The sequence below is a fragment of the uncultured Hymenobacter sp. genome (assembly GCF_964242765.1).
GTDB lineage: Bacteria > Bacteroidota > Bacteroidia > Cytophagales > Hymenobacteraceae > Hymenobacter.
Genome location: NZ_CAXTBM010000050.1, coordinates 1 through 43655, shown reverse-complemented (window position 1 = coordinate 43655; position 43655 = coordinate 1). Strand labels below are relative to the sequence as shown.

The window sequence follows — 43655 nt, the reverse complement described above, 5'->3', positions numbered from 1 at the left end:
CGCGGGCTAGGCCCTAAATAGCACATTGGTTTCTGCACCTATATATATAAGGAGTAGGTGCAGAATTGCTTTCGTTTTCATTCAGTAGCAAAAAGCCGCGCTTCCAAGCGAGAAACGCGGCTTACGACTGGAATGTGGTATGTTTCCTAGGAAGCGTCCGTTGATACGGAAGAGGGGGCGGTAGGTGCCTCGGCCGTCAGCCGGTCCGACTCGGCGGCTTGGAGCAGTAGCTTCAGGTCGGGGTAGAATTCGCGCTGCGTGACGTCATACACGTTGCCCTTCACCAGTACGTGCAGCAACATGTTTTCAATGGAAATAGCCTCGCCTTTGCGGGCGGCGTTGGCGTTGTTGTGTTCCAGCTTGTGCCCATCCATAATAACGACCAGGTTGGAGCCAATGGCTTCGAACTGATGGCCGCCCGTGATGAGCACGCCGGTGTCTTCGCCCAGCCCAATGCCAATAAGCTTGGGATGTAGCGCCACTGCCTCGATGAGGCGACCAAACCGGCCGCGCTTCACAAAATGCGAATCGATAACCACGTTGTTGAGCAAACCAAGTCCGGTGCCCATCTTCACGGCTCCTTTCATTAAGGCATCAGGTACGCTGCCCCCCGCAATCATAGTTTGCGACATGGCCATGGCTCCGGCTGAGGTGCCCGCAATAATGAAGTTGGGCGACTCATAATAGCGCTGCTTCAACACTTGCAGAAACTCGGTGCCACCAAACATTTGGGTGAGGCGCGACTGGTTGCCCCCGCTTATCATAACCACATCGGCGAGGCGCAGCCGCTCCACGTACTCGGGTAGCAGCGCGTCTTCGAGCGTGCGAACGTCCATAATGCCCACTTTCTGACAGTTGAGCATAGCGAAAGACGCCACATAAATCTTGGCTACCTCTTCCGGTATCATGGAGGCCGTGGTAATAACCTCGATGCGCGGATCTTCTTTGCCTGATTCGAGGACCACCCGCTTGAGGATGCCGAGCTCGAAAAAGTTGAGATAGTATTTCTTCTTCGTACGGGGGTTGGGGTAAGTGCCCTTGTCTTCATTGCCCCCAATGGCAATAAGCTTACCCAAAGGTTTGGAATTCTTCAACGCAAAAAATCAAGCTAGTACAACACAAAACAAGAAACCGCAGCAACTCAGCAGCAAGCTTTAGGCCTGGCAACTCAACGGTACGTACAAAAAACAACACGCAGAACCGGATTCCTAACCAGCAGTAAAAGATTACTACGTTTTTCCACCAGCTATAGTGCCCGTGTTTCCAACAGAGTAAGCTGGATTTGGTTGAATCAGGCTTGCCCCACCAGAGAATCAAAAGTGCTGGTCGCGACGGAGTGGTAATTAGGACGGGCGGCGGTATACAGTTGCCGAGCCCGCTCCAAGCCACCGGCAGTAGCGAGCAACGCCTTATAGAGTGGCGTCAAAAATTTGCGCCGCCCGACGTGGGTCAAGAACTGGCGCAGGGCCTCGTCGGCGGGGGAGTAGCCAGCCGCGATGGTATGGGGGAACCAGGCCGCCAGTATTTCGGCATTGCCAGACTGTGTGAAGCCGAAGGCAGCATCGAGTTCCACCAGCTTTGGGGAAGACAAACCCGTTGGTAGTCCGTGCAGGAAGTGCACCCACTCGTGGCTGCTCCAGTTGCTCGTGCCCAGATCGGTGGCGGGGGTGCCTTGCTGCCAGTTATGCAGCGCCGCATCCACCGCCTCGAAGCGGGAAGAGGCTACGGGTGGCGCCCCGGCCGGAATGCCCGGGCCGTTCACCCACGCATCTAGTTGAAGCTTCTCTTCGAGGCCGGGCTGCTTGTCTACTAGCTCGCGCCGTAGGTACGCCACAAACGAGTTGGTGTCTATGCTCTGGAAGCTATGCCGCGCGAAGTATTCCTTAATAAAGGCATCGAGAGCGGGCCGACCCACCAAGTGCTCGATCATGAGAAGGAGGTAATTGCCTTTCTCGTAGGCAATATCGTTGAGTCCTTCGTCGGGGTCGCGGCCGGTTAAGTCGAGGTGCAGGTGGGTGTCCTTGCTTTCAGGGCCTAGTTCCTGAATGGTATGCTGCAACCCGGTGTGGCCGAGCACTTGGAGCATGTCGGAGTAGGAGGGGCCGTACAGCTTCTCCATAATACGCCGCTCAAAGTAGACCGTAAAGCCTTCGTTCAGCCAGAAATCATTCCAGGTTGCATTTGTAACTAGGTTGCCGCTCCAGGAGTGGGCAAGTTCGTGCGCGACAAGACTGGTCAAACTTCGGTCGCCAGCCAGTATAGTTGGTGTTACAAATGTTAAACGTGGATTTTCCATTCCGCCAAACGGAAAAGAAGGGGGCAGCACCAGCAAATCGTATTGGTCCCACCGATAAGGACCATATAGACTTTCGGCGGCTTCCACCATTTTTTCTAAATCTTGAAACTCGCTGGTGGCACTGGGCAGTGTCACAGGTTCGGCATAGATACCAGTACGTGCACTCAGCGGCTCGAAGGCCATATCACCTACGGCCAGCGCCATGAGGTAGGACGGTATCGGCTGGGCCATGCGGAAGCTATACTCGCCAGCGGCATTGCGGGCCTGCGGATTCTCGGCGCTCATTAGCGCCAGCAACTCGGCGGGTACCTGCACCTGGGCATCGTAGGTGAAGCGTACGCCCGGCGAGTCTTGGCACGGTATCCAGGTGCGGGCTAATATGGCTTGCGACTGGGTGAACAGAAAGGGGTGCTGCCGACCGGCTGTTTGTTCGGGCGTTAACCACTGGAGCGCGGCTGCGCTAGGAGTGGTGCGGTACTGGATGGTTACCTGCTGCGTGTCAGGACGAATGGCAATCTGTAGCCGCTGCCCTAGTACGGGGTCAACCTCGCCCAACGAGAATGCAGTTGATGCTCCACGTAAGTCGCCGAGTAGTACCGCTTCGATGTGTAGGTCGCGGGCATCGAGCACCAACTCAGTTGCGCCGGTATGGTTGGCGATTTGCCAAGTGGCATGACCGGCGAGAGTACGAGCCTCGAAGTTGACGCTCAGGCGAAGGGAAAGGTGCTGCACACTGACCTCTGCTGGCCGGGCGTAGCTGTGTGGATCGGGTGTGAAGTGTGGCGTAGTAGGAGCGGTGGTCATAAGCAAAGAAGAAAGGCAGGTGAAAGCAGTGGCATCAACGGAACACAACCAAGCCGCAAAGGTAGCCAAGTCACTTGCGCCCGTTTGGAAAGCTGCCCAGGGAAGTGAAGCTTGACGGCTATGAAATGTTGAGCGAAATGAAGAAGGCGCTTAGTAGCGGTCTTTATAATAGCGAATACGAATAACAAGTGTATCAGCAAAACCCGTTAACTTGCAGGCAGTGGAGAATACTGCAAACCGAGCAACTTATCAGCTCGGAAACCAGTAGAACGCGCAACTAATTGTTCGGTGTATTTGGATAGCTTTTTGCACCAGACCCCTAACAACAGATTGTTGTTCGTTCTTGATTGTTCTCCCATACCTGCATGAATTCATTGTTTCGACCTGCTTTTTTATCCACTCTGCTGTTTTGGCTGCTTAGCCTAACCGTATTTACGGCTGCGTCGTGCAGTCAGGAGCAGAAAGCCCAAATCAAAGATTCGCTGCCCGGTCTCTCCTCGAAGGCTGGTGGCGCGCAGCCCAAGCTCGACAGCGTGTACATCGTAAAGTACATGAGCGCCGAGCCTAAGTTCAAGGATCAAATAGAATGGGGGAAGAAATTCTACCGGGAGCGAGGCTTTCGTCTCGGTTGGTTTCGCGACCATGAGCTAGTGCCCCAAGCCAAGACCATGCTCGGCGTCATCAACAAGGCTGCCGATGAAGGACTTGATCCTAAAGAATACAAGACCAAGGACTTCGATAAGTTATTCGCTGACTTACAAGCCGTTCAGAACGATTCTATCAAGCGAAATGCCTTGGAGAAGGATATTGACGTGGCCCTCTCTGGTACCTACTTCAACTGGGCTTCCGACTTCTATCGGGGCACCGTAGATCCGCGCAAGGTGAAGACGGTAGCTTGGGATGTGAAGCGCAATAAGATCAAGCTGCACAAGGCGCTGATGACGATTCTGAAGGAGCGGGAAAGCACGTACCCGTACTATGAATTCGAGCCTTTGCACCCGGAATATGATCAGCTGAAGAAGGCCCTTGCCAGCTACCGCGACATCCAACGCAATGGCGGCTGGCCTACCATTCCGGCCACCACCAAGCTCAAGCCCGGCCAAGCCTCTCCCATGGTTGCGCTGCTGCGCCAGCGTTTGTTGGGCACGAAAGCAACAACTGACAGTGCCCCTGCGGTAGCTGCCAATTCAGTTGAAACACCAGTTCAGACAGTAGCGAATACGTCGACTTCAGCGCCAGCTAACACGGCAGCCGCCGAGAAATATGAAGGTGAATTGGTGACAGCCGTGAAGGCCTTTCAAACCCAAAATGGCCTCAAGCCAGATGGATTGGTGGCGGATGAAACGCTACGGTTGCTCAATATTCCAGTGGCTCAACGCATCGACCAAATCATCCTCAACATGGAACGTTGGCGCTGGATACCGAAGAAGTTCGAGCCCAATTATCTGCTCGTAAATATTCCCGACTACAAGCTCCACGTTGTCGAAAATAACAAGGAGGCTTTCAACATGAAGGTCATCGTGGGCAAGACGCTTAACGCCACTCCGGTGTTCAGCGACAAGATGGAATCGGTGGTGCTGGCTCCTTATTGGAACGTGCCCTTTAGCATTATTGATAAGGAGCTGCGGCCGAAGTTGGTTGCTAATGCGCAAGCTGTTCTCGACCGACTCGACATGGAAGTAGTGAAAGGTTGGGGTGCCAAAGCCACGCCCATTGACCCGACCACTATCGACTGGGCGAGCGTGACACAGGCCACCTGGAAGTACACGCTGCGCCGCCGTCCGGGTCCCAAAAACGACCTTGGAGACGTGAAGTTTATCTTCCCTAATTCCCAGGATATTTACCTCCACGATACTCCGCACGACGAGTTGTTCAGTCAAGCCAAGCGAGGATTCAGCCATGGCTGCGTGCGCGTAGAAGAGCCGTTGAAGCTAGCTGAATACCTGCTACGCGACAAACCCGGTTGGGACCTAACTCGCATAGAGGAGACTATTGCGGGCGGCCAAGAACAGTACGTCAGCCTCCCTAAACAGCTGCCCGTGTACTTGGTATATTTCACTACCTGGGTTGATGCAGGGGGCAAAGTCAACTTCCGAGAAGATATTTATGGCCATGATAAGTCTCTAGCCAAAGAGTACTTCAATTAAAGGCACCAACCCACACTTGCTTTCGAGTAAGCAGGTTGATAGTAAGAATCGATTCAGAGCCCCACCTACTGCTCCTGGCAGTAGGTGGGGCTTTTCACATAGTTGGGGAAGGCTTCCTTATTGGCAGCTTAAACAAGTGCTACAGGTTACGAGCTTCTGGATTCTAGTGTACGTGCGTGGCGGTTAATAATGCTAGAGCAGTGGCAGCTACCTGCCAGAACGAAAAGTAATTGCCCTCGCAAGTATATCCTACCTGTGATTATATATGTTATACAATTGTAATAAATAGAAATATTGTATTTAAAATTAACAACAGCCCAATAATTGCTAGCGTTTCGTTTACATAGCTTAACTCCTCGGAAAAACAGGATTGTGAGATATTATTACTGTACATTTGTTAATCAATGCTTTTATAGGCTATGGTTGACCGAATTCGAGAAATCTTAAGCGTCCGTCAGCTTACGCCGACGCAATTCGCTGACACTATTGGCGTCGCTCGGCCAATTATCAGTCATATACTAAGCGGCCGCAACAAACCTAGCCTGGAAGTGGTGCAAAAGATAATAGCCGCTTTTCCGGACCTGTCTTTGCTTTGGTTGCTAAGTGGTGCCGGGGCTATGGATGCCGAAGAACCAGCCACCCGCATTGTAAAAACTTCTTCCGGGGTACAGCAGCCTCGCTCTCTAGGCACCAAAACGCCAGAAACTGCCCGTCCCGCGTCGTCCTCCAACAGAAAGCCCCAAGAAGAAGGTACGGCAAAGACTAACATAAGGACTTCAGAAACAGCTAGTGATAGAAGTACACCCTTAGTCGCTCTGGCCGCCGCACCTCCAAAGGAAGCGTCATCTACTTTGCCACTGTTTTCAACTCCTACTGCAGCACCTTATTCCTCTGCTCCAGATAACTTGGCTCCGAATGATTCAATGCATTCTGCAACGAAGGCTGCGTCTATACCGCATGAAAATATTCCTAACAGTTTTTCAGCTTTTGCTAAGCCAACAACTGCTGACAATGCAGCTGCTACAACTACATCAGTGCCCTCTGTAGCGCAGCCTTTTGCCGAGCCTGGTAAAGCTATTCGGCGCATCGTCATCTTCTATCAGGACGGTACCTTCACTGATTACCAGCCTGAGAGTAAATAGACCCAGCTGTAGCGGCGGACACCATACAGCTGCTTATTGCTGAGGATCGTTGGGCTGGTTTTCAAATCCGCTTGCGGTCATAGGTACTTGGTCGTAGTGCAATTTGTCAGTCTTATGTTTCCTAGCGAAATAGGCAGCGTAAATCAAGTGCCATTCTCTATTAGATATCAGGCAGATACAAGTGGATTGTATCGGAATAATTTTGAATGTCCGATAGCATGTCATGTGTGTTGTTGCTGGAATTAATATAGATATAAAACGCTGTAGATCAGAAAGTAACTGCTGATACTTTAAGTGAAGATATAGGATCGGATAACCATGCAAGCGTATTAGATAAGCTCAATAAAAAGCGCTGCTAAAATTTTGTCTGTTCGCTGGTCTTGATACTAAGACAGTTGACACCAGTTGAGAAACAAAAAATTAATATAATTCGGAAATTTCGAGCCGCTAACATGTTTAGCCGTGCTAAAATATTGATGTGCATATGTCAGTAGATAGAGTTGCCTGCCTAGCGTACTAGATACTCAAACAAGAGATAGGTAAAAGGCAATGAGGCTAGAAGATTTCCCGTATGACACGACTTAGATAACGTGCTCTAGCAAGAGTTCAATCACCTCAATTTTACGCGCTGTTTACAGATGTACTTTTGTAAACAATAGCGTCCATTTAGTGATTTATATAGTAGTCATCCTACTAGAAATAGTTTAGCCGAGAGAAGCTCGAAGTAGACTTGGCGATTTTCGGGGTGGTGCTTACCTTTGACGTATGAAAAATTTCCGTCTGCTTTTCTTGCTCGCTATCAGCGCCCCGCTTTTCCTCTCGTCCTGCTCGCAGGCTCCTGATGCCGAAAAAGACCCTGATGCTGATGCCGCTTACAAGCGTGAGCATCGTCAGGAAGGCTACCGGGAGGCGCAACGCAGCAACACCAACTAGGCGGCAGTTCGGCAATTGCGCTAAGATTAGCCTACGTTTTAGGCTTGATTTCTGCGTCTTCTTGCTCCCGATATAACAGCAATTCTTTACCGCAAAACAAAGCCCCACTGGACGCAAATCCAGTGGGGCTTTTGGTTGTACCCAATGCGAAGTCGAAGCATGCCTGTTAGCTCGCTAAAGCCGGAATGTTGGGGCTAGGAGCAAGAGCCGTAGCAGCGCTAGGGAGCAGGTTGGGCAACTGAATGCCGGCCAGCAACTGATTCTCAAGTGTCGTAGCCCAGGTGCGTAGATACAGCACCACGTCGTCGCGCTGATTGTGGCGTAGGGCATTGCGTCGCTCGAAAGGAATAGCGCTCCGGATAGATGGATCGGAAAGACGCTCTAAGTGCGTGAGGTCGGAGCGAGTAAAGCCGAGGGCTAGCATTTCATCGATAGTGGTATCAATGGGTAGGCCGCTGGTAGGGCAATAATCGATTAACTGCCGTTCCCAGTCGCCGTAGCGCTGCATGGCGCGGGCATGAATCTCGCCTTTGGTTAAGTGCGTAATGGTTTGGGCCAAGTGGCCACAATTGCAGCTGCCCATATGACCCCATTGGTACGGAGCCTGAGTAGCTAGGCGCTGAGCCGTGTCGCGGAGTGCCTGAATGACGGGAAGAGTGCTGTGGGCCATAAAACAAACGTCGTCAGAGGGATAAATAACAGCGGCTGCGTAACCGCTGCCTATAAAATACCAACTACCGCTGTTTTGTTTGATAAGTGACTTGTTTATTGGCCTAGAAATTCCTGCTAGTATCTAGTATGCACTACTTGGGCCGGCAATCAAAACAGCCCCAACAAGATGCCGGGGCTGTTTTGGTTTTAAAAGAAATGAAACGGTCAACTTCTTCTAACGCCCGTTGCTGGTATTGCCACCGCGGTAAGAACGACGGCCCTGACCAGAACCAGCGCTAGTACCGCCCGCCGCCCGCTCGCCCGCTGGACGAGAAGAGGCCGCCGGCCGGTTGCCAGTGGCGCGGTTACGGTCGGGACCACCGCGTTGGGCTCCGGCCTCGTGGCTAGGGCGTGCGGCGCGAGGAGCATTTCCTTCTCGTCCCGGCCGAGCCGGCCGACCAGCCGGTCCTTTCGGCCGCTTGATAGACTCGCTGCCATGCAGCAGCACCGGTGCCACCGAGCGGGTGGTGTAGGGGTGGTTGGCTACGAGGTCAATCTGGCGCCGAATAAGCTTCTGAATATCCTGCAAATAAGCGCGCTCCTCGTCTTCCACAAACGTAAGGGCCGTACCGAAGGCACCAGCCCGGCCAGTGCGGCCAATGCGGTGCACGTAGGTTTCCGGCTCGTTGGGCACCTCGTAATTGATAACGTGCGTCAGATCATCCACGTCGATGCCGCGGGCGGCAATGTCGGTGGCAACCAGCACGCGGGTGGTGCCCGCCTTGAAGTTGCTCAGGGCCCGCTGGCGGTGGTTCTGCGACTTGTTGCCGTGGATGGCTTCGGCTGGAATGTTGGCTTTGGCCAGTGTCTTGACCACCTTGTCGGCGCCGTGTTTGGTACGCGTGAACACCAGCACCCGCTTGATAGCGGGGTCTTTGAGTACGTGCTCCAGCAAGTCGGCCTTGTCGTTCTTATCAACCAAGTACACACCTTGCGTCACGGTGTCGGCCGTGCTCGAAACAGGCGTTACGGCCACTTTCACCGGGTTCGGCTTCAAGATGGTGTTGGCCAGCTCCTGGATCTGGGCCGGCATGGTAGCCGAGAAGAACAGCGTCTGCCGGGAAGAGGGCAGCTTAGGCAGAATGCGCTTGATGTCATTGATAAAGCCCATGTCGAGCATCCGGTCGGCTTCGTCGAGCACGAATACTTCCACATGGCGCAAATCAACAAAGCCCTGGCTCATGAGGTCGAGCAGGCGGCCCGGCGTGGCAATGAGCACTTCTACGCCGCGCTTTAGAGTTTGAACCTGCGCGTGCTGGCTTACGCCGCCAAAGATGACGGTGGAGCGCAACTTAGGCAAATGGCGACCATAAGCCCCAAAGCTTTCGTTGATTTGGATGGCCAACTCCCGGGTAGGCGTGAGCACCAAGCAACGAATGCGACCCGGTGCCTGACGCTGTATCTGCGCCGTCTGGTGCAGAATCTGGAGAATAGGAACGGTGAAGGCGGCAGTTTTGCCGGTGCCGGTCTGGGCTACGCCTAGCAGGTCATGGCCTTCCAGCACCTGTGGAATAGCCTGCTGCTGGATAGGGGTAGGGGTCGTGTAGCCTTCCTCGTGCAGGGCACGCAGGATAGGATCAATTAGGTTTAGTTCGTCGAAAGACATCAAAAAGAAAAAAAGCGAGGCCGCGCCCTAATGGTGGCCAGATGGGCAGTGGGTACTAGGCAAGAACGCAAAGGTCGGTGGTTTTGCGGCGAAAAAGGCGCCGCTACATCTTAACACTAGTATCAGACAAGGAAAATATAGCCGCTAAGCAGATCAGAAAATAAGTGAAAACCACTCAACAGTAGCAATTGCCCAGATCCTGAGCGGCATCCTAGTAGGCAAAGAAAGGCGTATAAAAATAAGCGTAGTGCTCTGTAGAGGAAGATAAGCCCCTAAAAGAAGGCCTGCGCAGTGTCAGACTTTCCAAGGGTAGAACCTTGCTAACACCAGCAGCTACCTATTCCGTTTACTTTTCTGAAAATTCATCATCATTCGCTTTATCCCATGGAAATAATCAGCCGAAAAACTGCTTACGATGGTCATTACAAATTGGCGTTGCTCACCATCCAAGACGGCGACAAGCAGCTAAAGCGGGAACGGTTCGAGCCAGGCACCGCCGTAGCGGCCCTGGTATGGGACACAAAGCACGAGCGGTACTTGCTGACCCGGCAATACCGGGCGGGAGCGGAAGCGGAAGTAGTGGAAATAGCCGCGGGCATGGTCGACGGCGACGAAGCCCCGGACGTTGCCATCCGCCGCGAGATACAAGAGGAACTAGGCTACGACGTGGACCGGTTAGAGCAAATTGCCCGCATTTACCCCTCGCCGGGAGCTAATGCCGAGGTCATTACTATTTTCTTTGCCGAGGTCAGCAACAAGAGCGGCGAGGGGGGAGGGCTAGACGAGGAAAACGAGAAGATCGAGACCATCGTCCTCACGCATGAGCAATTGGTTGCGCAGCAGTTTGAAGACGCCAAAACATTGATAGCTGCGCAATGGGCCCAGCTTCGAAAAACGGAATAAGAGAGCAATAACAGGTTTTAGCTGTCGTGTTTTGCGTACTAGGCGACAAAAATTTCACCTGCTTTCTGGCAATAACTGAGGGCTAGCTTGAAACAGAATGCTTTAGCGGACCTGGTAACAGCAGAGTGCGAGGCAAGAGAGGTGTATAACCATATGTGTAAACATAAAGCCCTGACTACGATAAGTAGTCAGGGCTTTATAATAGCTTCATAATAAAAAACAACGCCCTAATGATAAAAAGGATAGCTTATTGGGTTTTTATAATATACTCAAATGTTTGTTTGGTTTTTGCATCGTTGATAAGAACTGTCAGATCTTGAGGAGCATCAGTTTTAACAAATGGTATAGTGCGTTTGCTCATATACAGGTCGCGGTTCCAGAAGCGGCCGTTGCCCGCTTCTAAAGCCGGCAGGTTGAATAGTTCCTTGCCTTCCTTGTCTTTGGCGACAACACTAAGAAGAGCTGGATCGGCATTGGTCGACCCGCGGCGGTACATCGTTACGCTGAGTTCGCCACCGGGGGGCAACTGGCTGAAACGACGCTGATAGGTGGTGTCAGCCCAGCTCTTGATCTTCTTTAGGGCGTCAATTTCGGTGAGCAGATCGGCGTAGGGGCGGTAGGCTACGCGCGTCACGCAAGCGTCTACCTCGGCATCTTCGTCGGTATTTTTGGTTACGTTGAACACATATTGACACTCCTCATCCTTTTTAGCAACCATATATTTCTTGCGGGGCTTGCCCGGCATATACTGGGCCGAAGCCGCTAGGGTGCAAGTTAGGAGAGCAGCCAGGAGAATTATTCTCTTCATAGAAAAAGCGAGATTTACAACTGAAATAAGAGTTTCAGGTTCCCGAAGATAGGTAAGGGCTAAAAGTGGATGGCTGGATTTCGTTTAAAAACACGTTTCACCCGGTCGGTGCGGTTGGTTTACTGGTTGGATGAGAAATAGTGCAGGTTTCGCCGTAATGTGATGTAACGGTAATGCCCGCGTAACGCCCACTTCATAAGGGAAACCGAACTTTGAAACAAGTAAAATCGGCTTTCTCTCTATGCACGCTCCCCTCACAATGCTCCTGTTGCGCCGGACGGTGCGCGGGCTGGCTTACGCATCGTTCCAACTGGCTTTAGGTCTAACCTTTATGCTCCGCTTCATGGGGGCTCTGCGAGTGCCTTTTCGGTTTCATAATGCCGACGAAGATTCTCAGGAAGCCTTCCTTACCCGGCGCACCCTGCCTAGTGCCCGCCTTAATTCCCGCCCCGCCCTTTGAGTGCTCCTGTTTCGGCCGCCAAGAAGCGCCGGCGCGTGGAAGTTGCCGTAGTTTCGGATGTCCATCTGGGCACTTATGGCTGTCATGCCACCGAATTGTTGCGCTACCTGAAGAGCATAAAGCCTAAAGTGCTTGTGCTTAACGGGGATATTGTTGATATCTGGCAGTTCAGCAAAAGCTACTGGCCGAGTACGCACATGCGGGTGGTGCGCCACCTGGCGGGGCTAGCCGCCAAGGGCACCCGCATCTACTACCTCACTGGCAACCACGACGAGCTGCTGCGCAAGTTTGCCGGCACCCGCCTGGGCGCCTTCCACATCGACAACAAGTTGGTGCTGGACCTGCCCCACGGCAAAACGTGGCTTTTTCACGGCGACGTGTTCGATGTCACGATGCAACATTCCCGCTGGCTAGCCAAGCTCGGGGCCAAGGGCTACGACCTGTTAATTCTAATCAACCGAATGGTGAACTGGGGCTTGCATCGTTTGGGCCGTCCGCGGGTGGCCTTGTCGAAAGCAGTGAAGGATAGGGTGAAGAGCGCCGTGAGTTTGGTGGGCGACTTCGAGAATACGGCCGCCACTATTGCCGCCGACCAAGGCTACCGCTACGTAGCTTGCGGCCATATTCATTGCCCCGCAATTCGGCCGGTAAGCACTTCGAAGGGGGATGTGATGTACCTGAACTCCGGCGACTGGGTGGAAAACCTTACGGCACTGGAGTACACCACCAAGACCGGTTGGCAACTCTACCGCTACGCCGCCGACCCCAACATGCCGCAGGACGTCACGCCGGATCTGGAAGAAGTGGACGAGGAAGATGCAGCGGCCGATATGCCCGTGGCTACGCTGCTCGATGGATTGCTGGCCGAGTTTCAACTGCGCCGACCGTAGAAAAACAAAGACCGGAGCCTAGCGCCAGTTTTTAACCACTATCACCGCCTCTCGAATTTATCTTAAAACTACTGTTAAGTTAACTCTCGCCTCCCATTTCCAAGTTATACCTAGTAGAATGCCCCGGATCCTTTACGCCATTCAAGGCACTGGCAATGGCCACCTGAGCCGCGCCCTTGATGTTGTTCCGCTATTGCAAGCGCGCGCTTCTCAGGTTGATTTGCTGGTGAGCGGCCCGCCCGCCGACGTGCAGTTGCCCTTTAAAGTGCGTTACCGCTGCCACGGCATGGGCTTTATCTTCGGCAAAAAAGGCGGCATCAACTTCGTCAAGACCTTTTGGCAATTGAACTCGGTGGCGTTTCTGCGCGAAATGCGAATGCTGCCGGTAGAAAAGTATGATTTGGTGATCAGTGACTTTGAGCCAGTGTCGGCGTGGGCCTGCCGACTGCGCGAGGTGCCGTGCGTGGCGTTGAGCCACCAGAGCGCCGTATTGAGCGCTGCCGCCCCCCGGCCCAAGGACGACGACCTGGTGGGCCGGGCCGTGCTGCGCCACTACGCCCCCACCACGCAGCAGTTCGGCTTTCATTTCGAGCGCTACGAGTCCCACATTTATACGCCCGTTATCCGGCAGCAAGTTCGGCAGCTAACGCCCCAAAACGATGGGCACTACACCGTATATCTGCCCGCCTACGATGAGGAAACGCTGGTCAAGCGCCTGCGCTACCTCAGCCGCGACGTGCGCTGGGAGGTGTTCAGCAAGCACAGTCAGCAGGAATCCGAACACGGCAAGGTGCGCATACGGCCGGTGAGTGGGGCCGCTTTCACCAGCAGCCTCGCCCGCAGCGCCGGGGTGCTGTGCGGGGCCGGATTCGAGACGCCAGCGGAGGCGCTCTACCTGGGCAAGAAGCTGCTCGTGGTGCCCATGCGCAACCAATACGAACAGAGCTGCAACGCTGCCGCGCTGGCCGCCATGGGCGTACCGGTAGTGAAAAATCTTAAAGACAAAAGTCTGGACGCCGTCGACCAATGGCTGCAACAGGGTCTGATGGTGCCCGTGGCGTACCCCGACGAAACAGGCATGGTGTTGGATAGGCTTCTGGCGGAAGTAAGCACGCAAAAGATTACCACTCACCCACTTTAAAGCGTCACTACTTTTTCAACCAGTCGACGTATTGGCGTGTTTGGTTGCTTTGTAGCTCTAATTTCCAGAGGTCGGGCAGCCAATTCCGTCTGCTGTTTGTCCTACCAAAGTCTGGGGTCCCACCTTTCCCTCGGCTTGTCTACTCTATGGCTTCTACTGCTCTACCTGCTGCCTTTTTCCCGCCTACCACACCCACCAACTTCTCCCGGGCCGACTTCGGGCCGGACTTTCGTTGGGGCGTGTCGACGGCGGCGTATCAGACAGAGGGAGCCTGGAACCTAGATGGCAAAGGCCCGAGTATCTGGGACGACTTTGTCCGCCAACGGGGCCGCATCAAACGCGGCGAAACGGCGCAGGTAGCCACCGACTTCTACCACCGCTGGCCGCAAGACCTAGACTTGCTGCAACAAATGGGTATACGAGATTTTCGGTTCTCGATTGCTTGGTCGCGGGTGATACCGCATGGCGTGGGGTTGGTTAACCCAAAGGGTATGGATTATTATGACCGGCTGGTGGATGGTTGCTTGGAGCGGGGCATTACCCCTTGGCCAACGCTCTACCACTGGGATTTGCCCTCCGTGCTGCAAGGGTTGGGCGGCTGGGCTAACCGCGACATTGTGGGCTGGTTCACCGATTACGCTCAACGGGTAGCCGCTCGTCTCGGCGACCGGGTGCAAAACTGGATGGTGCTCAACGAGCCGATGGTGTTTACCGGGGCCGGGCACCTGCTGGGCCTCCACGCACCGGGCAAGCGTAGTCTGGGCGCTTTTCTGGCGGCCACGCACCACGCCACGCTGGCGCAGGCCGAGGGGGGACGCGCACTGCGCGCCATGCTGCCGGCCGATGCTCAAATAGGGACCACCTTTTCCTGCTCCTACGTTACGCCTTGGCGGCCCGACCACGCCCGCGACGCCCGGGCCACCCGGCGCGCCGATGCGCTGCTCAATCGTCTCTTCGTAGAGCCTGCGCTCGGGCTAGGCTACCCCGTAGCCGACGTGCCGCTGCTTGGCTGGCTGGACCGCTACATCAAGCCCGGCGACGAGAAACGGATGCCCTTTGACTTCGACTTTCTGGGGGTGCAGAACTACACGCGCGAGGTGGTGCGCCACTCGCCCTTCGTGCCGTTGCTGTGGGCTTCCTTGGTGGGGGCTGCGCCGCGTGGTGTGCCTCATACGGCTATGGGCTGGGAGGTTTACCCGGAAAGTTTATACCATATGTTAAAGAAATTTGGAGATTACCCAAATGCTCCGCGCTTGCTAGTGACCGAAAACGGCGCTGCTTTTCCCGATACGCTATCCTCTGACGGCAGCGTGCGTGACACAGGTCGCCAGGCGTATCTGCAAGCCTGCATTGGGCAGGTGTTGCGCGCTCGTCGGGAAGGCACCCCCGTTGATGGATACTTCGCCTGGTCGTTCACTGATAACTTCGAGTGGGCCGAAGGCTACGGTCCCCGCTTTGGCCTAGTGCACGTGGAATACGAAACGCAACGGCGGACTATCAAGGATTCGGGCAAATGGTACAGTGAGTTTGTGGCCGGGAAAAATGGCCTCCCACCCGCCAGAGCAGAGAGGGCAGCTTCAACATCTGCTATCCATTCCGTGTATTTAGCGCCTGGCTCCTCGGCCTCCGATATATAGCCAGCAGAGACGAGAAAACGGGGCTGGAAAGCTAAGGAGTAACTGAGTTAACGGCAGCCATTGGCGAGTGGAGTAAGTTCTTAGGGGTGAATAAGCTCCGCGTTATCAGCTAGGCGTGGGTGCTGTTGGGTTGCCGGCTTCACAATTAAATAATTAGCTGATAACTATGTCGTAATAAGCTCCCGGTAGTTTTGACGCATCCATCATTAACCTCATCGAGATGCGTCAATCTTTACTTGCGGGTGGTAAAATCGGTTTGGTGCTGCTGGCATGGCAGGTCGCTCCGGCCGCGGCGCAGACTCTACGCTTCACAGCAGTTACGGCGGTAGTCAACGAAAACGCGGGTACGGTTAGCATTCCAGTGGCTATTGCCAATTCCGGGGCGGCCAGCACCGTGCAAGTAGCCTTGGTAACTAACCTGAGCACGGCCGCCGCGGGTACCGATTTCACGTATGCTGCCCCGCAGACACTGACTTTCCCGGTTGAGACGACCGCCAACCAGACGCTGACGATTCCACTCGCCGATGACGTGTTGGCGGAGGGAGCCGAGTACTTTACGCTGCGCCTACAAAATCCCACCAACGCCACCCTCACGCCCGGTTCTACGGAGGTGCTGGTGTATATCAAAGACAACGACACGCAAGCTCCCGCGCAGTCGCGCAACCTCACGCTCAACCGTCTTAGCTCGTACCAAAACGGCGCTTCGGGTACCAATTCAGCCGAAATTGTGGCCCACGACCCGAGCACGCAGCGTCTGTACGTAGCCAATTCAATAGGAGGGAAGCTCGACATTCTGAGCATAGCCAACCCGGCGGCCCTCACGTCGGTGACATCCATCAATATTCTGCCTTACGGGGGTATCAACTCCGTGGCGGTGCGCAACGGGGTGGTGGCCTGCGCCATTGAAAATACCGATCCGCAGCAAAATGGCAGCGTGGTGTTTTTCGACCAGAATGGTGCTTTCCTCAAGCAAGTAACGGTAGGGGCTTTGCCCGATATGATTACCTTCTCGCCTGATGGCCAGCTACTTGTCACGGCCAACGAAGGTGAGCCCAAAACCGACTACAGCCTGGACCCCGAGGGTTCCGTATCGATAATCGACTTCTCGGGCGGAGTAGCCGGTCTCACGCAGGCCAGCGTCACGACGGTAGGTTTTGCGAGCTACAACAGCCAGGCTGCCACGCTGCGCGCGGCGGGCATCCGTCTCTACGGAGGCACAACTGCCATGCCGAGCACGGTGGCGCAAGACCTGGAGCCGGAGTACGTGGCCCTGTCGGCCGATTCGCGTACGGCCTACGTTACCCTCCAGGAAAATAACGCCATTGCGACCCTCGACCTGGCCACCCGGCAGTTCACGAGTTTGCGCACGGTAGGATACCAGGACCACAGCCAAGCCGGCGTCACCCTCGACGCCTCCGACCAAACCCCGGATATCCTGCTGGCTAACTGGCCTATCCGCGGTATGCGCCAACCCGACGCTATTGCTGCCTTTGAAGTAGCCGGGCAGCGCTACCTTGTCACCGCCAACGAGGGCGATGCCCGCGAGTACAACGCCCTCAACGAAATCAACCGCATCAGCGACGCAAGCTATGTGCTCGATGCTACCGCCTTCCCCAGTGCGGCCTTGCTGAAGAGCCCGCAGGTACTCGGCCGCCTCAACGTGACCAATAAGCTCGGCGATACCGACGGCGACGGCGACTTCGACGAGATTTACACCCTTGGAGGTCGCTCATTCAGCGTGTACAACGCCAGCACCGGCGCCCTCGTCCACGACAGCGGCGACCTGCTGGAGCGCGTCACCAGCACCGATCCGGTATATGGGGCCATTTTCAACGCCAGCAACACCACCGGCAACCCCGCTCGCAAGAACCGCTCAGACGATAAAGGTCCCGAGCCCGAAGGCATCACGACCGGCATGATTCGGGACACGGTGTACGCCTTTGTGTCGCTGGAGCGCATTGGGGGCGTGCTGGTGTTCAACGTTAACAACCCCGCCCAGCCCAAACTGGTGCAGTACGTCAACAACCGGAGCACTACTACGGGCGCCGGCGACCAAGGTCCCGAGGGTATTGTGTTTGTTGCGCCAGCTAACAGCCCCACGGGCCAGCCCCTGTTGCTACTCGCCAACGAAGTGAGCAGCACCGTATCGGTCTACAACATCCAGACGCGCGGCGTGCTTAGCGCTCAATCGGCCCATAACGCAGAGCCGCTGCATCTCTACCCGAACCCGAGTCAGGGCGGCCGGGTGCAGTTGAGTCGGGTGGTAAGTGGTACGCTCCATGACGTGTTGGGCCGCCCCGTTCGCACGTTGCGCAAAGCCCAACAGGTTGAAACCGCTGGCCTCGCGCCAGGCGTGTATGTGCTCCGTGCCGAAGACGGTGCCAGCTCGAAACTGGTGGTGCGCTAGCTTATTTTTATTGGTGTTTTATCTCCCTACACTATCTTCCCTATTGTTACTCGACTCTACCAAAGCCCCGGCTGATTAGCAGTTGGGGCTTTTGGGTTTCTTTGTCTAGCCTACTTTTCTGCTTTTTGCTAAGCCAGAACGCTGTGCTTGCTACGGGCTAGCTACACTCAGCGGGTACTGGTGCGCATCGTGCTGCCAACTCGCTTATCTTGCCGCTGCCTGTCCTGAGGCAGTGCCGTGTCCTATCTAGCGTTGCTATCCGAAATGCTTCTTACCATCTCCACCACCCACCAGCCCGCCACTGATTTAGGCTATCTGCTCCACAAAAACCCGGCGCGGCTGCAATCCGTGGACATCGCCTACGGCCAGGCGCACGTCTTCTACCCCGAAGCCACCCTCACCCGCTGCACCGCCGCGCTACTGCTCGACATCGACACGGTGGCGTTGGTGCGCAGCCACCGCGGCCCGGCCGGGGAAGGCTTCGCGCTCGAGCAATACGTCAACGACCGACCCTACGCGGCCTCGTCATTTCTGAGCACGGCCCTGGTAAAGGCCTTCAATACCGCCATGAACGGCACTTGCAAGGACCGCCCGGAGCTACCCGATACGCGGCTGCCCCTCGAAGCTACCGTGGCCGCCCTGCCCGCGGCCAACGCCGAGCAGTTGCACCGCCTCTTCGAACCCTTGGGCTACGAAGTGGAAACCGATGCGCACCCGCTCGACCCCACCGTGCCGGCTTGGGGCGAAAGCCGCTACTACACGCTGCGCTTGCGCCACTCAACTTGTCGTCTGCGCGACCTGCTCACGCACCTCTACGTCTTGGTGCCCGTCCTCGACAACGACAAACACTACTGGATTGGCCCCGCCGAAGTTGAGAAGCTGCTGCACCGCGGCGCGGAGTGGCTGCCCCAGCACCCCGACCGGGAATTTATTACGCGCCGCTACCTGCGTTTTGCGGAGTATGTGAATCCCACGCTGAAACGGCTCTTAACAGCCGAAGAAGCTGCTACCGACGATGTTTCGGGGACTGGGCTGCCAGTGGCTCAAACAGTTATTCCTGATGAAAAGGTGACCGGAACAACTCAGGTAGGAAGTGAGGGCAACGCGGAGCCGGCCACAGAAAAGCAAAAATTGCACGACCTCCGCCTGGCTCGGATAGCCGAGCAAATCCGGCGGGTGGGGGCTAAGCGGGTGCTGGACCTCGGGTGCGGCGAAGGTAAATTAGTGCGCCTCTTGCTTCAGCAACCCCAAATCGAGCACATCTTGGGCATGGACGTGTCGTACCAAGAGCTGGTCCGGGCGCAGGAGCGCCTGCACTTCGCCGAAATGCCCCCGCGCCAGCGCGAGCGGCTGACGTTGGTGCAAGGCTCCCTGCTCTACCACGACCCGCGCCTGGCCGGTTACGACGCTGCGGCCGTAGTGGAAGTCATCGAGCACTTAGACGAAAGCCGGCTGGTGGCGTTCGAGTTGGTGCTTTTTGCCCGCGCCCGCCCCGGCATCGTGCTCCTGACTACGCCCAATGCCACTTACAACCAGAAGTTCGAAAAGCTCTCCGCCGGTCAGTTCCGCCACTCCGACCACCGCTTCGAGTGGACGGAAACGCAGTTCGCTGCTTGGGCCAGCGCCGTAGCGGAGCGCCACGGCTACCGGGTGCGCGTGGAGCCCCTCGGACCGGAAGATGCGCAGGTAGGGGCGCCTTCCCAGTTAGCTGTATTTGAAAGAGTTGGGTAAGTCAGCACTAACGCAACGGCCGTGCCAGCTGATTATATTGCTGGCAGCGGGTGCTTAGCTGGTAGCGTACGGCGCGGGCAAGAACACCGATCGGTCGCGCACGAAGGCGGCTATCCAAACTAGCGTTAGGATGACGGCCGGGGCTACTGGGCTAGTGCCGTGGGAGATGTCGGTGGCTATAGCGCCGGCGAAATAAGCCGTGAGCAGCAATACGCCTAGCTTCATGGTTTTAGAGTAAAGAAACAGCGCCGTGAAAACCAGCTCCATAGCCCCTAGCGTGTATATATGGTCAACGACGCCGGCCTTGGTGAGAGCTTCGCGAATTTCGGGAGCACCCGTGAGTTTGAACACGCCGCTGGCAATAATCATCAGCGCTGGAACAGTCGTGACCAGCCTGGGTACTAGGTTTTTCTTGTTGAGTGCCATGGAAGTAAAGGGTAAGAGGAATAAAATGCAGAAAGTACTGACGTAGAGCATTACTGCTTAGCGTAAAGGTGTCTGCTTTCCAGTTTACTTCAGATACCGGTTTACCGAAGTATACCGGTATCTTGTAGGATACTTGCCTGATTTCTAACGCCCTTTAGGTATGCCGCTTCCTGTTCCGCCTCCACACTCAAATACAAAAGAATGTGCTTCGGCCATGCGTTCCGTCCGCGACGCGCTTGACCTTCTTGGGGGCAAGTGGAAATTGCCCATTATCCTGGCGCTGTTGGGAGGGCCGAAGCGCTTCAAGCAGTTGCAGCGCGAAGTGGTGGGCATCACCGCCAAAATGCTCAGTAAGGAAGTGAAGGAACTGGAAATAAATGGGCTTTTGCGCCGTCAGGTGCAGGCCGAAGCTGCTCCCGTGGCCGTTACCTACACCCTGGAAGCTTACGGTGATACGCTGTTTCCCGTCATTGAAGCGCTGCACGACTGGGGCCGCCAGCCCCGCAACCATATCATGCATCCTCAGGAAATAGTCGTTGAAAAAACAGAAGCTTTCGAGCAGGTTGCAGCGGCGTAAGCGCCGGCAAGACCAAGATAAACAACCGAAGGCACGCGGCCCGCTTGCCGTTGGTGAGCGTATACGAGGCGGTGACGGGTTCTACTTTGCCGGCGCGGCTAAGCTGGGGGCCCGGCGTGAAGTCTGCATCCGCTAGTTGCAGTCCGAGCCGGAAAGGGCGGATAAGCTCGGTTTTTCCGGTAAGCAACAGCATACGTTAGCAGCCCTACTCCTCACTAGCCCCGTCATCCGCACGGCGCCGTCGGGGCTAGTGAGGAGTAGAGGCTTTTGCTTGCCTGCCCATGCCAGCATACTTGAAAACAACAATACCAGGGCCAACCAGTAGGTTCAGCATACATCCGGACGAGAGAACTACTGGTTGGTGCAGGGTCGGTAGCGCCGCGCCGTACGTGCGCCTACTGCTAGCACACGCAGGCAAACACATAGCACATTTCACCCCTTCTTCTTGCCCTTACCTGATATGATAGGCGGCCACTCATGCTAAACACAACGTGGGGCCTACTTTCAAGCTGGTTATGAGGTTGCCGGTGCCAACTGTTGAAGGCTGCTAATGGCTGTATGCCAGGTATTTACGAGGAGGGTAGCGGGTGGTAGTAACGCTTCGGCCCAGGCCTCAAAACTACCCCGCAGAGCGAAGTACAGCATGGTTTGAAACCGTCGTGCGGTGGTGAGGTTACTTGCGCACGAGCAACGCCTAGCGGCCTATGCGCAGGCAAAGGACAACCTGAAATCAACCCAAAACGACAGAAACTATTGATAGTACCATACGACTATTTTTGCTTGAAGCAGCTAGCTTTGGCGATGCTGATGTTACTCCAGGCAACCATATAATTCAAGTCGATGAGAAACTATGTACTTGCTGCGCTTTCACTTGTTGCGCTGCCTGCCCTTGGACAAGACGTTGGCAACAGTCCGGCAACTTATCCCGAGCGTAACTTCTCGGTTGGGTTGTTTGGCACCTACAAAGTGGTTGGCTTACAAGCCGACTACCGCTTTGCCAACCGGTGGGGAGTTAAAGTAGCGGGTGCCAGACAGTTCGACTACGACCGACAAAACGAATATGGCCTAGCTGGCATCGGACTCTTAACGTATTATCTACCAACAAACTCGAAAGTGGTAGAGCCCCTGGTTGGCTTAGGCGCCGTTCGCTCCTTGTATCATTGGGAGCTAGCAGGCCAGAGTGGTGCTGTCACCGACTGGAATGTGGGCGGTGGATTTGGTACCAACTTCAGGTTCAGCCAGCGATTCAAGACGGGCCTGAACGTGTTGTTGGTCAATGGTTTTCGGGCCGAGTACAGTTATGGAGCAGGCGATATGATTGTGACCGGCCGAAGAGTAGTGGTTTTCCCCGCTCTAACCTTGGATGTGCTCTTGTAGACCCCTCACTTTCCGGTAGCCAGATGGTCAGTAAACGGCACGTTCTGGGCACCGGAATGTGCCTGGCTACTAAAGTAATGGGTTCGTTACTTGACGGCCGAAACCATATTTTTTCGGCGTTTTTGTAGGTTGCCTGTGGGATTGGTCCCAATATTACGCCAAACCGGCAGGTTCAGAGGGGCAACTACAGAACAGCCTTGATCTAGCACCTGCTTTGGTCTTATTCGTCTTGCTGGTTTGCAAGCGCTTCCGACTACACGCTAACGACAAGGGGAACGGCCGTCGTTAAATCCTGCGGATAGCTGCGGCCAATAGGCCACCAAGTTTTCTTTTGTAATTTATATTCTGCTGTTTGCTTTGCTTATGAAGGTTTTGCTGACGCTGGTACTGACGGTATGCTGGCTGAAGCTGTATGGGCAGGAGCCATCGGCCGGCCAGGTGTACACCGACCCCAAAGCGAGCTACCAAGTGACGTACCCTGGTTCTTGGCAACGGCAGCAAAACGCAGCCAATACCGAGACATCCTTCTACCCCGGTGGCGCCGGGCAGGCCGCCGTAGTAACGATAACCAGCCGCCAACTCCCCGCCGATTACCCCGCGGCTGCCAGCCTACTCGTCCCGGGTCAGCAAGATTCGGTGTGGCGCAGCATTCAGCGGCTGCCCCAGGCCCAAGTGCTGCGCCTCGACCAGCACGCGGCCGGTAGCTACCAAGAAATTCGCTACCACTATACCTTCGCTTCCGCTGCCACCCCCGCGGCTCGCACCCGCGTGATAGGCCGTCGGCTATGGCGTGGCGGCTCGGAATTTAATGTGGAGTACCGGGCTGCTACCAGGCAAGACGGCCGCTACCAAGCTGAGGGCGAGCAGTTAGTGAAATCATTCCGCTTCCCGAACGGTCCGGCCAGTCAACCCAGCGCCACCCAGCAATGCGACGACAAGATGTACGGCATTGCGGCGCTGCGCTACGTCAATGACGTGTGGGAAGATGACTGCCGCACGATTCACGAGTTTTCCACCGCCGACCCATCATCAACCCCGAAGATTCACCGGCAAGTGCTGCCGTTTCAGTCGTACGCCCTGGCCAAAGGCTTCGACAACTGCCTGTATTCGGTGACCAAAGCGCCCACCAACCGTCCAGAGTACGTGTACCGCTACAACCCCTTCACCCGCCAGGGCGAGTATACCAGCTGGCGGCTGCCAGCTCAGGGCTCGGAAACCGTCTGGATTTCCGCCGCCACCGACGTGCGGGGCGACTTGTATTTCATGACGGCCGATGCCAACAAGCTGGTGAAAGTCAGTCCCTTCGACAACTCCATAACGGTGCTCTGGACCAAGGACCCGGCGCGGCAGACGTCCTATTTCCCTATCATTGGTTTTGCGGGAGCGGGCTCCCACGGCAATTTCTGCCTTGACGACGCTAACACCCTCTACGAAGTCTACAGCACCGATGGCTCTCTGCTAAAAGTGGACTTGAACACCCGCCAAGCGGCTCCCGAAATGATTCCGCTCAGCGGGCTACCGGAGCGGGGTGGCTACAGCGACTTGCTGTTCCAACTAGACAAGGCTGGCCGCCGGCGGCTCTATTTGGCAGGTCCTAAATCTCTGTATCGGGTAAACATGGAAACCGGTGAGGCCTATCGGGTCCGCCGCGGCGTTTATACCGATCTGGCGGGCTGCAACTTGTTTCGTGCCGTTCCCCCACCGCCGAAGACGGCCGCCGGAACCCTGCCTGCTGCCGCCACGGCTACCACCACATGGCAGGGACGGGTGCTGGACGCTGTCACGTTCCAGCCTTTGCCCCAGGCCCAGCTACGCCTAAACAACGGCAAAACGGAAAGCAAGCTGCAACTCACCCCCGAGGGTACGTTTTCTGTGTCCGTCACTCCCGACCGGGCGTACAGAGCACACGCCCAACTCGTTAGCTACCTGCCCACCGACAGCATCTATACCACCCTAACTGGCCCCTACGTGCAGGATATCCTGCTCCAACCCCTCACTGTTGGCACCACGCTGCGCCTGAAAAACGTGCAGTTCGACCAAGGTACCACCCGGATGCTCGCTGCTTCCTACGCCACTCTCGACCAGCTGATAGCCGTTATGAAGGAAGACCCCAGTCTCCTCATCGAAATACGCGGCCACACCGATAACGTCGGGCCCCCGGAGAAAAACCAAATCCTGAGTGAGCAGCGAGCTGCCGCCGTACGAATCTACCTCGTTGGCCTTGGTATCTCCGAGCAGCGCATCACGAGTGTGGGCTTTGGTGGCACCCAACCCCGGGCCAGCAACGCCCGCGAGTCTACCCGCCAGCTCAACCGCCGCGTGGAGTTCCGCGTGACAGGCGGGCGGTAGGAGAAGCTACAAACCTTGCACCGCTACGCAGTGCAGCCACAACTAGACAACTCGCACAATTCAGGAGTACTGTTTCAGTAAGTTAATCCTCTCACCTCATCCTGCCAATAATGCAGGCCTTGCTTCTCAAAAACACCGCCTTGCAAAAAACGATTGATAAACGCAGCGAGTGAGCTGGTTAGAACAACTCCTTGGTCGAAGATTTGGTAATGATCTGAAATGGGAATTCCTATTTCCACTTCCCACGTGCCGCAATAAATTGAGTATTCAGCTAGATAAAACTGCTTGGGAGGTAATTCATTTCTGTATTCGAGTATCTCCTCCAGCGGAATCATTCGAAACATATCTTCTGCTGACTCAAACCCGTTGCAAAACAAGTAAAAGATTTTGAAGTCCGTTGGAAGAACCAACCTCATTTCTTGTTCGAACTGTTTTATAAGTTGTTCGTTTGCAACGGGATAGAGACTGATATCAGTTTGCTTCAAATTAGCTTTGAGCCTTGATAGTAATTTGTGAATCGTCATAAAACGTTACTTCCAGTCGGTGGCGGCCTAAGTTAAGGCCTTTAACTGACCAGTATTATAGTATCATCTAATGCCCCTAACCACCCTCAAGGTTCCTGAACTTTCTTTAGTACTACTCATCGGCACGTCGGGGGCGGGCAAAAGCACGTTTGCTCGGCGTCTATTTAAGTCCACGGAAATCGTGTCGTCGGACCATTGCCGGGCGCTAGTGGCGGACAATGAGAATGACCAAGCCGCCACGCCCGATGCCTTTGCGTTGCTGCATTACCTGGTGGGCGTGCGCCTCAAGCGCGGCCTGCTCACGGTGGTAGACGCTACCAACGTGCAGCCCGAAGCCCGCAAAACCCTAGTGCAACTGGCCCGCGACTACCACGTGCTGCCCACTGCCATCATCCTCGACGTGCCTGACCGGGTAGCTGAGGACCGCAACCGCGCCCGAGACGAGCGCAAGCACATGGGCCGGCACGTAGTGCCACAGCAGCGGGTGCAATTGCGTCGCAGCCTCAAAAGCCTCAAGCACGAGGGATTTCGCCACGTCTATCACTTGAACGGCCCCGAGGAAATCGACGCTGTGCAAACTGTGGTGCGTGACCCGCTCTACAACAACCGTAAGCAGGAAACCGGCCCCTTCGACATCATTGGCGACGTGCACGGCTGCTACGACGAATTGGTGCAACTGCTCTCTAACCTTGGCTATACCATCGAGGCCGAGCCGGTGCAGGACGTCCGCGACCTGGGCGTGCGCGTGACGGCGCCAATTGGCCGCCGAACTATTTTCCTTGGCGACTTAGTTGACCGGGGGCCGGATTCGCCGGCGGTGCTGCGGCTGGTGATGCGCATGGTGCAGGACGGAGTGGCGCTGTGCGTGCCCGGCAACCACGATATTAAGCTGCTACGCCACCTCAACGGCAAGAAAGTGAACGAGCAGCACGGTTTCGCCGAGACGTTGGCGCAGTTGACCACCGAGTCGGACACGTTTAAGAGCCAGGTGCGGCAGTTTCTGGATGGTCTCGTGAGCCATTATGTGCTCGATGACGGCAAACTGGTAGCGGCCCACGCCGGTTTGCGCGAAGACATGCAGGGGCGGGGTTCGGGCGCAGTGCGGTCCTTTGCGCTGTTCGGCGAAACCACCGGCGAAATAGACGAGTTTGGCTTGCCGGTGCGCTACAATTGGGCCTTGGAATACCGCGGCCGGGCCATGGTGGTGTACGGCCACACGCCCGTGCCCGAATCGGAGTGGCTCAACAACACCATTGATATTGATACCGGCTGCGTGTTCGGCGGTCAGCTCACGGCCTTGCGTTACCCCGAGCGAGAGTTAGTAGCCGTGCCTGCCGCCCGCGTCTACTGCGAGCCGGCGCGTCCGCTCAACTACCTGCGCCTCCAGCACGAGCAAGCAACCGCCAACGCACAAACGGCCTCCGACCTCACCGCGCAACAGCAGCACGACGATCTGCTCGACATCCGCGACGTGATTGGCAAGCAAATCATTCGGCCGCGTCTGCTGCCTTCGGTTACGATTCGGGAGGAAAACGCCATTGCTGCCCTGGAGGTGATGAGCCGCTTTGCCCTCAATCCCAAGTGGTTGCTGTACCTGCCGCCCACCATGTCGCCGACGGAAACCAGCCCGCTGCCCGACCTGCTCGAACACCCCACCGAAGCCTTCGACTACTACCGCAAAATGGGCGTGGAGCGCGTGGTGTGCGAGGAAAAGCACATGGGCAGCCGCGTCGTGGTGGTGCTGGCGCGCGACGAGGACGTGGCGCGCCGCCGCTTCGGGGTGGTAGGCGAGGGCCCCGGCAAGTGCTACACCCGCACCGGCCGCAACTTCTTCACCGACCCCAACCTGGAAAGCGCCTTCCTCTCCAAGCTGCAAGAGGCCCTAACAGGCGCCAACTTCTGGGAGAAACACCAAACCGACTGGCTCTGCCTCGACGCCGAACTGCTGCCGTGGTCGGCCAAGGCGCAGGACCTAATCAAGAACCAGTACGCCGCCGTAGCCGCCGCGGCCAGCGCCGCGCTGCCCCTGGCCGAAGCCGCGCTAGCGCAAGCCGCCGCCCGCAACCTCGACGGCCTCGAAGCCCTGCTGGCTCGCACCACGGCCCGCCGTACCGCCGCCGAGCACTACGCCGAAGCCTACCGCCGCTACTGCTGGCCCGTGGAAAGCCTCGCCGATTTGCGCCTGGCGCCCTTCCACCTGCTCGCCACCGAGGGCCGCACCTACTTCGACAAAGACCACGCCTGGCACATGGAAACCCTGCGCGCCCTCAGCGTCCAGGATCCCGGCCTGCTCCGTGCTACGTCCTACCGCGTGGTAGCTACCCAACAGCCCGCGGAAGTGGAAGCTGCCATTCAGTGGTGGACCGACCTAACGGTTGCCGGCGGCGAAGGCATGGTGGTCAAGCCCTACGACTTCATCCCGAAAGGCACCAAAACCCTCGTGCAGCCTGCCCTCAAGTGCCGGGGCCGCGAATACCTGCGCATCATCTACGGCCCCGACTACCTGCTGCCCGGCAACCTGGAGCGCCTAAAGGAGCGGGCCGTCAAGGCCAAGCGCAACCTGGCCCTGCGCGAGTTTGCCCTCGGCGTGGAAAGCCTGGAACGGTTCGTGGCCGGCGCCCCTCTGCGCGAGGTACACCAATGCGTGTTCGGCGTGCTGGCCCTAGAAAGCGAGGCCGTGGACCCGCGGTTGTAGAAGGATTAGAGATGGGGCACTTCATGTCTCTACTTCTAGTATTATGCATGATTTACTTCATATAAGACAAATACCGAGTTCCATCTGCTCGGCTATCGGACTAAGCTTATGGCCAAAGCGGTAGGTATTTCGTAGCTATCTGCACAAAGGGCATCCGGCCATATTCTGGTGCCATCGGAGCACTAGTTGCTGTGAAATTCACTTCTGCTTTCAACAACTTATGCCTACTAACACCATTCTGGTAGTCGGCGGCAACGGCATTATTGGCCGCAACGCTGTCAGTTACCTGCTTTCTACCGGCAATTGGAATACACTAGTCACGTCGGCCTCGGCGCTGGACTATGAAACTTCGGCGCGCTATGTGCAACTGGATTTGCTGGATCCGGAGGCTGTAGCAAAGCAAGCCGAGCAGTTGCGTGAGGTTACGCACGTGCTCTACGCCGCCTATATCGAAGGTAAAACCCTGGCTGCCCAAACCCACGTGAACCTGGCGCTGCTGCGCAACCTCGTGACGGGCTTGGAGCAGTTTGCGCCTAGCTTCCAGCACATCACCTTTATTCAGGGCGGCAAGGCCTACGGCGCCCACCTCGGCCGCTACAAAACGCCGGCTCTGGAAACCGACCCGCGCCACTTTCCGCCCAACTTCTACTACAGCCAGGAAGATTTTCTGCGCGAGCAGTCCGCCGGTAAGTCGTGGAGTTGGACGGCCGTGCGCCCCGATATTGTGATAGGATTTGCGGTAGGCAACCCCATGAACCTGGCGAACCTGATTGCCGTGTACGCTAGCTTATGCAAGGAACTGAAGGTGCCCTTCCGCTTCCCGGGCAGCTTGCAGGCCTACCAAGTGCTGGTAAACGTGACCGACGCGACGCTACTGGCCAAGGGTATGGAGTGGGTGGCAACCCACGACGAATGCAACGAGCAAATCTATAACGTCACCAACGGCGACATTTTCCGCTGGAGCCAGCTGTGGCCTAAGTTCGCCGCGTATTTTGGGGTGGAATATGCTGAGCCCATCACGTTCCCGCTGCAAGAGTACATGGCCGACAAAACCGAACTCTGGCAGCAGATAGTCCAGAAGTACGACCTTAAGCCGCATACCTTGGACGAGCTGGCGCAGTGGCCCTTCGGCGACTTCATTTTCAACGTGGAAGCCGATGCCTTCTTCGACGTCAACAAGCTGCGCCGCGCCGGTTTCCACGACATGCACCTCGACAGCTTCACTTCCTTCCGCAATCAGTTCGAGCAGTTGAAAGCCGAGAAAATTATTCCGTAGTTGGTCCTATGCTTGGGTAACGTGATGGTGTGCGGTTGCTTTGGCTGATAGGCCAACAATGATAGTAGCTGCTTATATTGAGCTTTCTTAATGATTGCTTGGCAAGCGCCATTAACTGCTGGCCCAATATGCACTCTCTGAGCAGACATATAGTCAACATTCTGATACTAGTGCTTGGTTGCCGGCTGGCCCATGCACAAACAACAGCTGAAGCAGCAACTCGAAAGCAGCAGTACTTAACCGAGCAGAAAACCATCGGTCGGGCGTTCACGGGGTACTTTTACCCCCGCTACAACCAACTCTATGCGCTGCCGGCTGCCACCTTCGTAGCGAAGATAGATTCGGGCCGGCAGGTGTTTGAAACCCACCTGAACCGCTACGCTAAGCAGCTAGAGGCACCGTTTGTGCAAACGCAACAGGCCGAGATACGCTTCTATTTCGATAAGCTGCTGCTCGAATACCCCGAGGCGCACGAAACCTGTACCGGCCAGAAAGGAAAGCTGCCGGCGGCCGTAGTGCGACGGTTGAACGTCAACCTAGCGGCTTTCAATCAGCCCGAACAACTCACCAACGACGATTTCAAGGCGTACGCACGAGCCTACGTGGAACGGCAAACCAAGCGGGAATTGCGCAAACCTGCCTATGCCCGGCAGGACAATCAGTTTCTGCAAGCCACCTGGCAGTTGCTGCCCACGCTATTTACCAACGCGCAGTGCCGGGCATATTGGCAACAAGAATACTTGTTCAAGCACCTCGACAACCTGGGTGCTAAGAATCTGGAAGCCATTGTTGGCAGCTTCAATGCCACCTGTCAGGATACAACTTACCGGCGCAAAATCAACCAGCTTTACGAGCAAGAGCTGGCTGGTCGGCGGGGGCACCTGATTAAATCCTACAAAACAGTGGGGCCTTACGCGCTAGACCTGCACCTGTTTTTGCCGGAGGCCAGCGTAGATAGCCGGCCGAAGCCGACCATCGTTTTTTTTCACGGGGGCAGTTGGTCGGAGGGCAAGCCAGATTGGTTTTTCGGGACGTGCGCCGGGTATGCCCGCCGGGGCTGGGTGGCCTGCGCGGTGGAGTACCGCGTGCTGGCCCGTCATAATACCTTGCCCTTTGCTGCCGTGATGGACGCTAAATCAGCTATCCGGTGGCTGCGGCAACACGCCGAAGAGTTGCAGATAGACACGGCGCGCATAGTGGCCTCTGGCAACTCGGCGGGTGGGCACTTAGCCTTAGCTACGGCTCTGGCAACGAACTGCAACGAGAAAACCGACGACTTACGCTGGAGCGCCAAACCCAACGCGCTGCTCGTCAATGCGGGCGTATACGACCTTACCACGGCAACTAATGCCTGGATCAGCAAACACCTGAAAGACAAAGCGCAAGTGCGCAGCATTTCGCCGGTTCACCTCGTCGGGCCAGGCCTGCCATCAATGTTGCTTGTTCATGGCACCGAGGACAAGAACGTGGCATTTGCTACAGCAGAAGCATTTCGCCAAGCTGCCACGCAGGCTGGCAATGTGGTCGAGTTTGAAGCCCTGGACGGCGCCGAGCATTTTATTTGGTACAACCCGCGCTTCGCTGGTAGAATAGCCGAACGCCACGCCGCTTTCCTGAAGAAGCTTGGCTACTGAGTCGGTACGGTATTGAGGCTGCCTGGCGGCTAGCGAGTCTGTGTTGGCTGAGTTCGATACAGGAGCAGCCAACTGTCCGCTCACGTAAAGCTTACCGCCCGGCCATGCTCTTATCCCGCGCGCCTTTGAACTCCGAGCCGGCGCGCCACTGTGGGAACGTAGTTTCGGCGGCTAGGCGCTGACCGACGCGGAAGTAGAGTTGGGCGTCCTGGGCGATGCCCAACAGGTCCCAACTCGGGTTGAACTGGTCGGCGGGCTTGTGGTAGAGGTTGGTGGTGTAGTTCTGGCGCTGCTGGGCAATGTACTCCTTGCCGCGGGTGCGGCTCTCGAAGCCGCCGCTGGCGTAAAGCGAGGGCACCCCAACGTGAGCGAAGTTGAAATGGTCGGAGCGGTAGAACATGCCGGTTTCGGGCGTTTGGTCGGGCAGCACGTAGCGGTCCTGCTCTTTGGCCGCCGCCCGGGCGTAGTCCTCTAGCTCCGACTGGCCGTAGCCAATGACGGTCAGGTCCTTCATCTCACCGTAGGGCCAAAGCATGTCCATGTTTAGGTCGGCCACGGTTTTGTTGAGCGGGTAGGGCGGGTGCTGGGCGTAGTAGGCCGAGCCGAGCAGGCCTTGTTCTTCGCCGGTTACGGCCAGAAACACGATGCTACGGGCGGGCTTCTCCTTGGCCTTCTGGAAAGCTTCGGCAATGCTCAGCAAAGCGGCCAGGCCGGTCCCGTCGTCCACGGCGCCATTGTAGATAGAGTCGCCGGCAATGGCTTTGCCCACTCCAAAATGGTCCCAATGGGCGGAGTAGACGATGTACTCGTTGGGGCGGGTGGTGCCGGGCAGCACGGCCAGCACGTTGCGGCTGGTTTGGCGGCGGAGCTTGTTTTCAATGCTGGCCGTGAGTGTGAGGTTGCCGAGCGGGCGGGAGCGGAAACCGGGCTTGTTGGCTGCGGCATAGAGCTGGTCGTAGTTTTGACCAGCGGCCTGGAACAGCTTTTTGGCGGCATCCATCGTCAGCCAACCTTCCAAGGCGCACTTATCGGCGCCCTTATTAGGTGTTTGGGCGCGCAGTTTGGGGCTGGTGGCCCCGCTCAGCACCACCGACCACGGATAAGCTGCCGGCTTGGTATCATGCACGATGAGCAGGCCGGCGGCGCCGTGGCGGGCAGCTTCCTCGTATTTGTAGGTCCAGCGGCCGTAGTAGGTCATGGCCTTGCCGTTGAAGAAAGTGGTGTCGTTGCTGGCATTGCCGGGGTCGTTCACCAGCACCACCACCGTTTTGCCTTTCACGTCGAGACCCGCGTAGTCGTCCCATTTGTATTCGGGCGCTACCACGCCGTAGCCGGCAAACACCAGCGGCGAGTTCGTAACGGTCACGCGGGGCTGCTCGCGCTGGGTGAAGGCTACGAAGTCGGTTTTATAGTTGAAGCTCAGGTTTTGGCCATTGCCCTTGATTTGCATAGTGGCCGCGGGCGTACCCGTAATTTCCACCAGCGGCACCTGCTGAAAGTAGCTGCCACTGGGGCCAGGCTTGAGGCCAAGCTGCCGGAACTCATCGGCTAAGTAGTTGGTGCTGCGCTCTTCGCCTACCGTGAACGGCTTGCGGCCTTGCATCTTGTCCGAGGAAACGGCTTGCAGATACTTGCTGATGCTGGCCGTCGTAATGGCGCCGGCAGCACTGGCACCAGGTGTAGTAGCTGAAGCCGCCGAATCGGTAGTGGTAGTGGCATCAGTACTTGCCTTGGACTTGGATTGACAGCCGCTCAAGGCGATGCCAACTAGCAACGACGCCGTAAGCGGACGGATGCAGGGAAACAGAGAGGAAAGGGTCATAAGGTGGTCGGATTGCTGGTCCGGCGGCCAGCCTGTAAGTAAAAGCTGAGCTGGAATTCTGGAAATGTAAGGCAAACCCCTGCCTTGCGCGTTACTGCTTGCTGGATTTTTCCTCGTAACCACTTTGCAGTAGAAAAGCCTTGAAATTTTTGGTGGTAAGCATATCGGCTAGGGCTTGCTTCTTGTTGGTGGCCCTGGCGTAGTAGGATTGGCAGATTTTATAGCCTACATAATAGCCTAAGTCGCAGGGCTTTTCGGGCGTTTCCTGGTCGGAGTTAGCCAGCCAGTTTTTGGTGGTAGTACCGTCCATCTCCAACTGAAAAGCGAGCCACAATTGCTGCTCGTGGGCGTTGCCGTACACGTGTAAGCGGGCGTTGTTGCCCAGGGCCCCCGTTACCAACTCGGCCACAAAGTCGGCCATGCCTTCCCGAATAGCCGCACTAAGCAACGTACCATCACTGCGCTGCTGGACGTTGTGAATCATTTCGTGCGTTACCAGATTCGGTAGGTTGGTGACCGGGCCGCAGCGGTTGCGCTGCACCAACGACAGTTCCGAGGTGTCGACGCCAGGGCCATTGGCCGTTTGGTCGGCGCCGATGAGCAGGCCCGGCTCCTGGGCCGTGCTACCCGCGAAGCCGCCCACCACAAAATAGATGGGCTGGAAACGCACTGGCGGATACAACTCCTGTAGCCGCCGAAAAGCTGCCAGTATCTGCGGCTTCTGCTCGGCTATGGCCTGCGTAGTTTGCCGCACCGAGGCGTAGTAGCGCGGCCGCTGGGTGATGCGCCGGGCAAACACCACCGCGTCGCCTTTGTATTTGCGTTTGAAATACTCTTGCAAACCGGGCGAAGCCTTATTGAAATACTGCTCCTGAAAAACCCGGTAGGCCTGCGCGGTGTCGCGCATGGCGGCGGGGTAAGCCTGCCAAAAATTGTCGATGTCACTGGTAACCAGCTTGATGCTTTCCGCCCGCCGAATGCTCGTGCATTGGGTGGCACCAAGTAGCAACAGAGCTCCCAAACGGATAAGTGATAAGTAACGCATCAGGATGGTAGGCAAGACCAGAGGAGTGGCAAGAGCAATGAGAACAGGATAGCCTTGGTTAACTGATGATAAAGCTAAAAGGCGTGGAATATTCGAGAAAAACCAAATATAAATGGCTGCCAGGGCTTGCCAGCAGCCCCAGCAGTTGGATAGTTGCTGGAAGTATATGGAGCCAAAAGCCGAGACGGTACCTTCGTTTCAACTTTGCTACAGTCAGTGACTGCTGCTCTACTTTGCTACTCCATGCACGTTCGCATTCAAAAGGCCCTCACCCAACTTGAACTGACCCACAACCTGCGCATCCTCTACGCCTGCGAGTCAGGCAGCCGAGCCTGGGGCTTTCCCTCGCCGGACTCCGATTACGACGTGCGTTTCATCTGCGTCTAGAGAAGGAATTGGTGCAGCGAGCAGAAACTCTAGTAGAGCGAGTGGAGGGAGCCTTTGCTGCTGCTTGTCTGCCCGAGGCCCCTAATAAAGCCGCCGCTGAGTTACTGCTGATTCAGGTACGGCAAGCATGGTACGAGGCTGCTACATAACAAAAGCCCTTCCCCGTGCAGGTGGGAAAGGGCTTTGGGGTAGCTAAAGGCTACTACGTTATTGTTTTTGCACTTAAGTAAGCTTGTCTTGGAAGTGCAAGCACGTTTCAAACACTGAAGGGTACTACTCAGATACGGCTCGAGCGGGTAGGCGTGCGCTTTACACTGGACCGGCTCTTCTTTCTGAAATTAAATAAGCTATGACGGCCGCGGCTACGGTGCCCTTTGTAAATTTTGTAGCTAGGACGGTGGGTGTAGCGCTTGGCCTTCATTTTGGCGCGAGCGTAGGCAGTAGGGCGGCCCGCTTCGGCCGGGGTAGGTTCAACACCACTCACGAGTAAGATGGCAAAAAACAGCAGCAGAGTCCGAATCATAGAGAGTAGAGTTCAAGGTTGGTATGCTGCTATAAACTCAAGACTGAGGCCAGAAATTGTGCCTCAACCAGAAAACTTTAAATATTTCTGTTTTAACAGATGTGGAAAGTTTTGTTACAGCTTAAAAGGCTATAGTTATGGCTGAAAATATATTTTTCGATTCAATTAAAATTTCAATCGAAAAAGGGGATTGGTTTGGTCTTGGATGGCGCTGTAACAGTCTAATATTTATATAATCACCTAAGCTAAGGTGAGGCTGATTGCGGCTTCAGACTTACGTTTAGTAGCTAAAGTATTCCCGTGTTGCCTAGCGTTGCCGGAGCCGCTAGCTGGTCATCACCACATGGTCGGGCGGCAGTATGAATCCTGCCTACTAGTAAGTTGATACTCATCAAAAGGACCGTATCTGCTTTGCTTGTTGACGTCCAGAACCTAGAAGACAGCATAGCAAAGAGCAGTGAACTGAAAAAAATACCTCGGCTGTATGGAATTAGATGGGAGGTGGCATCAGTAGAGAAACGCTCTATCTGTTCCCGCCTATGTACCGATTCCTACACGTCCTGCTGCCGCTGTTTTTGCTGTTTCCCCTGTCGTTGCCGGCGCAGCAGAGGCTGGCGCACGCCCGTCAGCGCAGCTACCTCACCAAAGTATTTCGATTGACGGACGCGCAAACCCAGCTCCTATACGAGCGGGGCTTAAGCGCCGCTCGCCCCGAGTTCTTCACGCAGCCCGTCGATTCTTTCCCGACTGACAGCTTGCGGATGGTCTTTCAACGTTTGTTGCCGCCCGGCTACTATCTGGTAGCGCACACCGAGGGGCCGCAACTAGTGTATTGGCTGCGCTCGGTTACCAACCGCCAACTCACCATTATCGACAACCAGGTGGACCTCACGGTGCTGGTGCGCGACTCGCTCGGGCGTTTGCTCGAGGATGCGCGCGTGACGTTGCCCAAAAACCGGCAGGTACCCTTCGATGCCGCTACCCGCGCCTACCACCTGCCCGGCAAAGCCAGCCGGCCGGGCTTGCTGGCAGTAGCGCAAGGCGGGCATACCACCTACCACGCACTAAATCAAACTTTTCCGTACCAACAGTCGGCGCGGTGGCCATTCATTTGGCGCCGGCTGATGTACGGTTTCCCGCTCGGCTACCTCACGCGGCCGGTACGTAAGCTCGTGCTCGACCTGCGCCAAGCGTCCTATATCAACACTGGGCTGGTGGGCTCGCTGCGGTCGGTGTTCAAGGAAGATGTGCGCGACGACCGGCAAGCCCGCCGACAGCAAAAGCGGGAAGGAGAGTGGGTGAGTTACCTCGCCCTGAGTAAACCCCGCTACCGGCCCTCCGGCGACACCCTGCGTCTAAAGGCCCGTATTTTGCGCCAGCACGACGGCCGGCCTTACTGCAAGCCACTGGAATTGTATCTGTTAGACGGCTACACTCCCAAACCCCGCATCGTGGCGGTGCTAAAGCCCGTGCGGCCTGGTTCCTACGAATACGAATTGCCCCTCACCGATACCCTGGGGTTACGCTCCGATAAGTCGGTGCGCGTGCGGCTGGTGCAGCCCGGCAAGGAGGACAAGACGTTGGCCGACGGCAGCTTCCGGCTGGAAGACTACGAACTGAACAACACCCGCTATACGTTGCGTGCCGCCGAAACTCCGCACCGGCGCGGCACCACGCAGGCGCTGTTTCTGCGCGGTCAGGATGCCAATGAGTTGAATCTGCTGGATGCGCGGGTGCGCCTGAGCGTAACGCCCGCCACCGTGGGCCACTTTCCGGGTCGGCAGGTGTTTGTGCCCGATACGCTTTGGACCCGCGCGCAGCCCCTGGATGCCACCGGCGAAACCCGCCTCAACCTTCCCGAAGCCAACTTGCCGCCTGCTAGCTTAACCTACCAGGTGCAAGCCACTTTCCTCAACGGCGACAACGAGCGGCGCGTTGAGTCAACCTCGGTGTCCTACGAACTCGACCCCGGCGAAATCAAGCTGACCCTGCAACACGATACGGTGGTGGCTCGCTACCTGGTGCGCGGCGAAGAGCGCCCGCATACGGCCACGCTGGAGGTACAAACCGTCAACTTCAATGGCTCCACCTCGTTGGTTAGCAGTGCCGTGACGCTGCCGCTAGCTCGGCCCGTGGACCCGCGCGCCCTCAACTACCGCCTCACCGACGCCACTGGTCACGCTGCCGCCCTGCCCCTCGACGCCAGCAATGCCGGCCTACTGCTGCGCTCCAACCGTTCGCACGATTCCATTGTGCTGGCCATGGAAAACCCGCGCCGGTTGCCGTTTTGGTACTATCTCTACCGTGGCAACGAACTGGTGCGCCGCGGCTACAGCACCGACCTCGCGCTGGCGTTGCCCGCGCCAGGGCCCACGCCGTGGTACGTGTCGTTGCACTACTTCTGGGCGGGCACTCTGCAAAGCACCGAGTACAATGTGTTGCTGCCGCAACACCGCCTGTTGGTGCAGGCCGAGCAACCCGACGTGGTATATCCGGGGCAGCGGATAAAACTGCGCTATACCGTCACGGATGGGGGCGGCCAACCCGTACCCAACGCCGACCTTACCGCGTACGCCCACACCAGCAAATTTGAAGTAGCTAGTGCACCAGAAGTGCCGGATTTCGAGCCTCCGGCGGCTGGGCGGCTCTCGTTGCGACGGTTTCAGTTGGGGGCAGGGTTCGAGAACAAGGCGGAGGCTACCGGCCAGAAGCTGCTGGCCTGGGGCGCGTGGCGCAAGCGCCTGGGCCTCGATTCGTTGCGGTTCTATCAGTTTCTGTACCCTGATTTCGGGGCTTTTTATGAATACCAACCCGCGCCCGGCGGCATTACGCAGCTCACGCCTTTCGTGGTAGACTCGGGGCGGGTGCAGCCGGCGGTGGCCGTGTACGTGGATGGTGTGCCGGTGTACGTGGCCGCCATCAACCGCGAAGAACCCTTTGCGCTGGTAGCTGATAGTGGGCAGCATACTGTGGCCATCCGCACGCCCAACCGCTTGGTTACGCTGCGCGGGGTGTATCTGCGGCATCTGCACAAGCTCACCCTTAGCATCGACCCCAACCGCACGTGCCACGAGCTAACGGTAGAGAAGCGCGGCCCCCTAACGGAATTAGAGCAACAAGAACTGCAACGCTTCCTGATTCTGGTCGATAGAAGCCAGGTGGGCGAGCGGGTACTGCTCCGCCAAGGCAATCGGCTGCAACCCCTTGGGGCCGGCCGCCCCATAGCTAGCAACAGGGGCCCCAATCAGCGCTACGCCTACACTTCCTACGGCCACTACACCCACCAAACGTACCACCTGGGTGGGCCATTCCGACCCGATTCGGTGCTGCTGCGCCGCACCGACGGCCTGCGGCGGCGGTTCTTGCTCGAGCCCATGTTTCGCTACACATTGGAGGCGGGCCTGCTGAAAATGCGCTGCGTGCAAGGCAACGAGTTCGGGGGGTTGACGGAAGCCAATCAGTTCGGGCAGTTGCCGTTAGCTGACTTTGCGTATACGGAGGCCGACATGCAGCCGCGCCCGGCTACCAGCTACTACCGCGCCCCCAGCCCCGGACCCGTCCTCAACAACCCCGCCGCCACTGCTGCCGGGCAAGGCCGCTTGGTGCTGCGCTTACCCGCCCCGCCTGCCAATTCCCGCGAAGCCCTGCCGCCCGTACTGTACACGCTGGTCACGCAGCCCGGCAATACCAGGTTTGTGCGTCTGGAACGCGGACTGCCGCCCACGGTCCATGCCCTGCCTACGGGCCGCTACCGCATGGCCCTGCTGCTAGCCGATAGCTCTGTACTAGCGCCCAATACCGACCTCGAAATTCAGCCCAATGGCACCACCTACGGGCAGTTGGAATACGCTGACCTGCTAATTAAAGGCGCCGCTGGTCGAGCGTTGCGCCGCCGATTCGAGCGGCTGGTGCGTGAGCGGGTACCTAACCTCGCCTTGTTCAGGAAAGAGTTGCGGGAGGAGCGCCGGGCCATTACGGTAACAACGCCCGTAGTGCCGCAGCCTGGCTGGCGGGTGCAGCGCGGCCGGGTAGAAGACAAGCAAACGAGCGAAGGGCTGCCCGGCGTAACCGTACTGCTAAAAGGCACCACCATTGGCGCTTCAACCCTAGCTGATGGCAGCTTTGAGTTGAGCGTGCCACCCACGGGCAACACGCTGAGCTTTTCTTCAATCGGCTTTGTGTCAACAGATAAGCGGTTGGATGGCCGGGATATATTGGTGAGAATGGAGGCCGACACCAAGCAGCTCCAAGAGGTGATAGTGGTAGGCTACGGAACGCAGCACCGCAGTGAAATGACAGGCGCCATCTCCATCGTAACCAGTAGCGCCCTGCAAGGCCGCGTGGCAGGCGTAGCCATAAGTGGCCAGCCAGCAGGAGTTAGGATTCGTGGGGTAAATGCCAGTGGCGGCAGCAATCAGCCGCTACTCATTGTTGATGGAGTGCCGTTTAGTGGCAAGCAAACTGATTTAAATCCCGATGACATTGCCAGTATCAAAGTGCTGAAGGACGCAGAAGCCGCCGCTACTTTCGGTTCGCGGGCTGCCAATGGCGTTGTCATCATCAACACCAAAGCTGGCATCAACGGCCGAACCCCGGCCGGCTTAAGCCCCGGCGAAACCACTGGCCCCGATGGTTTGCTCCTCGCCGGCCGCGACCCGCGCCTGGCGCTGCGCCGCCGTTTCTCCGACTCGGGCTGGTGGCGCCCCACGCTCGTTACCAACCAGCAGGGCCAGGCCAGCACCGAAGTTGTGGTGCCCGACGACATCACCGGCTGGGACACCTTCGTGCTGGCCTCCGACGACCACGCCCGCACCGGCTCCTTTACCGGCCTCATGCGCTCTTTCAAGGCTGTGATGGGGGAGCTAGCCGCCCCGCGTTTCCTGATCCAGGGTGACCGGGCGCAGCTCGTCGGTAAAACGTTGAATTACCTTCCCGACACGGCGCAGGTCACAACCACTTTCCAAGTCGGCAATAATCCGGGCCGCACGCAGCGCCACCAGGTAGTTACCGCCGTGCTCGACACACTCACCTTTACGGCGCCTGCCGGGGTTGATTCGGTGCAAGTGCGCTTTGCTCTAACCCAGCCCAACGGCTACCAAGACGGCGAGTTGCGCCACATTCCGGTGCTGCCGGCCGGCACGCGGGAGCGGGTCGGCACCTTCGCCGTACTCACCGCCCGCGACACCACCCTCACGCTGCCGGTGCGCCCGGAGCTCGGCGAGGTGACGGTGCGCCTGGAAAGTGACCCGCTGCCTGCGCTGCTAGAAGAAATTCGCCACGTACAACGCTACGTCTACCTCTGCAACGAGCAGGCGGCCTCCAAGCTCAAAACCTTGCTGCTCGAACAGCGCATCCGGGAAGTGATGAAGCAGCCCTTCGCCGGCGAGAAGGAGGTTAACCGCCTGATCCGCCATTTGCTGCGCGGCCGGCACCAGCCCGAGGGCTTGTGGGGCACTTGGCCCGGCGCGCCAGTTAGTCCGTGGGCTACGCTGCACGTGCTGGAAGCCCTGCTCGACGCCGAGAAGCAAGGCTACGCAGTGAAACTTGACCGGGACGCCATTCGGCTTTATCTACTCAAGCAGCTCGACTATGCCTTTGCCGAGGCTGCCGTGCAACTCTCGCTGGCCTCCGCGCCGGGCGGGCAACGCTTCAGCGCGCTGTACTTCCGCTCCGCCGACGACCGAATCCGGCTGCTCCAGGTTCTGTACCGCCTCGGCGCGCAACCCGATTTTCGGAGCTACGTGTTGCGTCTGGAACGCGAGCAGAAAGGCCGCCAGCCCCTCGACCGATACCTGGCCCTCACCAATCTGCGTCAGCAACTGGGCTTGCCCTATCAACTCGACACGCTGCGGCGCTACCGCCTGCGTACCGAGCTGGGCGGTGTGTTCTATGCCGACACCTTGCGGCTGGGTTCATATTACCGCTTTCTGCTGCCCGACCGCATCGGCAACACGCTGTTGGCCTACCGGCTGCTGCGCGCCAAAGGTGGCCAGGAGACGGAACTGATGCGCATTCAAACTTTCCTGCTCAACCAGCGCCGCACCGCCAGCCACTGGAGCAGCACGTATGAGGCCGCGCAGATTCTGGAAACCATAGTTCCCGACCTGCTCGTACCCGGCGGCAAGGGCTTGGTTGCGCACGCTCAACTCAGCGGCGCGCTTTATCAGGAGGTGCGCGAGTTTCCGTTTGAAGTTAAAATCTCGGCTGCCGCTGGTCCGCTCACACCGCACAAGGAAGGTGGGCTACCCGTGTATGCCACGGCCTATCAGTCGTTTTGGAACGCCGCGCCCGAGGCCAAAGCCGCGCCGTTTGTGGTGAGTACGCGCCTGGCAGGGCAGGAGGGAAGCCGGGTGAAACTCCGCGCCGGCAAGCCCACCGAGTTGCTGGTAACCGTAGACGTGAAGGCCGAGGCGCGCTATGTACTGCTCGAAGTGCCTATTCCGGCTGGCTGCTCCTACGGCGAGAAGGAGCGAGGCAACTACTTCGAAGTACACCGCGAGTACCTGCGCCACCAAACGGGCATCTTTATGGATGTCCTGCCCATTGGCCGCCACACCTTCCGCATTGCACTGCAACCCCGCTACCGGGGCCGCTACACCGTTAATCCGGCCAAAGCCGAGTTGATGTACTTCCCTACCCGTTTCGGCCGCTCCGCCAGCAAGCAGGCAACAATAGAATGATACAACGCGAAGCTCCTGCTTGTGCGCACGAGCAGGAGCTTCGCGTTGCATTGGGTCTCGTCGTACTTTCGTGCAATATGCCCTACTCCCTGCTACTATTCGACTACGACGGTACCCTTTGCGATACACGTCGAGCTATCAAGCATGCCATGCGTCGCACTTTTGAAATAATGGGGTATCCGCCGCCCGACGAGGCTCTCATGGATGAAGCCGTAGGGCGGGGGCTGTTGCTAACGGAGATGCTGCTCTGGCTGCATCCGCCCGGTACGCCGCCCTTGCCTGCTGTTTGGGTGGATACCTACCGCGCCATCTACAACACCGAGTCCGAAGCGCTGGTTACGCTATTTCCTGGCGCCGAGCAGGTGTTGATGGCCGCCTCGGCCAACGGCAGGGAGTTGGTAGTTATCAGCAATAAGGGGTTGCCGCTGCTCGAAAATTCACTTAGCCGTTTCGGTCTGCGTCACTATTTCAGCCTCATACTCGGCGACACCCCAGACCGGCAGTTGCCTCTCAAACCCGATCCGGCCATGTTCACGCAGGCGATTCAGCCCCGATTTCCGGCTATTAGCCTCAGTGCTACTCTTATGATTGGCGACACGACGCCTGATCTGCTCTTTGCCCGCAACTGCGGCATTGCTTCCTGCTGGGCCAGCTATGGCTTTGGAGAGGAAGACGATAATCTGCCTCTCCGTCCTACCTACTGCATCAATACCTTGCCGGATCTACTGCCGCTACTCGCGTAGCGAACCTCGCTCAAGGCAAGGCTACGAAAGCTTGCTTCTTCACAACGTAAGGGTTCGTTAAGGCGGTTGCTGTGATTTCTTTATGCCAGTTTTTGCCGTGCTGACCACTGTCAACCTTGGCGGCAACACCACTACGACCGGCGCCGTAGAGGCGGCTTCGCTGGGCTCTGGCCCAGCGAAGCTGCCATTTTACCTGAGTGGCTGGCCGTGCTGGCCCACCGCCCCGACATGGAAGATCTTGCGTCTCGGGTAGCGAATTAGTAACCTAAGTAAATAAGCCTAGCAAAGTGTGTTAGTGGCTACTGCGACAAAAAAGCCAGCCTGTGCTCATTACAGAATAGGACTGCCAGTAGAAATACGTTAATAGCAAACCCAGTGATTTTTATCTGCGTGGCGATTAGCTATAGTATATAAATAGGCTACTGATACTTCTGTAATATATTTCTCTGAGAAGTACGCTTTGAAATTATAATAATGTCAAAGGCGTAAATAGGAAATAAAAAGGCATTATAACTGGAATAAATAAACTGAGTGCAGTATATGTTTTCAGTGGTTGGAATTTTGTTTAATGACATTTCTAGAGAGAAGAAATTAATATATAGTTATCCAAATACACGTTAGTGAAATTGCGTTCAGTCAAGCAAGCTGCGCAGTAAACCAACCGAAGAAATGCGTTTTTACTGCTGAGGTACTTGTTGCCAGTAAGTTGCTTGAGCCTCCGTTCTATAACCGAAAAAAGTGGCTCCCGTCCTGCAATCAACAATCCAAGTACTTGCTTGGCGCGTAGGTAATAAAAAGATGATAAAAAAAAGCAGTAAAAGGCAACTTTATGGTTGCAGAGCCTGTAAGGAGGCAAGATTACTAGATTTTTCCAGTGCTGAAATTAATTTTAATGCAACAAAGTGGAAAAAGTTATTAATTTAATAATACTCCTTCGCTCCCTGCCTGATTACGCACTACCTCCTATGAAAGCTACTAATACTTCTCTTTCTTGCTTGCCTAGCAGCCTGTTCTATTCCGTTCAAGGTTTCCTTGTTTATCAGTAAACGGCCTCTTGCAATGGAACATTACAAGCGCTATACAGATTCATCCCGAGTAATATTACCCGTAACGGATGCTCTAGTTGTATTTGGCGCCTTTCGGATAGCCAATTTTTATATGCAAGGGGATTGGAAATTTGAAGGAGTGTATCCCCTTCTGTTTGCTGTTTTTGCCTTGTTGTGGTGGACCCTTTCAAGGCAGAAAGTCAATGTCTACCGGACCGACCGGCTACTTTCCTATCCGGAAAAGCTGATGCAGCTAGTGCATGGCTTTTTGCTGCATGCACTATGCTTTTTGGCTGGCGTGGTTGTATTAGATCTTAATTGGCTGTCCAGTAGCTATTTGGTTGCCGTATATGGGCTGTCTATTGTGGGTGTTACAACGAGCCGTTTCCTGCTTACCTATTTGCGGCGGGCTTACCGCCGACATTTGGCGCGGCCTCACAATCGATTTGTGATCGTAGGAGCTAGCAGCAGCGGACAAGAGCTATACCGCTTTCTGACCTCACACGATCCAATCAGCAATCAGTTCAAGGGGTATTTCACGGATGAACCCGTGTCTGGTGAGTTGCGGCAGCTAGTACAAGGAAAGCTGACAGAATTAAAGGCGTACTGTAAAGACGAGCGGATCGACGAAATCTATTTTGCGCTGCCCCTCGACCAGCACCAGCTAATCGAGGATATTTCTCGCTTTGCCGACGACCATTTCATTGCATTTCGTATTGTTCCGGACTACCAAGGTACTATGCGTCAAGATGTAAGCGTTTACTACTACGACCACCTGCCCGTGCTCACGATTCGGCAGGCTCCCCTTGGGTTTCGTACCAACCAAGTACCGAAGCGTGCGTTTGACATTGCCTTCTCGCTGTTCGTGATCCTCGGAATTTTCCCGGTGGTGTTGCCGATCTTGGCCCTGCTCATCAAGCTCGACTCGCCCGGCC

At 56.6% G+C, this 43655-nt stretch carries 30 protein-coding genes and 1 pseudogene; 21 read left to right on the top strand and 10 right to left on the bottom strand.

The window, feature by feature from the left end:
* Window positions 1–146 precede the first annotated feature (146 nt).
* Together ACFE7X_RS18610 and ACFE7X_RS18605 are read right to left on the bottom strand one after the other, a co-directional pair.
* Window positions 147–1094: a cyanophycinase gene (locus tag ACFE7X_RS18610; protein WP_375437191.1), complete on the bottom strand. Its 948-nt coding sequence runs from the start codon at window positions 1092–1094 to the stop codon at window positions 147–149.
* A 197-nt stretch (window positions 1095–1291) separates the two neighbouring features.
* On the bottom strand, window positions 1292–3100 hold the full coding sequence (locus ACFE7X_RS18605; RefSeq protein ID WP_375437190.1) for a M1 family metallopeptidase: 1809 nt from the start codon (window positions 3098–3100) through the stop codon (window positions 1292–1294).
* A 365-nt stretch (window positions 3101–3465) separates the two neighbouring features.
* On the opposite strand from ACFE7X_RS18605, the gene ACFE7X_RS18600 reads away from it, so the two are divergent.
* From ACFE7X_RS18600 to ACFE7X_RS18590, 3 genes are all read left to right on the top strand, one after another.
* Window positions 3466–5247 (top strand): murein L,D-transpeptidase, encoded by a 1782-nt coding sequence (locus ACFE7X_RS18600; RefSeq protein ID WP_375437189.1) that lies wholly within the window; start codon window positions 3466–3468, stop codon window positions 5245–5247.
* A gap of 419 nt (window positions 5248–5666) precedes the next feature.
* Window positions 5667–6389 (top strand): helix-turn-helix domain-containing protein, encoded by a 723-nt coding sequence (locus ACFE7X_RS18595; RefSeq protein WP_375437188.1) that lies wholly within the window; start codon window positions 5667–5669, stop codon window positions 6387–6389.
* A 765-nt stretch (window positions 6390–7154) separates the two neighbouring features.
* Window positions 7155–7322 (top strand): hypothetical protein, encoded by a 168-nt coding sequence (locus ACFE7X_RS18590; protein WP_375437187.1) that lies wholly within the window; start codon window positions 7155–7157, stop codon window positions 7320–7322.
* Between the two features lie 166 nt (window positions 7323–7488).
* Here the strand turns inward: ACFE7X_RS18590 and ACFE7X_RS18585 are convergent, their stop codons facing one another.
* Together ACFE7X_RS18585 and ACFE7X_RS18580 are read right to left on the bottom strand one after the other, a co-directional pair.
* On the bottom strand, window positions 7489–7992 hold the full coding sequence (locus tag ACFE7X_RS18585; protein WP_375437186.1) for a hypothetical protein: 504 nt from the start codon (window positions 7990–7992) through the stop codon (window positions 7489–7491).
* 216 nt (window positions 7993–8208) lie between these two features.
* Entirely contained in the window at window positions 8209–9639 is a 1431-nt protein-coding gene (locus ACFE7X_RS18580; RefSeq protein ID WP_375437185.1) for a DEAD/DEAH box helicase, read from the bottom strand.
* Window positions 9640–10023: 384 nt separating this feature from the next.
* Here ACFE7X_RS18580 and ACFE7X_RS18575 point away from each other — a divergent pair, with 384 nt between their 5' ends.
* Complete coding sequence (locus tag ACFE7X_RS18575; RefSeq protein ID WP_375437184.1) at window positions 10024–10542, top strand: NUDIX domain-containing protein; 519 nt, start codon at window positions 10024–10026, stop codon at window positions 10540–10542.
* Between the two features lie 247 nt (window positions 10543–10789).
* Here ACFE7X_RS18575 and ACFE7X_RS18570 read toward each other — a convergent pair whose 3' ends face one another.
* Window positions 10790–11350, bottom strand: a complete 561-nt coding sequence (locus ACFE7X_RS18570) for a hypothetical protein (protein WP_375437183.1) — start codon at window positions 11348–11350, stop codon at window positions 10790–10792.
* A 241-nt stretch (window positions 11351–11591) separates the two neighbouring features.
* Between ACFE7X_RS18570 and ACFE7X_RS18565 the strand changes: the two genes are divergently transcribed.
* The 6 genes from ACFE7X_RS18565 (at window position 11592) to ACFE7X_RS18540 (ending at window position 19616) form a co-directional block, all read left to right on the top strand.
* A complete protein-coding gene (locus ACFE7X_RS18565) occupies window positions 11592–11810 on the top strand; it encodes a hypothetical protein (protein WP_375437182.1) in 219 nt (72 codons plus the stop codon).
* The gene (locus tag ACFE7X_RS18560) at window positions 11807–12700 is read left to right on the top strand and encodes a UDP-2,3-diacylglucosamine diphosphatase (protein ID WP_375437181.1); all 894 of its coding nucleotides are present in this window, start codon (window positions 11807–11809) and stop codon (window positions 12698–12700) included. Before ACFE7X_RS18565 ends, ACFE7X_RS18560 begins: the two co-directional genes overlap by 4 nt.
* Window positions 12701–12818: 118 nt before the next feature.
* A complete protein-coding gene (locus tag ACFE7X_RS18555; RefSeq protein ID WP_375437180.1) occupies window positions 12819–13841 on the top strand; it encodes a glycosyltransferase family protein in 1023 nt (340 codons plus the stop codon).
* A 146-nt stretch (window positions 13842–13987) separates the two neighbouring features.
* Complete coding sequence (locus ACFE7X_RS18550) at window positions 13988–15478, top strand: GH1 family beta-glucosidase (protein ID WP_375437179.1); 1491 nt, start codon at window positions 13988–13990, stop codon at window positions 15476–15478.
* A gap of 220 nt (window positions 15479–15698) precedes the next feature.
* Window positions 15699–17885 carry a choice-of-anchor I family protein gene (locus ACFE7X_RS18545; protein WP_375437178.1) on the top strand — a complete coding sequence of 729 codons (2187 nt, stop codon included), beginning with the start codon at window positions 15699–15701 and terminating at the stop codon, window positions 17883–17885.
* A 264-nt stretch (window positions 17886–18149) separates the two neighbouring features.
* Window positions 18150–19616, top strand: a complete 1467-nt coding sequence (locus ACFE7X_RS18540; RefSeq protein ID WP_375437177.1) for a 3' terminal RNA ribose 2'-O-methyltransferase Hen1 — start codon at window positions 18150–18152, stop codon at window positions 19614–19616.
* Window positions 19617–19670: 54 nt separating this feature from the next.
* On the opposite strand, the gene ACFE7X_RS18535 is transcribed toward ACFE7X_RS18540, so the two are convergent.
* A complete protein-coding gene (locus ACFE7X_RS18535) occupies window positions 19671–20042 on the bottom strand; it encodes a DoxX family protein (RefSeq protein ID WP_375437176.1) in 372 nt (123 codons plus the stop codon).
* Window positions 20043–20256: 214 nt separating this feature from the next.
* On the opposite strand from ACFE7X_RS18535, the gene ACFE7X_RS18530 reads away from it, so the two are divergent.
* The 3 genes from ACFE7X_RS18530 to ACFE7X_RS18520 all read left to right on the top strand — a co-directional run bounded on the left by ACFE7X_RS18530 (window position 20257) and on the right by ACFE7X_RS18520 (window position 24345).
* Complete coding sequence (locus ACFE7X_RS18530; protein ID WP_375437175.1) at window positions 20257–20619, top strand: winged helix-turn-helix transcriptional regulator; 363 nt, start codon at window positions 20257–20259, stop codon at window positions 20617–20619.
* An 840-nt stretch (window positions 20620–21459) separates the two neighbouring features.
* Window positions 21460–21996 carry a hypothetical protein gene (locus ACFE7X_RS18525; RefSeq protein WP_375437174.1) on the top strand — a complete coding sequence of 179 codons (537 nt, stop codon included), beginning with the start codon at window positions 21460–21462 and terminating at the stop codon, window positions 21994–21996.
* A gap of 363 nt (window positions 21997–22359) precedes the next feature.
* Entirely contained in the window at window positions 22360–24345 is a 1986-nt protein-coding gene (locus tag ACFE7X_RS18520; protein WP_375437173.1) for an OmpA family protein, read from the top strand.
* Window positions 24346–24419: 74 nt separating this feature from the next.
* On the opposite strand, the gene ACFE7X_RS18515 is transcribed toward ACFE7X_RS18520, so the two are convergent.
* Window positions 24420–24869 (bottom strand): SMI1/KNR4 family protein, encoded by a 450-nt coding sequence (locus tag ACFE7X_RS18515; RefSeq protein ID WP_375437172.1) that lies wholly within the window; start codon window positions 24867–24869, stop codon window positions 24420–24422.
* 70 nt (window positions 24870–24939) lie between these two features.
* Here ACFE7X_RS18515 and ACFE7X_RS18510 point away from each other — a divergent pair, with 70 nt between their 5' ends.
* The 3 genes from ACFE7X_RS18510 to ACFE7X_RS18500 all read left to right on the top strand — a co-directional run bounded on the left by ACFE7X_RS18510 (window position 24940) and on the right by ACFE7X_RS18500 (window position 30474).
* Window positions 24940–27564 carry a polynucleotide kinase-phosphatase gene (locus ACFE7X_RS18510; protein ID WP_375437171.1) on the top strand — a complete coding sequence of 875 codons (2625 nt, stop codon included), beginning with the start codon at window positions 24940–24942 and terminating at the stop codon, window positions 27562–27564.
* Window positions 27565–27784: 220 nt separating this feature from the next.
* The gene (locus ACFE7X_RS18505) at window positions 27785–28840 is read left to right on the top strand and encodes an SDR family oxidoreductase (protein ID WP_375437170.1); all 1056 of its coding nucleotides are present in this window, start codon (window positions 27785–27787) and stop codon (window positions 28838–28840) included.
* A gap of 128 nt (window positions 28841–28968) precedes the next feature.
* Window positions 28969–30474, top strand: a complete 1506-nt coding sequence (locus tag ACFE7X_RS18500) for an alpha/beta hydrolase (RefSeq protein WP_375437169.1) — start codon at window positions 28969–28971, stop codon at window positions 30472–30474.
* A gap of 91 nt (window positions 30475–30565) precedes the next feature.
* On the opposite strand, the gene ACFE7X_RS18495 is transcribed toward ACFE7X_RS18500, so the two are convergent.
* On the bottom strand, window positions 30566–32296 hold the full coding sequence (locus ACFE7X_RS18495) for a M28 family metallopeptidase (protein ID WP_375437168.1): 1731 nt from the start codon (window positions 32294–32296) through the stop codon (window positions 30566–30568).
* Window positions 32297–32387: 91 nt separating this feature from the next.
* Window positions 32388–33341 (bottom strand): DUF2268 domain-containing putative Zn-dependent protease, encoded by a 954-nt coding sequence (locus ACFE7X_RS18490; RefSeq protein ID WP_375437167.1) that lies wholly within the window; start codon window positions 33339–33341, stop codon window positions 32388–32390.
* Between the two features lie 243 nt (window positions 33342–33584).
* On the opposite strand from ACFE7X_RS18490, the gene ACFE7X_RS18485 reads away from it, so the two are divergent.
* On the top strand, window positions 33585–33728 hold the full coding sequence (locus tag ACFE7X_RS18485; protein ID WP_375437166.1) for a DNA polymerase beta superfamily protein: 144 nt from the start codon (window positions 33585–33587) through the stop codon (window positions 33726–33728).
* 277 nt (window positions 33729–34005) lie between these two features.
* Here the strand turns inward: ACFE7X_RS18485 and ACFE7X_RS18480 are convergent, their stop codons facing one another.
* Window positions 34006–34251 carry a hypothetical protein gene (locus tag ACFE7X_RS18480; protein WP_375437165.1) on the bottom strand — a complete coding sequence of 82 codons (246 nt, stop codon included), beginning with the start codon at window positions 34249–34251 and terminating at the stop codon, window positions 34006–34008.
* Window positions 34252–34790: 539 nt separating this feature from the next.
* Here ACFE7X_RS18480 and ACFE7X_RS18475 point away from each other — a divergent pair.
* The 4 genes and pseudogenes from ACFE7X_RS18475 to ACFE7X_RS18460 all read left to right on the top strand — a co-directional run.
* Window positions 34791–40931 carry a carboxypeptidase-like regulatory domain-containing protein gene (locus ACFE7X_RS18475; protein ID WP_375437164.1) on the top strand — a complete coding sequence of 2047 codons (6141 nt, stop codon included), beginning with the start codon at window positions 34791–34793 and terminating at the stop codon, window positions 40929–40931.
* A gap of 77 nt (window positions 40932–41008) precedes the next feature.
* Window positions 41009–41674, top strand: a complete 666-nt coding sequence (locus ACFE7X_RS18470) for an HAD family hydrolase (RefSeq protein ID WP_375437163.1) — start codon at window positions 41009–41011, stop codon at window positions 41672–41674.
* A gap of 82 nt (window positions 41675–41756) precedes the next feature.
* Window positions 41757–41927: a hypothetical protein gene (locus tag ACFE7X_RS18465; protein WP_375437162.1), complete on the top strand. Its 171-nt coding sequence runs from the start codon at window positions 41757–41759 to the stop codon at window positions 41925–41927.
* Window positions 41928–42859: 932 nt separating this feature from the next.
* Window positions 42860–43655, top strand: a pseudogene (locus ACFE7X_RS18460) (hypothetical protein); the annotation flags it as partial.

Bases quoted from the DNA above. Each gene is read 5' to 3' on its own strand.
- ACFE7X_RS18605 (WP_375437190.1), bottom strand. From the start codon at position 3,100: ATGACCACCGCTCCTACTACGCCACACTTCACACCCGATCCACACAGC.
- ACFE7X_RS18600 (WP_375437189.1), top strand. From the start codon at position 3,466: ATGAATTCATTGTTTCGACCTGCTTTTTTATCCACTCTGCTGTTTTGG.
- ACFE7X_RS18595 (WP_375437188.1), top strand. From the start codon at position 5,667: ATGGTTGACCGAATTCGAGAAATCTTAAGCGTCCGTCAGCTTACGCCG.
- ACFE7X_RS18590 (WP_375437187.1), top strand. From the start codon at position 7,155: ATGAAAAATTTCCGTCTGCTTTTCTTGCTCGCTATCAGCGCCCCGCTT.
- ACFE7X_RS18585 (WP_375437186.1), bottom strand. From the start codon at position 7,992: ATGGCCCACAGCACTCTTCCCGTCATTCAGGCACTCCGCGACACGGCT.
- ACFE7X_RS18580 (WP_375437185.1), bottom strand. From the start codon at position 9,639: ATGTCTTTCGACGAACTAAACCTAATTGATCCTATCCTGCGTGCCCTG.
- ACFE7X_RS18575 (WP_375437184.1), top strand. From the start codon at position 10,024: ATGGAAATAATCAGCCGAAAAACTGCTTACGATGGTCATTACAAATTG.
- ACFE7X_RS18570 (WP_375437183.1), bottom strand. From the start codon at position 11,350: ATGAAGAGAATAATTCTCCTGGCTGCTCTCCTAACTTGCACCCTAGCG.
- ACFE7X_RS18565 (WP_375437182.1), top strand. From the start codon at position 11,592: ATGCACGCTCCCCTCACAATGCTCCTGTTGCGCCGGACGGTGCGCGGG.
- ACFE7X_RS18555 (WP_375437180.1), top strand. From the start codon at position 12,819: ATGCCCCGGATCCTTTACGCCATTCAAGGCACTGGCAATGGCCACCTG.
- ACFE7X_RS18550 (WP_375437179.1), top strand. From the start codon at position 13,988: ATGGCTTCTACTGCTCTACCTGCTGCCTTTTTCCCGCCTACCACACCC.
- ACFE7X_RS18545 (WP_375437178.1), top strand. From the start codon at position 15,699: ATGCGTCAATCTTTACTTGCGGGTGGTAAAATCGGTTTGGTGCTGCTG.
- ACFE7X_RS18540 (WP_375437177.1), top strand. From the start codon at position 18,150: ATGCTTCTTACCATCTCCACCACCCACCAGCCCGCCACTGATTTAGGC.
- ACFE7X_RS18535 (WP_375437176.1), bottom strand. From the start codon at position 20,042: ATGGCACTCAACAAGAAAAACCTAGTACCCAGGCTGGTCACGACTGTT.
- ACFE7X_RS18530 (WP_375437175.1), top strand. From the start codon at position 20,257: ATGCGTTCCGTCCGCGACGCGCTTGACCTTCTTGGGGGCAAGTGGAAA.
- ACFE7X_RS18525 (WP_375437174.1), top strand. From the start codon at position 21,460: ATGAGAAACTATGTACTTGCTGCGCTTTCACTTGTTGCGCTGCCTGCC.
- ACFE7X_RS18520 (WP_375437173.1), top strand. From the start codon at position 22,360: ATGAAGGTTTTGCTGACGCTGGTACTGACGGTATGCTGGCTGAAGCTG.
- ACFE7X_RS18515 (WP_375437172.1), bottom strand. From the start codon at position 24,869: ATGACGATTCACAAATTACTATCAAGGCTCAAAGCTAATTTGAAGCAA.
- ACFE7X_RS18510 (WP_375437171.1), top strand. From the start codon at position 24,940: ATGCCCCTAACCACCCTCAAGGTTCCTGAACTTTCTTTAGTACTACTC.
- ACFE7X_RS18505 (WP_375437170.1), top strand. From the start codon at position 27,785: ATGCCTACTAACACCATTCTGGTAGTCGGCGGCAACGGCATTATTGGC.
- ACFE7X_RS18500 (WP_375437169.1), top strand. From the start codon at position 28,969: ATGCACTCTCTGAGCAGACATATAGTCAACATTCTGATACTAGTGCTT.
- ACFE7X_RS18495 (WP_375437168.1), bottom strand. From the start codon at position 32,296: ATGACCCTTTCCTCTCTGTTTCCCTGCATCCGTCCGCTTACGGCGTCG.
- ACFE7X_RS18490 (WP_375437167.1), bottom strand. From the start codon at position 33,341: ATGCGTTACTTATCACTTATCCGTTTGGGAGCTCTGTTGCTACTTGGT.
- ACFE7X_RS18485 (WP_375437166.1), top strand. From the start codon at position 33,585: ATGCACGTTCGCATTCAAAAGGCCCTCACCCAACTTGAACTGACCCAC.
- ACFE7X_RS18480 (WP_375437165.1), bottom strand. From the start codon at position 34,251: ATGATTCGGACTCTGCTGCTGTTTTTTGCCATCTTACTCGTGAGTGGT.
- ACFE7X_RS18475 (WP_375437164.1), top strand. From the start codon at position 34,791: ATGTACCGATTCCTACACGTCCTGCTGCCGCTGTTTTTGCTGTTTCCC.
- ACFE7X_RS18470 (WP_375437163.1), top strand. From the start codon at position 41,009: ATGCCCTACTCCCTGCTACTATTCGACTACGACGGTACCCTTTGCGAT.
- ACFE7X_RS18465 (WP_375437162.1), top strand. From the start codon at position 41,757: ATGCCAGTTTTTGCCGTGCTGACCACTGTCAACCTTGGCGGCAACACC.